Consider the following 55,224-nt stretch of genomic DNA (forward strand, 5'->3'; position numbering starts at 1 on the left):
CTCCCCGCAGTAAAAGCGTCGGCGACACCGGGGCCGGTCAACCGGCCGGCTCCGGCGTCGGCGCATGTCTCGACGCCGATCGCCGTGATCGATCAGGCTGATCTGACGCCCATTTGACTTGACCGGAGGACTGGCAGCCGAATAATCGAAACCGATGACGAAGCTTCGCGCCATATTTGTCGGTCTTATCGCAGTTTCGCTTGCCGCCTCGCCTGCGGCAGCGGCCCACACGATGGGCGCGATGATGGCTGGCATGTCGTCCGACGTGATGGCTCATGGCATGGGGCACGATATGGATCATGCCGCAACGCATGGAAATACCCGGGAAAGTACCCATGGCACCGCTGGCATGTCGGCGATGACGCATGCCGTCGCTCATGACGATTGCTGCCATGGGAGCGCGACGCCTTGCAACAAGCCGGTCAAGAGCGATTGCGACCAATCCGGCGCCTGCATGGTAAAATGCTCGGTGATTCAGGCAACCACCGTGAGCGCAATGGAGATGGCCCGTCCGCCGCGTCTCCCGCTGCGGGCCGAAACGGTTGCCGACAGCCTCCAATCCACCGCCGAAAACCCGCCCTTCCCGCCTCCTCGCTTCTAGACCCTTGAGAAAGACGCGTCTGCGCACGTGCCTCTCCCAGGCGCGGCCGACGACGCGCGCGAGTCCCTGCCCCCCCTGCAGGGAGTCCTCAACAAGGATTTTGGAGGCGCAGATGAAGCGTCTGAACAGCTTGGCGCTGCTGGGTGCCGGTCTTGCGGCAGGCATCGGCGGCAGTTTTCTCTATTCCGGGTATTGGCCCGAAGCGCAGCCCGCCATCGCCGCGGAGCAGCACGATCACGGTGCGGCGGAGTCCGAAGCGCCCGGCCACGATCATGCCGATCATGACCACACGGGCCAGGCAACGCAGCCCGGCAAGAGCGATCGCGAGATCCTCTATTACCGTAACCCTATGGGGTCGCCGGATACCTCGCCTGTGCCCAAGAAGGATTCCATGGGGATGGACTACATCCCCGTCTACGCGGACGAGGCCGACGAAAAGCCAAACGACGCCGGGCATGATCATCAAGCCGAGGACGGTCACGCCGGGATGGATCGCGATTCCATGGACCACGAGCATCACGATCGCGGCGACCAAAGCGACGAAAGCGACAAGAGCAGCGACGCCGGCGGCGAGCGGGAGATCCTCTATTACCGCAATCCCATGGGTCTGCCGGACACCTCGCCCGTGCCCAAGAAGGACTCCATGGGGATGGACTACATCCCCGTCTATGCCGACGAGGCCGAGGACGGCGACACGGTCAAGGTCAGTCTCGATAAGATCCAGCGCAGCGGCGTGAAGACCGAGAAGGTCGGCCGGAAGGCCCTCTCCCGCCAGGTGCGCGGCGTCGGCACGGTGGAGCATGACGAGTCGACCATCTCCGTCGTCACGGTCCGTTCCGACGGCTATATCGAAGATCTGTTCGTCGATCGCAGGGGGCAGCATGTGAAGGCTGGCGAGCCCATGTTCCGGTTCTACAGCTCGCAGATCCAACTGGCCCAGGTTGACCTGTTGGTGTCGCTGCGCAGCAGAAGCCGCACGGGTTCCGACCGCGAGGTCGAAGGCGCCATCCAGAAGCTGCGCAATCTCGACGTGCCCCAGAGCCGTATCGACGAGGTCATCGAGACGAAGAAGAACCCGCGGACTCTCGATTGGCCGGCCCCCGCCACCGGTCACGTCATGAGCAAGAACGTCCTCAAGGGGCAATTCGTCGAGGCGGGGGACGAGCTGTTCCGCATCGCCAATACGGATCATGTCTGGGTGGTCGCCGAGGTCGCCGAAGCCGATATCGGCGAGGTCGCGGTGGGCACCCCGGCGACCGTGATCCTGCGCGCCTTCCCCAACAAGCCCCACGAAGGCAAGGTCACCTTCGTCTACCCGCATATGACGAACATGCAGACGCGCACCGTTCCGGTGCGGATCGAGCTGCCCAACCCGGACGGTGAGATGCTGCCGGGCATGTATGCCGACGTAGTCTTCCATGTTGGCGCTGAAGCGCCGGATGTCGTCGCGGTGCCGGACGATTCCGTCATCGACAGCGGCGCGCGCACGGTGGTGCTGATCGCCAAGGGCGAAGGCCGCTTCCAGCCCCGCGAGGTGACCCTGGGGCGCCGGGGTGAGGACTATGTCGAGATCCTGAAAGGCGTCTCCGAAGGCGAAGAGGTCGTGACTTCCGCCACCTTCCTCATCGACTCCGAAAGCAAGCTGAAGGCGGCGTTGCAGGCCTTCGACCGGGACGAGACCCAAGAGGGGATGGCCAAAGACGGGAAGGGTGAAGGATGCCCGAAGAGGGAATGACCCAATGATTGCCAGGATCATTCGCTGGTCGGCCCGCAACGTCTTCCTGGTCGGGCTCGGCACGGTCTTCGTGACCTTCCTCGGCATCTACGCCGTCACGAAGGTGCCACTCGACGCGATTCCCGACCTTTCCGACGTCCAGGTCATCGTGTTCACCGAGTATCCCGGCCAGGCGCCCCAGGTGGTGCAGGATCAGGTCACCTATCCCCTCACCACGGCCATGCTCACCGTGCCCAAGGCGCGCGTGGTGCGCGGCTTCTCCTATTTCGGCGTCTCCTTCGTCTACGTGATCTTCGAGGAGGATACGGACATCTACTGGGCGCGCTCGCGCGTGCTGGAGTATCTCAGCGCCGCCGCCCAGGACCTCCCCTCCGGCGTCACGCCTGAGCTCGGTCCCGACGCGACGGGTGTCGGCTGGGTCTATCAATATGTCGTGCAGGGCTCCCAGAAGAGCCTCGCCGAGCTGCGCACGCTGCAAGACTGGTACATCCGGTTCGGGCTGGCCAAGGCCCAAGGCGTCGCCGAGGTGGCGAGCGTCGGCGGCTTCGTGAAGCAGTACAGCGTGGTTGTCGATCCGCGGCGGCTGCAGGCTCTGAACATCCCGCTGGAGAAGATCCGCGAGGTTATCCGCGACAGCAATATCGATGTGGGCGGCCGCACCGTGGAGATGGCCGAGCACGAATACATGGTGCGCGGCCGCGGCTACATCAAAAACTTGTCCGACCTCGAAGAGATCGTCGTGAAGAACGATTCCGGCGTGCCGGTGCTGCTGAAGGACGTGGCCCGGGTCGAGCTGGTGCCAGAGGAACGGCGTGGCCTCACGGAGCTGAACGGCGATGGCGAGGTGGTCTCCGGGATCGCCCTTCAGCGCTTCGGTGAAAACGCCCTGACGGTCATCCAAAACGCCAAGGAGCGTCTGGCCCAAATCGCCCCCAGTCTTCCCGAGGGAGTCACGCTGGAGACGGTGTACGACCGGTCCGACCTGATCTACCGCGCGATCGACACTCTGCGGTACACGCTCATCGAAGAGAGCATCATCGTCGCCCTGATCTGCGTGATCTTCCTGATGCATGCGCGCAGCGCGCTCGTCGCCATCATCACGCTGCCGCTGGGCGTTCTGATCGCTTACATCTGCATGTGGGCCTTGGGGCTCTCGTCGAACATCATGAGCCTCGGCGGCATCGCCATCGCCATCGGCGCCATGGTCGACGCCGCCATCGTTATGATCGAGAACGCGCTCAAGCATCTGGAGCGCGCGCCAGAAGGCAAGTCGCGCACGGAGGTCCTGATCGAGGCAGCGACCGAGGTCGGGCCGGCGCTGTTCTTCAGCCTGCTCATCATCACCGTGTCGTTCCTGCCGATCTTCGCCCTCGAAGCCCAGGAAGGCCGGCTCTTCAAACCGCTCGCCTACACCAAGACCTTTGCCATGGCGGCGGCCGCCCTGCTGTCGGTGCTGGTGGTGCCCGCGCTCATGGTGATCTTCGTGCGCGGTAAGATCATTCCGGAGCGCAAGAACCCGGTGAACCGGTTCCTGATCTGGATCTACCGCCCTGTGATCGAGGTCGCCCTGCGCTTCAAGGCCATCGTGATCGTGGTCGCCGTCGCCGTGCTCGCGGTCAGCTTCTGGCCGGCCTCCAAGCTCGGCAGCGAGTTCATGCCCGATCTCAACGAAGGGACCCTGCTCTATATGCCCACCACCCTGCCCGGCATCTCGGTGACCGAGGCGGGCGAGCTGCTGCAAACCCAGAACAAGATCATCAAGACCTTCCCGGAGGTGGAGTCCGTGCTCGGCAAGGCGGGACGCGCCTCCACGGCGACCGACCCGGCGCCCATGGAGATGTTCGAGACGGTCATCAATCTCAAGCCGGAGAGCGAATGGCGCGATGGCATGACCCTCGACGGGCTCATCTCAGAGATGGATGACTCGCTGCAGTTCCCTGGCGTCTCCAACGCCTGGACTATGCCGATCAAGGCCCGCATCGACATGCTTTCGACGGGGATCCGCACGCCGGTCGGCGTCAAGGTGTTCGGCACCGATCTCGGCGAGATGGAGCGGCTGGCGCGAGAGATCGAAGCCGCCATCCGGACCGTCCCCGGCACCACGAGCGCCTATGCGGAGCGGGCCATCGGCGGCTACTACATCAATATCGATCCGGACCGGAGCCGGCTTGCCCGCTACGGGCTGATGGTCGGTGACGTGCAGGATGTGATCGCCACGGCGCTGGGGGCGCAGCCTGTGACCTCCACCGTGGAGGGACGCGAACGCTACAACGTCGCGGTCCGCTATCCACGGAACTACCGCAACGACCCCACGGCCATCGCCAATCAAGTTCTCATCCCCACACCGGCCGGCGGCACGGTGCCGTTGGGTGAGGTCGCAAAAGTGAGCCTCTCCCAAGGTCCGACCATGATCCGCACCGAGGATGCACAGCTTGCGCTCTACATCTTCGTGGATTTCCGCGACCGCGACATCGGCAGCTTCGTGGCGGATGCAAAGCAGGCGGTCGCCGAGCAGGTAGAGTTCCCGCAGGGCTACTACGTCACCTGGAGCGGACAGTACGAATATATGGAGCGCGCCAAGCAGCGTCTTCAGATCGTCGTACCGCTGACGATCCTCATCATCTTCCTGCTGCTCTACCTCAACTTCCGGCGGCTGACCGAGACCCTCATCGTCATGCTCTCGGTGCCGTTCGCCCTGGTCGGAGGCTTCTGGCTGATGTGGTGGCTCGGCTTCAACCTCTCCGTCGCCGTGGTCGTCGGCTTCATTGCGCTGGCCGGCGTCGCGGCGGAGACCGGCGTGGTGATGCTGATCTATCTCGACAGCGCCTTGAAGGAGCTGAAAGCGAAGCGCGAGCAGGAGGGCGAGCCCTTCACGATGCGCGATCTCTACGCGGCCATCGAGACCGGCGCGGTGGACCGCGTGCGGCCCAAGATCATGACGGTGGCGGCAATCATGGCGGGGCTCTTGCCCATCATGTGGAGCCACGGCACGGGCTCGGAGGTCATGCAGCGCATCGCCGTGCCGATGATCGGCGGCATGGTCTCATCGACCGTTCTGACGCTCGTCGTGATCCCGGTGATTTACGCTCTGGTCAAAGGCATCGGCCTGCCGTCCGAGCCCCCTGCCGGACACAGCGGCCGCGACAAAGCCTAGGAATGATCTGAGTAGAGACGGGCGATACGAGGCAGAATTTTCAGAAGGAGCGGGACGAGGACGTCCCGCCCCTCGGGCAACCTAATGCCGGCAAGAGCGATCTTGGCGCTATAGCCGCACCCGCGTCATTCGTGTGTTTTGGGAGAAACCTGGGAAAAAGTGGTGGAGCCAAGCGGAGAAAGTGCGAACCGGCTGTTGCGGGCGATGGAAGTGATCGAGGAGCAATTTCGATCCCACAAACCCGGTAGCGGACGCACAGCAAGCGATGAGGTCAGGTTTTGAACCTGCGACCGTATCGAGTTGATCTGCCGTCACTGAAATACGCTGCCGCTTTCGAGCTCTTTGGCTAGCGCCGAACGCGCAAGACGGCGCCTGGAACAAAAACTACTCTGAGGAGCTTTCTGAATGCGGTCGCGTATAAGATACGGATGCCGCCTCACAAGGAAAAACCAATGGAAAACGCAACGAGGACTGAAAGCGTCCAACGACGCTCGGATACTGGCGGTGACAAAATCCGCGGTCAGATGCAAGACACGGCCGATGGCGTCAGCGAGATTGTAGCCCATCAATATGAGCGCGTTAAAGACACATTCGTGGACGCAGGAGACACGGTCGGCCGTGCTATTCAACGTAACCCTCTGACCGCCATTTCTATTGGCTTAGGCCTCGGATTTCTCTTCGCTTTTGTTATCGTCGGCGGCAACAAGCCGAGATAGCGGAGCCTTTATGTGCCAGCATTCCCAGGCATCTCATTCGGGCCCCGTGTCGATTCTCGATCAGGCTCGGTTTCGCGACTCTCGCCCCGTTTACTGCAGTTGTTTTGCCGATCCTTAAGACAACAAAGCTTCATTTGGCCCGGTGGGAGCCAGCGTTAGCGCGGGCGTGTCGGGCCGTTCCTCAAGACAGTCCAAGAGTTCTTCGTCTGATCCCGTCACCTCGTCCGTCCAGACCCGGAAGAGCTTCAGATCGTAGTTCCCGAATGAGGTGAGCATGGCAACGTCTGCGGCGTCACGACCATGCACCATGAGGACACGACCAATGCGGGGCGTATTGTGGCGCGCGTCGAAGGTATACCAGCGATTTTCGAGGTAGACTTCGAGCCAAGCTGAAAAGTCGCCAGCCCCAGACGGCGCAACGCCGATATCGCCGAGATAGCCGCTCGCGTAGCGGGCCGGTATGTTCATGGCGCGGCAGAGTCCGACAGCAAGCTGGGCGAAATCCCGGCATACGCCGGTGCACTCTTGCAGAGCATCCAGGGCGGTCTTGTTGGAGCGCCCAAAGCGATATCCGAAGGTCAGATGGTTATGTGTCCAGTTACAGATCGCTTGGACCCGGGCCCAGCCCGGTGGCGTGTCGCCGAACAAGGCCCAGGCCTGCTCTGTCAGTTCGGCCACTTCGCAGTACCGGCTGGCGGTGAGATAGGTCAGCGTTTCGTCTGGTAGCTCGTCGATCTCGTGTTGGTGCGCATTCCAGTCGAACGGATCCGGCGCACCGTCATCCTCGACCACGCAGTCAGACCACAGCTTGAGTTGTCCTACTGGCGCGACGAGACGGGTGCGGCGATTTCCAAATGGATCGAGATACTCCCTAAGCTCCACGTCTGGTTCGGTATGAACACGATCGGAACCAATGATCCGGCCGCTCTGGGACGAGTGGGGCGAAAGTGCCAACAGCAGCGGCGTCGGCGCCGTACACTCGACAATAATCTCGAAGCCTATGCGAATAAGCATGGTCGCCCTTCCTAACAGCGCGTAATCTCATGTCGTTGATGGGCGTCAGGCGGTTGTCGTCTGCTTGCGCTTCTTGCGCCATCGCGACCAACCTCGCGACCACTCTGGAGAGGCCCATTCGGCACCGCCCGATGAGAACGCTATTCATTCATCACCAGACTCGTTACGCCTACGAGCGGCCGGTGTCTTTTGGGCTTCACCGCTTGATGATCCGCCCGCGCGACGGTCACAATATGCGCGTGCTTGACTCCCGCTTGGCCGTTTCGCCTCAAGCCGAGGTCCACTGGACATTTGATACGTTTGGTAACTCGGTGGCGTTACTGACGTTCCACAAGGAAGCGGACGAACTGGTCCTGGTGAGCGAGCTGGTGCTCCGCCGTTACGGTCTTGATGAGCCCATGGCAAGGATTGAACGTCACGCCAGGGGCTATCCGTTCCAATATGGCCGTGAAGATAGCATTGATCTAGGGCCGCTCCTAACGGTACATTGTGAAGAGGACCGCGCTACGGTCGAGCGTTGGATTTCAGAGAAAATACCCGATTTACCCAAGCGAAGCCTGAGGGTGCTCGACCTCCTCAGCACTGCAATCCACGAGAGCTTCGCCTACAGCCGCCGCGATGCCTACGGCGTGCAATCGCCCGGCGAGACCATCAGGACAGCCAGCGGCACCTGCCGCGACTTTGCCTATCTGTTTATGGAGGCGGCCCGTTCGCTCGGTTTCGCGGCTCGCTTCGTCACAGGGTATTTATACGACCCCAGCGGCGACACGGGGGTGGGCATCGCGATGACTGGAGGCGGCGCCACCCATGCCTGGGCGGATGTGTTCATCCCGGGAGCCGGGTGGATAGAGTTCGATCCGACCAACCGGCTCGTGGCCGGGCTCAACCTGGTGCCTGTGGCAACGACCCGAACACCAGCCCAAGCGGTACCTGTGAGTGGGAGCTACCAACGCAACGGCGCCGGCTTTCTCGGTATGAGCGTCGACGTTTCCGTGACGCAATCAACCTGAGCACGGCCAACTCAGTCCGGCCAGCTTCACGACCCGGATGACACATACATTTGGAGAAGGAGGCCCTTAGTGGCGCAGAGCGATCACTTGCCAACCGAGATCGCAGATCGCTTTACCACGCCATTTTCCCGATTCGTCAGGATTGAAGCGACCGCCGGTGTCCTGTTGCTCGTGGCGACCATCTTAGCGCTTATCCTCGCTAATTCACCGCTGTCCGAGCCATATCTAGGCTTCTGGAAAACCTCAATCGGCCTTCATCTTGGCCCACTGGATTTCAGTCGTTCGCTACGGCACTGGATCAACGACGGGTTGATGACGTTCTTCTTTTTTGTGGTGGCCCTTGAGCTCAAGAGGGAGCTCATTCTGGGTGAACTGCGGAATCCTCGCATGGCAGCGCTGCCGTTCGCTGGTGCGCTGGGTGGCATGGTTTTTCCTGCGGGCATCTATCTCTTGCTGATGAGCGGCGAACCCGGGGCCCATGGCTGGGGAACCGTGATGGCCACCGACACAGCGTTCGTCATGGGATGTCTGGCGCTCTTTGGCTCCCGTATCTCGCCAAGTCTTCGCCTTTTCCTATTGTCTTTAGCGATCTTCGACGATGTAGGGGCAATTTTGATTGTCGCTGTGATCTATGGCGCAGCTTTGAACTGGAGCGCTCTAGGGCTCGCGGCGCTGGGGCTCGCTACAGTCGCAGGGATTGCATGGCTGGGCATTCGGAATGTTCCGATCTACTTTTGCCTCGGGGCGGTGATATGGCTTTGCTTCGATGGATCGGGAATCCACGCCACGCTAACCGGCGTCATCCTCGGTCTGATGACCCCAACTCGGGTTTGGGTAAGCGACGTTCGGTTGCGCGCCGCATTTGAACGAGTCCTCTCCTACCCGGTCGGTGAGCACTGGAGCGGAAACACGCTAGAGCGTCGTGATCTTCAGATAGCGGGCGTCGCGGCAACCGAATCCTTGTCTCCTCTCGAGCGCCTCGAATTGATGCTCCACCCATGGGTGGGTCTTGTCGTGATGCCTATATTCGCTCTCGCCAACGCTGGGGTGCCGTTCGCTGGGGCAGAGATTACGCAGCCTGTCATCTATGCAATTTTTGCGGGGCTGGTCGTTGGAAAGCCATCCGGCGTTCTCATGTTCACCTGGATCGCGGCTCGACTCGGCATTGCGCTCCGGCCAACCGGCCTGAGCTGGAGATTACTGACGGCCGGGGCCTGTCTGACCGGGATCGGTTTTACGATGTCGCTTTTCATTGCAGGCCTTGCCTACGCTCCTGAAACGCTCCAAGCGGCAAAGCTCGGTATCTTGTCTGCCTCGGCAGTCGCGGCCACAATGGGAGTGTTGCTTCTGATCACCATTCGTCCTCGCACCACCTGAGATCGCAACGCGAAGCGTTACGAAGAAGAAAGTTTGCTGGCGTTGGCCGGCCGGTGCGTCGGCGCACCTCGCCCTCCCCCTTTGAAGACGCTTCGGCATCGCCTGCCTCTTTTCCGGGCCGGCCCGGTCCTTGCGCGAAACCGGTAACAATCCGCCTCAGATCTCAGGCTCGGAAGAGCTCAACCCCCAAAAGGATGCAATGTGGTCCGTAGAGGAGATATGCACATCCAGCATGTAGTCGCCACTTCTGCCGCAGCCGTCGCGGCACCCGTGTCGAGCGGTGTGCCGTGGCCCATCCCGATGATGCTGTATTCCTCCATTAGGTCTTGACCCTTGGAGTCGCTCCAGACCCTCCGAGGGTAGCCATCGACGAGGTGCGTGCGGCTCGGCATCCGTCCAAGCTTGAGAAGCGTGCGCCACTGGCGGATGATAGCTTCGACGTTCGACGGATCGACTGTGTCGTCGCCGCTGCCGTGCCAAATCGAGATCGTCGGCCAGGGTCCATCATGCTCGGAGGCGTCGCGCAGGCGTACCGCAAGTTGTCGCCCTGTCGGTCCTCCTTGGCCGCGCATTCGACGAAAAGCAGCTGGAATGGTACTGGCGCACCCGTATGGCAACCCCGCGATAATTGCACCGCCGGCAAAGACTTCCGGATAGGTCGCAAGCATGACGGAGGTCATGGCCCCGCCTGCCGACAAGCCCGTGATAAAGATGCGGTGCAAGTCGATGCCATGATCGACTACCACCTGTTCGACCATCTGCCGAATCGACAGGGGTTCGCCGGAGCCTCGGCGGCTGTCGCGTGGCTCGAACCAGTTAAAAGCAAGAGACCAATTGTTCGAGTGCCGCTGCTCGGGAAACAGCAACGCAAATCCATGCCTATCGGCAAGATCGGACCAGCCTGAGCCGCGATCATAATCCTGCGCCGTCTGCTTGCAGCCGTGCAGCACGATCACAAGGGGCGCGCCCACAGGCAAGCCTTTCGGTATGTAGGTCCAAGCCCGCAGGAATCCCGGATTTGTTCCAAATTCGTCTAGCTTCGAAAGGCGATCAATTGCGTCGCTGCATCCTCCTCCCATATACGCGAATGGGTTCATCAGATTTAACATAATGCGTTCCTTCTGCGGCCGGCGCCTCAAAGCGCCGCCAAGTTCTTTTCTGGAAGCACGCTCCAACGCGTGGTTCTCGCTAACTGAATGGTGAAGGGCCTATGGCTGCGCAGTGCGAGGCTAAGCCAGCGCCGACTTGAAGGACTCGTGGGCGATCGAGACCGACGTGCCGCTTGACCCCATCGAGACCTCCGCGCGTCCTTCAAGCTGTTTGGCGAGCGCCCTGACGATGCCTGTGCCCAGTCCGGGCTTTGCATTGTTATGGGGACTCGCTGCCTTCCCCATCCCATTGTCGGCAACTGTAAGCCGCCAGCCCGGTTCGGCGACCTCATAGGTGACGACGATCAGGCCGGCCGCAGTATCGGGATTAAACGCATGCTTGAGGGCGTTGATCACCAATTCGGTCACAATGAGACCGATGCTGACCGCGGTGGCGGACGGTACTGTGGTCTCGGCGACGTCAGCCCGGATCGAAATGGGACGACTGGCGCCGATCAACGAGGCGGCTAGCGTCTCGCAAAGCCGCGACAAATAGGAGGGGAGCTCGATCTGTTCTCCGAGCCGTCCGATGCCGAGTTGCTGCTGTACGGCCGCCACCGACATGATCCGCTGATGAGTATCCTCGAGGTGCATTCGCGCCTCCTCCGACTGCACCGCGCGCGCCTTCATGAGAAGGATGCTGGCGATGATCTGGAGGCTGTTGGCGATACGGTGCTGCATCTCCCGAACAAGGGTCTCATTCTGACGTAGCAGCTCCGCCGTCTGCCGTTCATCGGCGCAACGCCCACTGATGTCTTCGATCGTTAGGAGCACCAGCGTGCGGTCGTTGCTCTCGTCCAACAGCTTGCGCGCATTCAGCAGCAGTGTGCGGCGTCCGATCCCCGGGACGTCTGCTTCAACTTCGCAGACCTCTTTCGCCAAGAGATTCGTAAGCAGGAATCTCAGCTTGGGGATATTCCACCGCCCACCATCCAACGCGTAGAATGATCGACCTTGAACCTCCCGCCGATCGACGACGAACATGCGGCGGAACGCACGATTTGCTTTGACCACGCGCAATTCTTTGTCGAGGACCAGCAGAGGGTGGCGGATCGTTTCCATAACAGCCTCAGCCAACGCTGCTCCTTTCATCCCATTCCAGGGAGAACCGATGCTAGGCGCAAGATGGCGATATGGCCTGATTGGGGGCGCAGGCCGGTATTGCGTATTCATTTGAACTCTCCAGCAACAAGCCCCATGCCGTCCCCTCAGGTGTGCGGGGGAGCCTGACCGTCCGAGACTGATGGGGGAGCCTTCCATGACATGATGGTACGCTCGTGCCGGGATGCCGGCTGAGCAGAATTGATCACGTCGCAAAGGTGCGGTGTTCAGGGCTCGATGTGCGGCTGATCGTGCAGGACAGCGTTCAACAGCGAGCTGTGGACTTCGATTCCGCCGTTGTAGGAGATAAAGCCAAGTTTCCGGAATTTGTTCATGAAGAAGCTCACACGCGACCGCGTCGTTCCGATCATTTGCGCGAGTGTCTCCTGGCTGATCTTCGCAATCATCGGTTCCGGCTGTTCATCCTTACCGAAATTCGCCAGCAGCAGGAGCAGCCGGGCAAGTCGCTTCTCACTCGAATTGAACAGCTGGTCGACCAGGTCCGCTTCGACCCGAACGGCCCTGGTCAGAAGATGAGCGATGAACAGTTCAGAAAATGCCGGCTCCTCCTGCATAACGCGGAGGATCGCCGCCTTCTCCAACCGCGAGATGATGGCAGGCGTTATAACCTCGACTGTCGATATGCGCTTTACCTGTCCGGCCAGGCATCCCTCGCCGAAGAATTCGTTCCTGCCCAGCATGGCAACGACGGCTTCTTTGCCCTGTTCTGATACGACGGTCGCTTTCACCTTGCCCTTCTGGATGTAAAAGACCGCGTCCGCTGGCTCACCCTGCGAAAAGACGACCTGGCTCGCATTATAGTTGCCGACGCTCCGGCCCTTTCCGACGCGGGCGAGAAACACTTTCGGATCGAATTTCGGCTGCGGCTCCGTCGTCATGGCAGGTCCTTCCTGTACCGGGTCTCTCGACTGTCCCGAATCAAGCAGGACGTCGTATGTATGTGAACCGCCAGATTGCAAGAAAGATCAAAAATTCGGGCTCGATGCGCGTGTGGCTCCCCGACCTGGATGGAGTCCCGCGTGTGCAAAAGTGCTCAGACGTTGAACGACATGGTGCCTAATATTGTCATCGCGACTGCCGCGATCTCGCCTGCCCCTTAAGATCACTTCCCTCCCTGCCGCGCCCTCAGGTGGTTGCGGAAGTCCAGGTGGCTCCTCGTTTGCGGAGGGCACCATCCTCCACGACCACGGCATATGATTCCGATGGCCCGTGACTTGCGTACCGAGCCAGCTAGAGAGGCCGTAGATGACCGAAAATCCCAACCCTGACACCACGCTCGATTCTCGTGCGCTGATAGGAGATCTTGCTGCCTACAGGGAACCGAACAACGCGCGTAGCGCGTTCGAACTAGTTATTACGGCGGTGCCTTTTGTGCTGCTGTGGACTCTGATGTGGGCTGTGCTGGACGCCGGCTATTGGATCGGTCTACTTCTTTCCGTTCCCGCGGCAGGCTTTCTCGTTCGTCTCTTCATGATTCAACATGATTGCGGCCACGGTTCATTCTTCCGTCGGCGTGTCGCCAATGATTGGGTCGGCCGCGCCATCGGCGTCGTGACGCTGACGCCTTACGGCTTCTGGCGACGAAGCCACGCACTGCATCATGCCAGTTCCGGCAATCTCGACCGTCGCGGTATCGGCGACATCGACACGCTCACCGTCGATGAGTTTCGGGCTCTGACGCCATGGCGTCAGCTCCTTTACCGCCTGTACCGACACCCGATGGTCATGTTTGGTCTGGGGCCGGCATATCTGTTCATTCTGCGCCACCGGTTGCCGATGGGGCTGATGCGCAACGGTTGGGGGCCTTGGGCAAGCGCAATGTCGACGAATGCGGCGATCGCAATTCTGGTCGCAGCGCTCATCTGGCTGGTAGGCGCCGGTCCATTCCTGCTCGTGCAGCTGCCAACCACGCTTCTCGCCGCCTCAATCGGGGTCTGGCTCTTCTATGTCCAGCATCAGTTTGAAGATACGCTTTGGGAGCACGAGAAGGACTGGAGTGTCCATGAGGCGGCGCTGCATGGCAGTTCGCATTACGATCTACCGGGCGTCCTGCGCTGGTTCACCGCCAATATCGGGGTGCATCATGTGCATCATTTGTCAAGCCGGACGCCATACTACCGCCTGCCGGAGGTGCTTCGGGACCATCCCGAGCTTCGGAATGCCGGTCGCCTTACCCTGCTTCAAAGCCTCAAAGCTGTGCGGCTCGTACTTTGGGACGAAGAGAAGCGGCGCTTAATTTCCTTCAGCCAAGCCAGTGGTAAATCGGCGATGGGCCGACGATAGGTCATATCACGATGAAGAGAATTGCTCTCTCGACGTTTACGGGCCCGGCCGACCGGGGAAAACCTGCTTCAAACGATCGGTTTTAAGGCAGTCTGATTGAGTTTCGACATGGAACAGATCAATTATCCAGAACACGATCACGGCGACTACAAGTCATCATTAAGTTGTAAAATCAATTTTCCTCCCGTAGCCTTCCAACGACTGAGGGGGGCAACCATGAATCACAAACGGGGCAAGGCGCGGCGCAGCAGGGCTGGATGCAAGCTCTGCAAACCCTGGAAAATGAACGGTGTCAGAAACGAAAGATTGGGTGGTGAACCACCCCCCAGACTTAGGGGACTAAGCGCGAGCCCGTTAGGGGGCGCTAGTTCCGCATTTTCCTCATTCACCCAAGAACGCACCCGCCGAGTGGCATCCTGGGAGGATGAAGAATGCAGGCTCGACAAAGCAAAATCCCTTCTCTCTCCGCCTGTCTCCAGAAGAGCGGGCGGAGCTGGAGGCGCGCGCCAATGGGCGGCCGGTTGGTTCCTATGTTCGCGAATGCCTGTTTGCCGCGAACGACAATCGGCCCCGTCCCCGCCGAGCACCGTCCAAACATAAGGCTGAACTAGCCGCCGTGCTGGCAAAGCTAGGACGAGCAGAATTCTCATCCAGCCTGCGCGCGATTGCAGAAGCCGCTCGCATCGGCGCGCTGCCAGTATCGCCCCAGCTTGAAGCCGATCTAGAGCAAGCCTGCCGCGACGTCGCCGAGATGAAATTGCTCCTCATGAAGGCGCTCGGAATCCAGGAGCGCTAGGCGATGATCCTGAAAGCTTCGCAGCGCGGCGGCGGCAAACAGCTCGGCCAGCATCTCCTCCGCACCGACGAGAACGAGCATGTCGAGTTGCACGATATCCGAGGTTTTGTGTCGGACGACGTGGTCGGCGCACTCAAGGAAGCCTATGCGGTGAGCCGTGGCACGCGCTGCAAGCAGTTCCTGTTTTCCGTCTCGCTAAGCCCGCCGCAGCAGGAGTGCGTCTCGGTCGATACGTTTGAAGACGCGATCTCCCGCATTGAGGACAAGAACGGCCTCACCGGTCAGCCGCGCGTGATCGTCTTTCATGAGAAAGAAGGCCGCAGGCACTGCCATGCCGTCTGGTCGCGCATCGATGCCGAGACGATGACAGCGAAGAACCTCTCGCATTTCAAGCTCAAGCTCCGCGACCTCTCGCGCGAGCTTTACATCGAGAACGGCTGGAAACTGCCGCGCGGGCTGATGAACAGCCGCGAGGCCGACCCGCGTAACTTCACGTTGGCCGAATGGCAGCAAGCCAAACGCATGGGCCGCGATGCGCGCGACCTCAAAGCGATGATGCAGGAGTGCTGGGCGGCCTCCGATTCACGAGCTTCCTTCGCGCAAGCGCTCAAGGCCCGCGGCATTACGCTTGCCAAAGGCGACCGCCGCGGCTTCGTAGCTGTCACCCATGAGGGCGAGACGCTTTCCATCTCACGCTATACCGGCAAGAAGACAAAGGAGATCAATGCGCGGCTTGGCGAGCCGAAGGAGCTGCCAAGCGTGGAGGAAGCCAAGGCGCAGTTTGCGAAGGATCTCACCGCTGCCTTCCAGCGCCACCAGGGCGAGGCGGAGGAACGAAAACGCCGCGCGCTATCTCCGCTGGAGACAAAGCGGCAGCATATGGCGGGCCAGCATCGGCTGGAACGCGCGAAGCTCAAGGATCGCCAGCACGCGCGCTGGGCCGACGAATGCCGCAGCCGAGCCGCCCGCTTCGATACAGGCGTCAAAGGTATCTGGAGCCGGATCACCGGCAAGCATGCGCAGATCCGCAAGCAGAATGAACGTGAGGCCTTTGCCGCTCTTCGTCGCGACGGCGGCCAGCGCCAGCGGCTGATCGATGCGCAGCTTAGCGAGCGCCAGGCGTTGCAGGAGCAAATCCGCACCGTACGAGGACGTCACGCGGAATTGCTTCGGGAGTTGCGACAGGACCGACGGAAGGTGCGGGAACTCAATCCGCGGCTGGCGTTGTCCCAGGAATTTGCCAAGCGAAGCGGAGGCGCGGCGAAAGCAATGAGCCTCGTTCACGCCCGCCGAATGGGCCAGGCCGCACGCGCGGCAATGGCTTGAGACGATAGCGCCTCATGTGATCGTCTAGTCGTAGGCGAACACCATGCGCCGCGAGCGGCACTCTTCCTTGCGGCGCTTCATGCGCTCATTGATCCTATCGAGGTCGGAGAGCGCGCCCGCGAAATCGTCCCGCCTTTGCTCCGCGCCCGCGGCTGCGCGCGCAATGTCAATCTCTCGGCGGAGCGTTGCGGCCCTGCGCTCTATCTCAGCGACGTCTTGAAGGGATTCCGTGCAAGCGCCGAGTTGCACCGTCCAGTAATAGCCGTAGGGAAATCGCATCGCTTCAGCGAACGCCTTGGGATCATCGCGGTAGCCGGTCCATTCACGTTCGAACCAGTGCCGCTCGGCTTGCCGGGCCTCTTCCGCAAGCTTCGCAACCTCAACTTTGAGATCATGCGGGGCTGACGCCGTGCTCTCAGATGCACCGACTTCGCTTGAAAGAAGCAGCAGCGCGATTGCAACCGCGCAAACGATCGAACTTCTCATGGCTATCCCTCGATAGCGCATGCTCGCTCTAGAGCGCGTCCGCATTGTGGCGCTTGGAATGTAGGAAAGCTGTAATCCGAGAAGATAGAAGGAGCGGGGACGGCTTACCGTCCCCGATCAAAATCCTGCTTGGCACGGCCGCGCTGCAGCGCGCGGGCGTGACTGTTTTCGAGCCCGTTGCGGGCGGTCTGTAGCCGTTCCTCGAGATGCTTGATGCGGCGTTCGGAGGCGTGGTCGAGTTCGCGGCGAACTTCGACGGCCTCTGCCCCTTGCGGGGTAAGCTGCATCTCAACTTTCGGCTTCGGCCGCGCGGCGATGCGCTGATCCAGCTCTGCCTTGGTGGCTGCTCCGCTTGAGGCTTGCTTGAACGCGTTCATAATCAGCGCTCCATGCCAGGTCCGTCATCGCGGCTGCGACTTTTCGATGGACCGGGTTGCAGGGCCGGGAGGCCCTGACTTCCGGATTCCTGGAACGCGTCTTTCATCTCCTTCACCCGGTCCTTCGCCGAGCGAATGGTGATGCGGCCGTCGACCGGCAGGGAGTCGAGCTGGACGTTAAAGCCCTTGCCGTCCTTATGCGGCCAGGCCGAGCCAATGCGGTTGAAGTAGGACTTCTCCCCCTCTCCGTCCCGCACATGATAGGCGATGTGGCTTGGGCCTCGTTTCTTGGTTTCGGTTTCTTCGGTCATTGGTGGCTTCCTTTCTCGTTAGCGTGGTTTGTACCCTTCCAAATATGCCCACTCGCCGTCGCTGTACTGGGGGAAAGCAGCATATTCCTCCGGCACGCCTTCGCGGATGACGCGCAGCCAGCGCCGACCGAAGCGGGCTTTGACGGGCACGCGGTCGCCTGGCGGATGATAGGGATTGGGCAGATATAGCCCCGCCATCTCGCGGCGGCTGAAATAAGGATACTTGTTCGCCAGCACCGGCGGCAGGTTCTTGCCTGAGATGAAGATGATCTGCCGGTCTTCCGGCAGGCTCAGGATCTCCTCTTCGGTCATCAGCTTGCGTGCCTGCTTGGTACGGATTTGCGCAGCGCGGCTGTGATGGGCTGCATCGATCATCGCGCCGAAGGCATCCTCGCCATTCATCAGCTTTTGAAGCGCCTGAAGCTTCAGATGCTTCGCCGCTTCCTGGCGCTGCGGATCATCGTATTCGAGCGTCTCCCCGCCCAGCATGTTTGAGACGAGCTGCGCAGTCTGGTAATCGCGCACGCCGAAGAACTGGCGCATCTGTGCCGAGCCCATGAAGCCCTGCAGGCCGGGCTGGCCGTAATGGCGGACCATCTGCCCAGCATCCTGAAAAAACGCCCAAGAACGGATGCCCGCCCCGCGCCCGTAGGTGAAGGCTTGCAGGAGGGCGTCGAACGAGCCGAGCTGCCCCGCCTCATCGACCAGCATCATCACGCGCGCTGCTTCCGGCGCGCGCGCTTTGTAGAGCATCGTGCCAGTGAACATCAGGCGCAGGATCGGCGCGAGCTGCTTCAGGTACTCCGCCGGGACGATCAGGAAGATTTTCGTGACCCGTGCTGGATTGCACAGCGCGCTCAGCGAGAACTTCGCTTCCCGAAGATGACGCTGCAGGACCGGATCGTCGAGGAAGCCGAGATTGGCGTAGATCTCACCCATGACCGAGCCGAACTCGCGTGGAGCGTCCTGCTGCTTGACCAGCATCTCGCCCGCCGTGCGGCGCACATCGTCGAAAGCTGACCCGAGCATCGCTTCGAGCACATCGGCCCAGAGCGCGTTGCCGGATTCGATGAGGTTCACGATTGCGCCGAGGCGCGGCAAGCTGGTCTGGCCATTGCCTTCCACATCGGCCTTGATCAGTGCTTCGATCCAGGCGCTGGCGCGCTGCTCGAAATACTTGCCCTCCGCCGCGCCGGAGACGGGTACCAAAGCGCGGGCAACGAATTTGCAATCGGCGTGGAAGTTGGGGCTTGTCGCTTCGAGGATATCGAGCGGATTGCAGGCGTGCTGCGGCAGGCCATGCAGACCGAAGGGATTCCAGAAGTAGGCATACTCATCGTTCTGGGCGTGCACATGGAATGAGATGGCGGAAAGCTCGCCGCGCGGATCGAGCGCGATCATGCGTTGCCCCGGAGAGTTGCAGACCACGTAGCCGATGATATCGCGCAGCTTGCCGGAGCCCGCGCCGCCGATAGTGAGCATCGGCGCATCGCTATCCAGATGCAGCGGCTTACTCCCGAAGTAGCCGATCTGCGGTCCTTTGTGTTTGAAGAGCCCGGCAGCGCCAAGGCCGTATTCGCCTGCCCAGGCGGCGCTGCCGAAACGATACTCTTCATTGAAGGCGGAAGAGGACATGGGCTAGCCGTCCCTTCCATACACGCCGACTTCGCCCTTCTTTTTAAGCTTGGTCTTCGTGTTCCAGGCCACGATGAAGGCCACCAGACCGCCGACAATCAGCCATGCCGCAATGGCCTGCATGTCGGGTACGTTCTGAAAGAGGAACGCCAGCCCCCATGCGACAAATCCGGCTTTGACGAAGCCGTTGCGTCTTTTGACCGCCTCGCGGTCCGTAATCTCATTGGGTGTCCAACTCATCGATATGTCTCCTTTGAATTTTAGATGAGGCGCATCGCCAAAGCCGTCCCTGCCATCAGAAGAGCAGGCGCGATTGCGACGCGGGCGATGTTGTAGGTCAGCAATCCAAGCACCCCGAACCAGCCGAGCTGGAAGAGATCGAGGAACTCTGAGCCGTAGCCGTTGACGATCACGCGGCTGAAATAAGCGACGGTCAGGTCGTAGATCGTGGGCGTAGCCAGCACGGCCACGACGAATCCAAGAACCTTCGCAGTGCCGTCCACCGAGCCCATCGGTCCGCCGCCCGGTTTTCGAAATTGATTTTGCGGATTGAACATCGTCTCGCTCCTTTGCATTGGAGCGGACGATACGCCCGGCCTTCTGCGCGGCCGGGCGAGACTTGGGAAAAAGAGCCGCGGGCATTTCGATCACCGCGCGATCAGTTCGGCTCTCCGCGGATCGGAAATCCGAAATGCGAGATCGATCAACCGCAGCCGCTCGATGACGCGCTCTTGCGGCTTCTGCCGTGGCGCACGCTCTGCGAAATTGACGAAGTCCGAGAGCCAGCGAAACGAGCCGTCATCATTGAAGACGGCGTCGATATCGTCGTCTCCCACGATGAAGGCTTTGCCGCCCGGCCATGTGATAAGACCGCGATAGCCATAGATGACATCCGCCATCCAATTCGGGATCTCGCGCCGGGAAAGCCCTAAGGCCCGCGTGGCAATCGCCAGCCGCTGGAAGTGCGAAACGCGGGCGAGCTCATAGTCGGAAGCCACAATCGCGACCTTCGGCGGGTCGGATGGTCTGGGGCTGCAGCAGGGACAAAGCCTGCGTCCGCAAAGCGTACAGTTGGACATGGTAGTTACTCCTTCTTCTTGTTGTTGGCGGATTTCGAATCCGCGTTCCTGTTCAGAGGCTTAAGGGCATACGTTTGAAGGCACCGGAGGCTCCTTCAGGAATTTCTTAACCTCTTCTGTCAGGATAAATTTCCTCTCCTTACAGCCGCAAAATCGAAGGGAAGCACAGCCCTCCCGGCTCATGCGCAAACCAAGCGTGGACGTGAAGGAGGGAAGGATGCCAAAAACAAAAAAAGGAGCGCGGGGAAGCGCTCCCAAAAACCGCTATTGCATCGGGGCAAAGCTCTCCGAGCACAAATTCCTGCGATTGCTGCGGGGACTTTCAGAAAACATGCCGGTGCAGGCGTTAGCCCCGAGCACCCATGTCTCCGGCAAGACGATCCGCGCGACCTACCGGAGCTTACGCGCTGAGCTGGCGAGCGCAGTGCGCATCCAACCCGATCGCTTCGGCGCGACCGGGACGCTGCTCTTTCTCGATGAGACCTTGAGCGATCACGGCCGCGAGATCCTGCGCCGCGTCTATCGCAGCCGCGACTTTCGCCTTTACCGCAAGCGTCATGCACCGCGGCTCAAGGATGAGTTCGACGAGCGCAACCTGCTCATCAACAAGGCCGTGCGCATGTTCTGCGCGATCGCCTTGCCGCTGGCTGCGTCTACGGCCGATGCGTCAGGTGCGATGGAGGCGCTCCACCTGTTGGAGGCCATCGACTTCAACCTGCCCTCGCTGCGGCGGTTGGTCGAAGGGCGTGAGTCTGACCTGACGGACAATCGCTGCGCTACCGATTTTCTGCATGCCGCCATCAGCGTGCAGCGACATCACTTCCCGGAGCTTCGTCTCTATGAGGATTTTCGAAGGTACCTGCTGAAGAACCCGCTCGGCTCCGAGCCGCGTTGATGTGATCGCTCACCCACTCCTCGTTTCGGTTCATCGGCCGGGCCTTTTCTCACTTCCAACCCTCATCCCCAGCGCTCTATCGCGGACGCGCCGATCGGAGCTGTTCGCTCCTTCGTCAATGCCCTGCCCGCTCCGCACCCGTGTTGGGCATGACGACCCGGCTTGAAGCGCCGCGATCCTTTCCGCGCATGGGCTGGAAGTCCCGGCCCGGCAACGACGAACGAAAAGGAGTTCAAAATGAGCAAGCAATCACCCAAAACCCGGCCGAGCCACCGAATCAGCTTCGCCCGCATCATCGGCACCGATGAAAAAGGCAATGAGCGCCTCGGCTCCGCCCGCGAGATCGGCAGCGTCTGGCCCCGCAAGAACGGCGGCGGCAGCATCATCCGCCTCGACTTCGTTCCCATCGAGCTGACCCAGCATCAGGGCGTGCTGTTCCTGAGCGAAGTCGCGGACAAGTCCGGCGACGAGGAAGGGTTCGCATCATGATCCTCTCTCTCCTCACCAACCCTTCCATCAAGACAGGCTCGCCGTTCGCGGCGAGCCCCCGCCTCAGAGGAGGCCGCGCACCCTTCGAGTTCTATCCGACACCGCCCAGCGCCATCCGCGCCTTGCTGGCAGAAGAAGAGTTCGAGGGCAGCATCTGGGAACCGGCCTGCGGTGACGGCGCAATCGCGCGCGAGCTAATCGCGGAAGGTTACGACACCGTCGCCACCGATATCACCGATTGGGGCTACGGCGAGTCCGGTCATGACTTCCTGACAGCCGACAAGCCGCTCGCTCGCAACATCGTCACCAACCCGCCCTATGGGCGCGGCCTGGCCGACAAGTTCATCCGCAAAGCGCTGAGCTTTACCGAGCAGACCGGCGGGCGCGTTGCGATGCTGCTCAACATCGCCAGCCTCTGCCATCCGTCCCGGCATGAAAGCTACATGCGCAAACCGCCGAGCGTCATCTACGCGCTCGACGACTGCATCTGCTGGCCTTGCGGAGATCCGCAGCTCGCCACGAGGCACACCGCCATGCACCGCTATGTCTGGATGATCTGGGATCACGGCTTCACCGGCGAAACCGTCTTCCGCTGGCTCTCAACCGCACCGTTTGAAGACGGCGCATCCATCAACGCTCAGCAAGAAGGAGAAGAACAATGAGCACATCGACAAACAAAGCCATCGCGGCCCTGCTGGCCGAACTCGACCAGCGCATCGTCGCAGCAAGCGTCACGTTGCGGGCGGCGATGACCGCCAATGCCGAGCGCAAGCAGAACCAATGCATCGGCACGTTGCTGCCGCTGGAGCGCGATCTGGAAACAGCGCTCGCGCTCTACCGCGCCATCATTGCGATCCACCGCAATCCGGTGGGCCAGAGCGAGAGCGGGTAATGCCATCCGCCAGGCGAGGTTGTCGCTCATCTCGCGATCAGCCTCGCCCGCTCCGGATGCGCGATCTTGAAAGCAAGATCGATCACACGAAGACGTTCGACCACACGCGCTTGGGGACGTTGACGAGGAGGCTCTTCCGCAAACTTCACGAAATAGCCGAGCCAGCGATAGCTGCCGTCATCGCCGAAGACCTCCTCGATATCGGGAAGGCCGTGCTCGCTGCCATTAGGCCAAAGAATGCGCCCGTCATAGCCATAGATGACATCGGCGAGCCAATCCGTAATCGCACGGCGAGGTAAGCCGAGCGCGGCCGTCGCAATCGCGAGGCGTTGAAAATGCGCGGGCGAACGCAATTGAAAATCGCTCGCAACCGTAACGCTCTCCCCAGCGGGATCAACGCGCTCCGCATCGTGCGCGATATAAAGACCTGAAATCCCTTCGCCAAACTTGTCCATTCGCATCTCCTTCTCGCCGGACTTCGCGTGATCGGCTCGGGACGGAATCCGCCTTAAGCCGCTTCATGCGGTCCGAAGGGATGCGTTTTTCCAGGGAAGGCTCATAAAGGATGCCCGCTTCGCCAAGCCCAAACAATCCCCTTCCCGGCCCGACTACACAGAACGGGAAGAAGGCGTGGACGGGCCAAAGACGAAAGCATTGGGTTTGTGCGAAAATCGGCCCACTAGATTCCGCGCGCTTGAGGGGAGAGGTGCACCCGTGAACGAGCCACCAGCACGCAATCCCCTTCGCAAGCACGCGAAGCTGGATCTCGTGCAGACCGTGCAGGCTGTCGATCTCTTCGGCCAGGGTGTGGGCGTCAACACCGCAGCCAATGCGATCGGCACGACGCGCAAGACGATGCGCGGCCTCTATATCGATTTTCGGGACAGGCTATCCGATCCGGTCTTTGCACGCTGGCACCGCGCCAACGCGGCGTTGGTCCACGTCACCGGCGCGGAAGAGGTCGCGCTCATCAAGGGTGCAGTGCTCGACCTGCTCGCCGAGTGCCATGCCCAGAATACCTGCTATCGCAATTACCGCGCTGGACGGCGTGCCGATCCCATCTGTAGGGGTTGCCCCTTGTACGGCCAATTCGGATCGCGAGAACGAGATCAAGAAGCGGCAGCAGCCATCAATAGTCTTCGCAGCTTCTATCATGCACTGAATATCTACGCCGAGCCCGAGCGCGATCCGGTCTCGTTGCTTCGGGCTCGGCTCACTCACATGGTGACAATCGCAACCGTCCTGCAGAACAGCCGCAGGTTAGAGCGTGGACGCTGCGACCCGAAGGAAAAGACCTTCCTCTCCTTCGGCACCTTTCGCGCCATCCTCGTCGAGCACCTTCTCGACCATCCGAACTGAATGCGGGGGCATGCCGAATTTTGACAGCGGAATCCGACTTACGGTAAAATATACTCATAATAAGAATAAGGGTGTGAATGGGGGAACTACCTGAAACAACAATGGACTTGCAGGCCGCATTCTTCGCGGCCGTGCGCCGTCAAGACTTCGAGGATCTGCAAAATGAAATGGCCGGGCGCGAGACCGGCCGCCTGGCGCGATTCTTAAGCCCGGACGAACGCGAGCGGATTAAAGACGGCAAGAGCAAGAGCGAGCGTCAGGCCGAGGCTATGACGCGTCTGCAATGGATGCTTGCCAACGATCCCGAGTACGCCGCTCTCTACGAAGACACTTTCGCCAAACTACGCGAAGCCGAGCAAGCGGCGGAACGCGCGCTTGAAAGAGCCCGTCTTGCTCTGGCCAAGGCGGAGCAGGATTTGCAGACGACGCTCGATAGCGCCGCGCGCCTGCAGGACGGCACGCGTGTCTTCAAAGATCAGAACGGCCAAGTCCGCACCGAGCATGGCGGTAAGGTCAGCGACCTTGATGCCGCCAGCATCGATTGGCGCGGTGACGAACCGAGCTATGAGCAGCTATCAGCGCACAGAGAGCGTGTCGCAGGCCTTAATCAATCGATTGGTCACGTGCAGGAGATCCAAGTGAATTCGCTTGGTCGGATTCGTGATCGCATGAGCGACGAGGATAATCCGACCACATCCGATGAGCTGGAAAGCTTCCTGCCCGAACTGGACGATGCGATGGCCGACATCCTCAAGGTAGAGACTGCAATATCCGAAGAGGCAACCGCAGCCCCGTTGGCTGTGACGCCAGACATCGCTATTCCTGGTCCAGGTACTTGAACCGTCCGCACGCCTTCTGGAGCACTGCCACGATCACGCCCGTGGGATGGTGATCGGGAAACTCGCTCATCGCATCAATCACCTCCTTATACTCATTCTTCATCGCAGCCACCGCCCATTTATCGATGCATTGGGCCTGGGGCTTCTTATTCTGCGCCGCGATTACGCCAGCCATTAAAGCTGAGGAGGTGATGTAGGCCATCTGCGCATTCTTTGGATATTCCAGGAAGCGCTCGCCGGTGAAGCCTTCTCCCTGCTCGGCAGACGCGGCCCCCGTCAAACTGCATACGATGGCACCCACACTTGCGAGGTGAAGTATATTTCTGCTCAACATAAATGAACGTTTATGTCGAGTGAGGATATCGTGGAGTTATTGTTATGTGAATACTATATTAGGGACCAATTTACGCCCGATTTCTGTTTTAGGCTAATTGTTCATTCCGAAATTCAAGGTCCGACAAAAGGGTTCGGTTTTGGCGAGGCATCGTCATGACGGAGAAGCCCTGGTCCCCGCTGGATATTCCCGGCAGGCGCATCGGATATGCCCGCGTCTCCACGCCGGATCAGAAGCTGCGGATGCAGCTCGATGCGCTCAAATATGCCAGGTGCGAGAGGATTTTCCGCGATCACGGCGTGTCCGGCGGCAAGGCCAGCCGCCCCGGCCTCGACCGCGCTTTGGCGGTGCTCCAGCCCGGCGATGGGCTGGTGGTCCTCAAGCTGGACAGGCTCGGCCGCTCGGTCAGCCATTTGGCGAGCCTGCTCACCCGCTTTCATGATCGCGAGATCCATTTCTGCTCGCTGACCGAAGGTATCAACACGACGACGCCGGGCGGCAAACTGGTCTTTCACATCATCGCCGCGGTCGCCGAGTTCCAGCGCGACATCATTCGCGAGAACACCTGCCAGGGCATCGAAGCCGCCCGCCGCCGCGGGAAGCAGATCGGTCGCCCCCATGCGCTCGATCTTGAGGCCATCCTCGCGACCCATCGCGACATCCTAGAGAATGGCACCCCTATCCACATTGCCGCTCAGAGGCTGAAAGTCAGCCACGCAACGTTGGGGCGAGCGTTTAAGCGAATAGGATTGATTGGTATGCGTGATGCCTGCAGCTAGTTTTTTTATTGCGCTTGTTTTGCGAGTATCGTTTTTAATATGCAACCCAATCCACCGGTGGCCACGATCTTGCGATGAGGGAGAGATGCCAAGACCATTGAATGAACAAGTGATGAATTTTACAGGAGTTTTGACTGCCATCGTGATATTCACGGTCCTGGCATTTGTTCTTTCCTTTATATTGGAATGGATTCTCCCGGATTTCTATGCCGCGTGGGTGGAGGTACTCGGGCCTTTAGCGGGGTTTATTTCGGTTTTATGGTTTTGGAGAAATCTGCGTGTATTGAGATTCTCTATTACATTCCGGGTGAGGAGCGACCTTTTAGGATTGGCAGCATTCTTTAGTGCATTTTGTTTTATTGTTATACATTCTCTAGGTATATCTGGCGCAATATTCTATCAAACGCCATATTTTTCAGGTGTTAGCTGGATAATGTGGCTCTTGATCTCATCCGTAGCCGCCCTTCTCTTCTGGTACTTGATGGTGGCTTCTACACGGGGATATTGGAGTGCGCCGGGTGATTGGACGCGCCATTAAATTGGCTCTTGTCGACTTTCGAGTTCCGCTGTTAATAGAATCTCCTTCACGCGCTCCTCGCATCCATCATTATGTCCATCGCCCCAAATCCGTGCATATACTTCAAATAATATTTTTAAACGTACCATTATATTTCTCTTATCCTTTTTGTTGCTGATCTCCCTAATGCGACACCCGACTCCACTATAGGAGAATTCAGTTACGCGCTGGCTGACAATGTATTGTTCTAATAGGCACCACATAATTGAGCAGGCTTTTGCTGCACTGAATTTTTGAATGCTCAACGGGGCTTGGTGACGCTATAGGAGCAGCCATTCCTGCCGACAAGACCGCGGCGCCGAACGATAGCGATAATATATAATTCTTCATGCGTGCTAATTAATCAATTAATTAAGTACCCCACTAATATTATATGAAGCGTTGTTAGTCAACAAATAATACTTGAATTATCGGAGTTTTTTTCCAGCCACCGCACTTATATACGGAAATTTGAACCCATTTTGAGTCTTTGTTCTTATAGTAACCCTGGACGCTCTCCCGATTTGTGTCGTTCTTATTGATGTTCTTTGGAAGAAACAGTGCTCTCCTAAAATATATTCTATCTTCTTTCGGATATTCCGGCCCGGTGAACGGCGTTTGATCATTCAACGTCCTGATAAAAGAGGAAAAATCTGGGTCGTAGCCTTTATTGTTACAGGGGGTCCATAGCGCAGCCAATCTCTCAGAATCATTCGCATTGATAGCATCGACGACATCGGACAGGAGATTGGAGCGCTCAAGCATGTCCGTAAACTGGCTATATAGGTAAAGGCCAGCCATCCCCGCGAAGATGATTCCTATCGCGGCGGCTGTCCAATTAGCCCCGTCACCATCGCTTTGTCTCCTACGACGCCTTGCCATTAAACAGCCCCGCAAAGGGATGCCACCATCGCTGTAGTCTACATGCAGATCGGGACATTTGATCAAGTAAAGATCGAAAGCTGATCTCTTTAAAGAATATCCCTCCGGTTGAACAAACAAACACCCGCTGATCGCTAAAGCCACGGCGCTTTTGTAACAACTAAACCATTTTTGATGATGGCAAGATGTGTGCTGTATTACAGCACCATCTCGTCTCGGACGGGCTTCGCCGCCTCGGCAAGGGGGTCGCTGCGCACCCCCGTTGCATCCCCCGCGCTCTGCCGCATCGACGGCATCGAACCATCGCTGCACCAACGAAGCGTCCGGTCGTTTCATCCCCGCTCAGGAATCTTCCATCTCCCCGAGACCCCAGGGCCGACCCTCCGCGGATTGGATGCCGCCAGCGTCTTGTCCGCTGAACCACGCGCGGGAGAAGTCGACTCTCCCTGCACCCATTGATCAGGAATCCTATCGCGGCCCTGAACCCACTCGCTGGGCTTGGAAACTCGCCTCTCTACCTACACTGGATAATGCACGGTGGCCCGACCATCGCTTAGGCATATCGGTGAAAGGCCGCCCGCACGTCACGGGAAGGTTATGGCCAGGTCTGACGAGCATCCAAACCTCACCCGATGGTTGCAATTGCTGCTGGCTTTGATCCAAATGCGACCTCTATCGCAGGCTCGCTCTCTGGTGATTGATCGGAAGCCATGACCGAATGTAGGTATCAATTGCTATCCCCCGTGGCAGCGGGCGAGAGCGACGACTTGCTGGCGGAGAAATCATCCCAAGACGGCTTAAGGCGAATACAAGCTCTTCTTGCGGATTGGTTGCGCATGGAGAATGTCGTCGTTCTTACCGCTGCGGGCACGTCTGTCAGTTCAGCCGGTCGCCTAATGGCCGGTCCAAGATCGAATAATCTGGAATGCCTCGTTCTGGACGCTGTTGAGAAGGCGGTACCCCTTTCGGCGAATGCGAAGGCTGTCATCAATCATCGGAAGTCTCGCTGGCCTGCAGAGAAAGAGAAGGGGCCGGTCGGATTTGAGGCCTGGTTAAGCTATGTGTTTAACACCGCTGGCCTAACAGCATCGGACGATTCCCCGATCGTATCCGTGGCCTGGAAGGGCAATAATCCGGCTGAAGAAGGCTCTCTCTCGCTTGATGCTAAGGAGCTCACCGAATTACAGGGCTACATCGAGAAAGCCATTTTCGCGGAGTGCGCCCTGCAGATTGATCGGAGCGAGTTCTCTGGAACGGATGCGACGCATTCCTCGGGTCATATTCCTTTTCTGGCGAAGCTGATCGCGCGCGAGGCGAACCTCGGACGCACTCATTTATTCACGCTCAACTACGACACGTTGTTTGAGCAAGCCATCGAAGAACTAGGGATCCAGTACTTCGACGGCTTTTCCGGCAAGGCCAATTCCCGCTTTGACCCGGCAGTGTACGGCTCGATGTCTACTATCCAGGAGATGTCGCCGAAGGGCGGGTGCGACGCTTCGATAAGTTCCTTCAGCTCTATAAACTTCACGGGTCGCTCCACTGGTATGTCGACCAGGACGGAACCTACCGAGCCCGTCATCAGGATCTCACCTTCGCTCTTAAATACCGCGGGATGACGCCTGATCAGAAGGCTAGGACTCTAGCTTCTGACGAGTTCAAGAAGATTGGGTCGTACGGCATTCTGCCTACCGCACAGAAGCTCACACAAACACTGGATATGCCGTACGGGCACCTGTTTCGGCTGTTCCATGCACGACTGAATCAGCCACAAACCTTTTTGCTGGTCCTCGGATATGGCTTTGGCGACGATCATGTGACGCGAATAATCGAAACGGCCCTGATGAATCCGTCGTTGGTTATGCTCGTTGTAGAGCCGAACCCGCAGAGCGCCATCGTCGAGCGCGTTCGCCGCTACCAGAGCCTCGGGCAGCGCGCTTTTGTGCTGACTGAAAGATTGGCTGAGGGGGAAGATTGCTCGTTTAAGGTCGCGACATTCGCCGACTTCGCGCAGAAGGTCATGCCCGACGTCAAATGGCTGGCAGACTACAAACGCCTGCGCTCCTTCGAGGAACAAATCAGACGGGTTGAGAACAACGCGGATAGTGAGTCGGACGCAGAGTGATGGATGAACCGCGCGTCATTGGCCATGTCGTTTCTGTCAACGGTTTCCGACTGAAGGTCGAGTTATCATCTACCTCTCGATCCTCCTCGCGTGCGACGCCGGACGGCGTCCAACGGGCTGTAGCAATCAACTCCTTTTTGACTTTCGACCTAGGGGCAGGGTCTCACGCCCTTGGTCTTCTCAGTGATCTTGAAGCGCGAGAAACCTTTGATCCAATGCGCGATGAAGAGCTGTCGCTAGAACTCGTGAAGCCCCGGCGAATTGCCTCTGTTCAGTTGCTAGGAACTGTAAGGCAGTCAGGGACGGAGACTTGGGATTTCGATCCTGGCATCACTGTACTTCCAACTCTTGACACTCCGGCCGAAGTGGCCGCTCCCGACGTTCTGGCCGCAATCTTTGCGCATCCGCCCGAACGCAATAAGCCCCGCGAGTGGGAGGAAGGCCCGCACGACTTTCCTCTGGAGATCGGCCACCAGACGGGGGACGAGAACGCCAAAGTGAAGGCGTCCTTCAACGACCTCTTTTCGCGCCCACTTGCCATCGTTGGAAACACCGGATCAGGAAAATCCTATACCGTCGCGAGCCTTATCCGCAGCGTTCTTGAGCATGACACCCTCGCCAAAGTCGATAAGCCCGAGCCTCATATTTTCATTCTCGACATCAACGGAGAATATGGGAGCGCCTTCCTCGAAAGCGATCAGTCGTTCCATGCCCGTGAACCAAACAGGATCTATCTGAATGGAGAAGAATTCTGTCTGCCCGCGTGGCTGATGAATGGGGAAGAGATCTGTGAATGGCTCCAGGCCTCGGAAGCAACACAAGAGCCGGTTTTAAAAGACTGGTGGTCGATCGCAAAATCGGACCCTAGCGGGGGTGGCGCCTACGATCCCCTGCAGGTAGCGATTGGGAAAGTCGATGCGGCCCTCGGCTGGCTAGATGGCAATACCCCCGCCACCAATTTCGACCTCGCCATAACTCATGCGGAGCAGTACGCAACCGACGTTGATTGGGCAGTTTTCCGAGCGCTACCTACCTGGACGCCAAACACTAGAGACCAATGGCGGAAGATATCGAATGAAAAGGAAGTTAGAGATCGCCTCACAGAGATACGCCGGGAGTTGGTGGAGGAAATTTCTGCGCGCCAGAATGATGGCGTCAACTTCGCAAAGACCGCTGACGCTCCCCGCTACGTGCGCAAGACCGAATTCCGCGATCCTCGCTTAGTGGATAGAGCTACCGACCAGGAGAGCAACAAGAAAATTGATCAGTATCTTGTGACATTGAAGCTCCGGTTGCGCACCAGACTCGATGATAGGAGGTGGCAGCCATTCTTCAGCTATGAAGAGCAGGGCGTCTACAGCTATGCCGACTGGATGAAGAAACTAGGAATAAGTGATAAGCGCGGTTTGCGCGTCTCGATCCTGGACCTCTCGATGTTGGCCTCTGAGATCTTACCGTTTGCATGTGCGCTGATTGGAAGACTGCTGCTGGAAACGCGGGAGATGCTACTCCCCGATGTGCGCAATCGGTATCCGTGGGTCTTGGTGCTCGAGGAAGCCCACAACTATGCAAGACCGCCTGCACACGTTGAGGACCGAGGACAGGCATTATCCCGACGGGCGTTCGAACGGGTCGCCAAGGAAGGTCGAAAGTTTGGCCTGTCTCTGATGGTTGCTAGCCAACGGCCAAGTGAAATTAGTCAGACAATCATCAGCCAATGCGCCAACTTCTTTTCTCACCGCCTGCAAAATCCTGACGACATTGATCATTTCCGCCGGATCATTCCCAGACAGGCTCAACGTCTGCTCGACCAGGTCACTGTGCTTGCAGCCGGTGAGGCTATCGTATTCGGCAGCGCGGTCCACGTTCCTGCTCGGGTTCAGATAAAGATGCCGACAAAGGAACCGTGGAGCGCGACTGCTGCACCCTTCGCGGACTGGGGGCGCGCTGACACCTTCCCTCTCGGGACCGTCATCGACAATTGGGGTTTGACAGAACCAAAAGATCCGGAACAGGACGGCAAAGCAAAACGTGCCGCGGCCGCTCTTCCACCTGCTGAAGCCGATCCGGCAGATGAGCCGGACGATGAAATCCCATTCTAGTGTGCTCTAATTTGATGGCGAGAAACGGTCCCGCCTGCGTCTGGACTACGTGGTTGCGCCTTGATCCAGTTTCGCGTGGGGACAAAGTAAATGTCTAAACGGACAATCACTGTATTCTATGCATGGCAGAGCGACCGAGATCAAAAGGAACACCGGCACTTCATCCGACGAGCCCTCGATGATGCGGCAAAGCGCATAAACGGGGATGACGCTCTTGGCGTTGAGATCAAAATCGACGCCGATACCGAAGGAGTTCCTGGCACTCCAGCAGTTACTGAAACGATCCTCAGAAAGATTCGTCTGGCAGACATTTTCGTGCCGGATCTTACATTCGTCGCAAAAACGGATGCGGGAAAGCTCGTCCCCAATTCCAATGTCATGGCCGAGTATGGCTACGCGCTTCACGCACTGACGACCGAAGCGATGATGCCCGTACTGAACACCCACTATGGACCGCCGAATGAGTTGCCTTTCGACCTAGGACATCTCCGGTATCCCACTCAGTATGAATTGCCTCCCGGCAGTGCGGACGGAGTGCGGCGGGCGGCGCGGACGAAGCTCTCTGAAAAACTAGAAGCCATTTTGCGACTGATGGCTCAGCAAGTTCTAGCCAAAGCGCGAACAGACAATCTCTTTGAATCGGCGACACCGGCCAGGCCGCCAGCGTTTTTCTTTCACCCAAATGATGTGCTGGTGAATTTTGGGTATCCCGGCGAGCAGGAACTGCGCTTCAAGAGGGACCGGGCCATCTTTCTGCGACTGTATCCAACATACTCTGATCAACCTCGCCTTGGGTTGACCCGAGCAATAGAAGCCGTTCCCAGGTTGATGCCCATGCAGCGTGTGATCAATCCGCTCAGCAATCAAAACAACTGGGGAGCTATCAGTCTTCAACCCCATGGCGAGGGCATCACGAGCTTTACGCAAATCTTTGAGACGGGCGAACTTTGGGGGGTGAGCGAGGAACCCTTCCGAAATGGAGACCGCTCGGGTCTAGTGGCACTTGCGGTCGAAAAGGCCTTGTCAGCGACTTTGGAGAATTACCGTCTGGTCTATGAGAATGATCTCAAAATTCGCCCGCCCTTCACTGTCGAGTTCGGAGCTGTTGGTTTGAAGGGTCAATATCTTCTCGTTCCCAGCGCCGAATTCAGATCCGGAGAATATGCGGGACCGATCCTAAAGGAGGGGCTTACCAAGACATTTCAGCTAGAAAGCTTCGACCCGGCCGAATGGAATTCCGCCCTGAGAGATTTTCTTATCGATCTCTACGACCTGGCAGCGCGAGATAGGTCAAAGATTCTGACTGATGCAATTGTTGCCGCGCATGCTCTGCCTCCAAAGTAGCCTTAGGATCTCGCCAAGCGATAGTCGCTTTGTCTCCCAGGGATTTGGTCGCGTACGTTTATAAGCAACCATGTTTTTGCTCAAAGGCCCACCAAGAACCACGGCCGGTGGTTCTGGCCTACCCGCTCTTTAGCTTGCATCATGCCGCTGTCAGGCGGCTTGCGGCGTCAACCCGCTTCTCTTCGCTTCGGGGTATGACACCCTGCCGCCCGCACCGGCCTTCATGCTTCGCGACGGGCAGGCTCCGAGAACCACATACGTGGTTGGTGAGGATGTGGACGAGACCCGGAAAATTGATTTTCCCGACATTCCCCCTTCGCGCTCAGGCGCGGCCGGTATCCTATTTCCATAACCGCAATTGTGCGGCGAGTTGGAGCGGCACCGCTTCCCGCCCCGACGGAGAAAGGAAACAACACCGGCCATGGCGCTCGATGCCGAGAAGTACCTGCCGTATTTTGATGACTTCGATCTTTCCGAAGATCAGAAGCGGGCGACTATTGAGGCGCTTTGGATCGTCGCCGAGACATTCGCCGATCTTGCATTCGGTTTGCACCCCTCGCAGCAACTCATTGCCGCCAACGATAATGATTCCTTTAGTGAATCCAATGTGTTACAATATTTCAAGGAAGCTGCCGCCGATCCTGTTCTTGATGGATACGAGGATTTTCTGCGGAAACTAGAGGGGCCGAAAGACAAAAAAGAATAAGAAAGAGGTGCGATAATGAGCATTCCACCCAATACGAAAAGTGCGGTTGTTTACTGCCGCGTCTCCAGCCTTCGGCAGCTTAAGGAAGGCCACGGACTGGTCTCGCAAGAGACGCGCTGCCGCGAATTTGCGCGCCACCGTGGCTATGAGATTGCGGAGGTGTTCCGGGATGAAGGCGTCTCCGGCGGCATGATCGACCGGCCCGGCATGCTGGCCATGCTGAGCTTCCTCCGCAGTAAGAAGAGCGGCGGCACGCATGTTGTCATCATCGACGACATCAGCCGTCTGGCGCGCGGTCTCCAAGCTCATATCGAATTGCGCGCTGCCATCGGCCAGGCTGGAGGCAAGCTGGAGAGCCCCTCCATTGAGTTCGGCGAGGACTCCGACAGCATGCTTGTCGAGAACCTGTTGGCCTCCGTCTCGCAGCATCAGCGCCAGAAGAACGCCGAACAGGTCGTCAACCGCATGCGGGCGCGCTTCATGAACGGCTATTATGTCTTCAGCGCCCCGGCCGGGTACAAATACGAGCGCGTCGCCGGGCACGGCAAGATGCTTGTCCCAGACGAACCCAAAGCCTCAATCATCCGCGACGTTCTGGAAGGTTTTGCTTGTGGGCGCTTCGCCAGCCAGATCGAGATCAAGCGCCACCTCGACAGCTTCCCGCAATTCACCATGCGATGCAGCGAAAAGGTGCATCTCCAGCGCGTGAAGGACATCCTGGAGCGGCCGGTCTATGCCGGGTACATCGACGCCCCGAAATGGGGGATAGGCCTCACCAAGGGGCGGCACGAGCCGCTGATCAGCTTCGAGACCTATGGGCGCATTCAGGAGCGACTGAACGGTCGCACCAAAGGCGGCATACGCAAGGACACGAGCGAGGAGTTTCCACTGCGTGGCATCGTCTGCTGCGCTGCGTGCAGTAATCCCATGACCGCCGCCTGGTCCAAGGGCCGGAATGCCCGTTACGCCTATTACTTCTGCCATACGAAAAGCTGCGATCAGTTCCGCAAGTCGGTCCGCAAGGAAAAGATCGAAGGCGACTTCGACGAGCTTCTAGACACGCTGAGGCCGTCAGAAGCCATCATGACCACCCTGCGCCTCATGGTCGAACAGGCATGGGAGCAGCGAATCAAAGGACAGGCGGAGGGCCTTGCGGCGCTTAAGGCTGACCGCACTCTTATCGAGCGCAAGCTGGGGCAGATCATGGAGCGGCTGGTCGAAGCCGACAGTCCCGCCCTAGTCAGCGCCTACGAAGATCAAATCCGCAAGCTGCAGGCGCAGAAAGTCTCATTGGAGGAGAAACTGGTCCGGGCCGAGACGCCCGAAGTACACGTCCACACGGGATATCGAACCGCCCTCTCCTTCGTCGCAAACCCGCGGAAACTATGGGATTCAGAGCACCTCGTAGAGCGCAGAATGGTCCCCAAACTCCTGTTTGGTGACGAGATGCTCTACAGCCGAAATGAGGGTTATCGAACCGGCGGAATCGCTTATCCCTTCAGGCTTTTGAGCCAACTGAGTGCCGGTAAGTATGGTTTGGTGGGCCCGGGAGGACTCGAACCTCCAACCAGACGGTTATGAGCCGTCGGCTCTAACCAATTGAGCTACGGGCCCCTGCCCCACGAGGACTCCTCATTTCGGGTCTTCGTGGCGGGCCTTCGGGTCATAGCAGAGTTCGAATTATTCGCGAATATTTTCCGCGTGCCAAACTTCCGTCCAGGCGATTGGGCTATGGGGGGGCATTGCATGCCCGCCCTGTGCGGAGCGACCCAAGGAGGATTTCCATGATGCCGATTCATACTCATTCCACGCGCGCACAGTTCGGAGCGCATGTTCGGACGTCCATAGGTGCGTTCACGGCCGCGGCCCTCGTGCTCGGCTGCTTGGCGGCCGCGCCGGCCATGGCGGACGAGAAGGCTCAGCCGCGCACGATCAGCATCACCGCAGAGGGCACGGTGGAGTCCACGCCGGATCTCGTCGAGATCACTGCCGGCGTGATCAGCGAAGGCAAGAGGGCCAAGGAGGCGCTGGCCGAGAACACGGAGCGGATGACGAAAGTCGTCGCGGCGATGAAAGAGAACGGGGTCGACCCGAAAGATCTCCAGACCAGCACCTTCAGCGTGCAGCCCGTCTATCAGACCGATCACAAGCCGGAAGAAGGACGCACCAGCCGCACTTTGGTCGGCTACGAAGTGGTGAACCAGGTACATCTGACGGTGCGCGAGGTGGGCAAGCTCGGCACGATCCTGGACAAGCTGGTGAGCCTCGGCGCCAACAAGATCGACGATATCAGCTTCGGCCTCGACGACCCGGCGCAGCAGGAGAACGAGGCCCGCAAGAACGCCATGAAGGCGGCCATCGCCAAGGCGAAGCTCTACGCGAGGGCCGCCGGCGCCAGGCTCGGCAAGGTCATCACCATCTCGGAGAACGACTATTCGCCCATGCCGAAGCGGAGCACCATGCGCATGGAGGCGGCGATGTCCGCACCGGCTCCCATCGAGGGCGGCACGACGACGACCTCGATCCAGCTCAACGTCACGTGGGAGCTGAAGTAGCGCGCCAGCGCTTCTTTCTGGACGTTTTGTAAGACTCCGCCCCTTTGGCTTCATGCTAAGCCGGGGGCGGATGGGATTGATTTCAGACGGGGAATTCCGATGCGGCTTGTTCTGATCGTGCTGGCGATACTCATCGCCGGCGGCGCTGGCTATTATTATTGGGAGAGCCAGTCACAGAACGGGTTCGAGGTGCAGACCGCGCCGGCGAAGCGCGGCGACATCCGCCGGGCCGTGTCCACGACCGGCACGGTGACGCCGCTGGTGACGGTGAATATCGGCTCCCAGCTCTCGGGCAATATCGGCGTCATCAATGTCGATTACAGCGATAAGGTGAAGGCCGGCGACGTGCTGGCCCGGATCGAGCCTTCGACCTTCGAAACCAAGGTGAAGGAGGAGCGGGCCGCGGTTGCCATCGCCAAGGCCAATGCCGCCCTGCAAGGCGCCGAGGTCGACAAGGCCGAGGCAAATCTCATCAAGGCCAATCTGGACCTCGACCGGGCGAAGAAGCTGGTGCAGCGCGGGGCGAGCTCCCAGGCCGCACTCGACGAGGCGGTCGCCGCCCAGGCCGGAGCGGAAGCGCTCGCCATCGCCAAGGCCAATGTCGAGAACGCGCGGGCGACGGTCGATCAGAAGGAGGCGACGCTTGAGAACGCCGAGGTCGATCTCGCGCGGACCTATATCCGTTCGCCAATCGATGGCGTGGTGATCGAGAAAGCCGTAGAGGTGGGCCAGACCGTAGCGGCGAGCTTCACCGCGCCGGAACTGTTCGTCATCGCCCAGGATCTTTCCCAGGTGCAGATTGAGGCGGAGGTGGACGAGGCCGATATCGGGCAGGTGAAAGCCAGCGACCGGGTGAGCTTCACCGTGGACGCCTACCCGTTCGAGAGCTTCGAGGGCAAGGTGGACCAGATCAGGCTTGCGCCGACCGATCTGGAGAACGTGGTCACCTATACGGTCATCATCACGGCCGCCAACCGCGACGGCAAGCTGCTGCCCGGCATGACGGCCAATGTTTCCATCGTCACGGGCGAGCACGACGACGTGGTTACCGTGCCGAGCCAGGCGTTGCGGTTCGAGCCGCGGGGCGCCGCCGAAGCCCTGGTGCAGCCGGACGACGACGGGGCAGAAGAAGCCGGACGCGGCAACAGCGAGCAAGCCAAGGTAATCCGGCAGCTCAACGAATATCTCGATCTCGACGAGGAGCGTATCGCGCGGATTCGCGACGCTCTGGAAGCGGAGTTCGAGCGAAGCGCCGATGAGCAGCCCGGACTCGGCGTGCCGTCCCGCGGCGACGAGAAGGAGCGTAACCGCCTCCGTCGGAATAATGTGCTGCGCACGCAGCTTTCGGCCGAGGAGTTCCGTCAGTTCGAGATGGGGCAGCGGCAAGCCCAGGGCCGGCGCGGCACGGTCTGGCTCTATCGCAACGGCAAGCTCGTCCCCGTGGAGGTCCGCCTCGGCCTCGCCGACGCTACGGATACGGAAGTTCAGGAGGGGCTCGACGCCGGCACCGAGGTCGTGATCCGAGTGCGCGAGAAGAGCGAATGAGCGACGTCGCACCGCCAAAGCGGACGAAGCGGCGGGTCGCGCAACTGGATGCGGCCGATACCGCCGCTCGCCCCGAGACCGCCACCGCTCAGATCGTGGCCCGCGATCTCTGCAAGACATATGTGATGGGCGGCAGCGCGGTGCACGCCTTGCAGGACGTGAACCTCGAGATCGCCGCCGGGGAGTATGTCGCCGTTACGGGACAGTCGGGCTCCGGAAAGTCGACCTTCATGAATCTCATCGGCGCCCTGGATCAGCCGACCAGCGGGACGCTCACCGTGGACGGAGCCGATCTGGGCAAGCTCAGCACCAACGCGCTCGCCCAGTACCGCAACGAGAAGATCGGCTTCGTCTTCCAGACCTTCAACCTGCTGCCGCGCACCTCGGCGCTCGACAACGTCGCCTTGCCCCTGCTCTACGCGCAGGATACAGGCGATGCGAAGGCGCGGGCGCGGGTCAGCCTGGAGCGCGTCGGGCTGGCGGAACGCGCCGCGCACGAGCCCTCGGCGCTCTCCGGCGGCCAGCAGCAGCGCGTGGCGATCGCCCGCGCGCTCGTGAACGCGCCGAAGATCCTGCTCGCCGACGAGCCGACCGGCGCGCTCGATTCCAAGACCACGGAAGAGATCATCGCCCTCTTCGAAGATCTCAACGAGAGCGGCATCACGGTCATCATCGTCACCCACGAGCTCGACATCGCGGCGCGGGCGAAGCGGCAGATCACCTTTCAGGACGGGCGCGTGGTGGAGGACCGATCATGAGCCTGTTCGCCTCGCTGAAGGTCGCACTCATTGCGCTGCGCGCCAACGCCCTGCGCAGCTTCCTCGCCATGCTCGGGGTCATCATCGGCGTGGCGTCGGTGATCGTGATGATCTCCATCGCCACGGGCGCTTCCCAAGCCATCGAGGAACGCATCCAGTCGCTTGGCACCAACGTGCTGATCGTCTTCCCCGGCTCCACACGGAGTGGCGGACGGCGGGGCGGCGCAGGCACGGCGCTCGCCCTTTCGGAGCGTAATGCGGATGCGATCCGGCGCGGCGTTCCGGGCGTCTCCGGCGTCGCCGCTATGTTGAACGGCTCGGCCAGCGTGGTGGCCGGGGCTAAGAACTGGACCACCAATATCCAGGGCGTGAACCAGGATTACGTGTCGGTCCGCAACTGGCCGCTGTTGGCGGGGCGGAACTTCACCCCGGCCGACGAGCAGTCCGCCGCCAAGGTGACCATCCTCGGCCAGACTCTGGCGAAGGAGCTGTTCGGCACGACCGACGCGGTCGGCGAGCGCATCCGCATCAAGAACGTGCCCTTCACGGTGATCGGCGTGCTGACCGAGAAGGGACAGTCTGGCTTCGGCCGGGACCAGGACGATATCGCCCTGATGCCGCTTTCGACGGCGCGGCGCCGGGTGGTCGGCGGGGACGAGACCGTCCCGGACAATGTCGAGATGATCATGGTGCAGTTTCAGGGCGCCGAGGACATGGAGTACGGCCAGGAGGATCTGGAACGGCTGCTGCGCCAGACCCGGCGGGTGCAGCCCGGCGAGGCTGACGATTTCCGCATCATCGACATGGCCGAGTTTATCCGCACCCGCAGCGAGATGCAGGCGATCCTGAGCGTGCTGCTGGGGGCGACGGCCGCGATCTCCCTGGTGGTGGGCGGCATCGGAATCATGAACATCATGCTGGTGTCCGTGACCGAGCGGACCCGGGAGATCGGCTTGCGCATGGCGGTCGGCGCGCGGCGCCGGGACATCCTGGTGCAGTTCCTGATCGAAGCGGTGACGCTCTGCGTGACGGGCGGGCTGATCGGGCTCACCATTGGGGCGGCGGGCGCGCTTGCGCTGTCGGTCTGGGGGCAGTTCCCGGTCGCGATCTCGCCGAGCCTGGCGGTGATCGCGCTGCTGTCGGCCGGGTTCGTCGGCGTGTTCTTCGGCTACTACCCGGCGCGGAACGCCTCGCGGCTCAATCCGATCGACGCGCTGCGGTATGAGTGACCGGAGCGCCTAGCTGACGCCGGCGATCTTGTTGGCGTCGTCGAACAGCACCACGGTGGGCTTGTAGTTGCGGGCCTCTTCGGCCGGGATCTGGCAATAGGCGACGACGATGATCTTGTCGTCCTTCTGCACCAGACGCGCGCCGGCGCCGTTCACGCAGAAGCGCCCGAGCCGCGCGGCGCCTCGATGGCATAGGTGGTGAAGCGCGCGCCGTTGTTGATGTTGAGCACGTCCACCTGCTCGTGGGGTAGGATCCCGGCGGCATCCAGGTAATCCCGGTCAATGCCGATGGAGCCTTCGTAATTGAGATCGGACTCCGTCACGCTCGCCCGGTGGAGCTTGGCCTTCAACATCGTCAGAAACACGCGAGAGTCCTCAACGCCAGATCCGCATCATAAGGCTTGCGCCTCCGGCCTGGGATGTAAGGCAGAAGCTGGCCCCATGCAATGCGGCGGGATCGATCCGCGCCCCTAGCGGGAGCAGCCGATGCTTTCCTCGATGGCCTCAACCTTGGCGCGGGTCGGGCAGACATTCTCGCAAGGGATGCCGTCATTGTCGCCGTCGGCCCTGGGATGGACGCCGGCGCACCAGGCGCGGACCGCCTGCTCGCAGCTGGAGAACTCTTTGCACGTCACCGCCTCGGCGCTCGTGGCCCCGAGCATCGCCAGCAGGCAAAGCAAAACGCAGATACGCAAATCGGCTGTCCCTCGAAAATGGAGAGACAGCGACCACAACCTCAGGCTGTTTTCAATCCCGGGATACGCGCGGCGTGCGGCGCTCTAGTGATCGTCGTCCTTGCCCCGGTCGCTCGGCACGACGCCTTCGGAATTCTTCGGCATGCGCTCGCCGTGCAGCTTGGGCGGGCTATCCTTGTCGGGGAGCTCGCGCTTCTCGGTCTTGCGGTAGCTCTGATCGTCGCGGTTGTTCTGGTCGTCCCAGTCCTGCACCAGGGTCTTGATCGCCGCCTCCGTGGACGGCTGATCGGTCGAGGGGCGCAAGGGCGGCGTCTCGGTCGCATCGGGCATGTCGCCGGTGCCGGCCTCGGCCGTGCCTTGGGTGCGGTTGGCAAGGATCTCCTTCGCTTCCCGATCGCCCACCGGCCGGCCGGTGCCGCCGGGGATGTCCTGGCTGGCGCCACGGGGCGCGGCGCCGCTATCGGGCACGTTCGGCGGCTCGCCGCCCTCTTTGCGGATCTTGAACTCCTCAGGCGTGCCGTAGGAGATCTCCTTGCCCTTCAGCCAGTCGCCAACCTTGGTCTTCATCGCCGGTTCCTCCAGTCTCGCATCGGTCTTCTGAGCGCCGCGCGAAGATGCGCGTCACATTTCGGCTTTGAAATTGCCGTCTGGGGAGGGTAACGCGCCGGCGGCGAAGCCGTTCAGCGCAGGTTCATGGTTCACGAGAGACCATTAACGCTGTCGGCAGATGGTGCCGAAATGCAACGGGGATCGAGACAAATCGACAGGCCAGGCAAGCAAACCGAAACGAATTGCCTATATGGTCGTTACGATCTTCTCCCCGCGTATCAAGTGGTTGGCTTCACATGGTTTATTCGAATTTTCGGCTCGCGCTGAACAAGATCTTCAATCCCGTTTCGCTGCTCGTGCTGGGCGTGGCGCTCGCGCTGACGCTGGCGATCTCCGGACAGGCGAACGCGAGCGTCAACATCACGATCGACAAGACGACCCAGAAAATGGACGTCTACAAGGACGGGCAGCCGCTCTACCGCTGGGACGTGTCCACCGGCATCCCCGGCCACGACACGCCCTCGGGCAGCTACACGCCCTTCCGCATGGAGGCGGAGCACTATTCCAAGGAATGGGACGATGCGCCCATGCCCTACTCCATCTTCTTCACCCAGCGCGGCCACGCGATCCACGGCACGATGGATGCCCGCTATATGGGCCAGGCCGCCAGCCATGGCTGCGTGCGTCTGCTGCCGAAGCACGCCGCGGTGCTCTACGACCTGGTGAAGGCAGAGGGCATGCAGAACACCCATGTCAGCGTCGTCGGCCAGGTGGGCGCAGGCCGTCCGGCCCTGACCGATAACAGCCAGGACCGCCGGCGGTTCTACGACAACGCCAACGACCGCCGCTATGCCGGCCCCGGCTACTATCAGGAATACGAATCCCGCGGGTTGTTCAACAACCGCCGGGAGCGCCGCGGTCTGTTCCGCCGGTAGTTTCTCCCGCACTCAGTTCCGAGACGAAAACGGGCCTCTTCGGAGGCCCGTTTTTTTTGTGTTTCACCTCTCCCCGCGGGGGAAGGGTCGAGGACGCCGCGGCCTGCCGCACGGCCGGCGCCCTTCTCTGCCGTCATGCCCACGCCCGTTGAAAGAACAACCACAGGGGTTATGGATCCCCGGCACAAGTGTGTGGCCGGCTCCGCAAGGCGGAGCCCGGTTGGCCGGGGATGACTCAGAATGTGGAGCACCCGCGCCCACGCAAATTCCCTCGCTTTTCCCTGACAATGAGCGCATGGAAAATCCGGCGGTGCACGGCGGAGGATCCGCCCGCCCCGGCTGGGCGCTTGCCCCGAAGAGGCGCGACGACACCGCCCCGCTCTGACGTGAGACCACGCCCCCCACCCGTGCCGGCTTCGTCCGGCCGAATTTGACAGGATGACCGCCATGGCCAAAGGCCAGCAGAGAAGCAATCGCGAGAAGAAGAAGCCGAAGCAGGAGAAGGCCAAGACGAGCCAGGCCCCCATCCCCTCCACCATCGAAACCCGCGGCAAGGTGGTGACCGGCACGAAGAAGAAGTAGGCGGGCTCGCCTTTCTCCTGTTCTTCCCCTCACCCCGACCCTCTCCCCCGAGGGGAGAGGGAGCAGGCTGCGGTTTGCGGCACGGCCCGGCGCCCGTCCCAACCTCCGCCGTCATGCCCGGACTTGATCCGGGCATCCAGGGACGGCGAGCTCCGAACAAGCGGCCCCGGATCACCGGATCAGGCCCGGTGATGGCGAGGGAGTGTGGAACACCCACGCGCCGACCCTCGTCCGGCTATCGGCGAACGATGCCCCAAAGCGGAAGCGCCCGCGCGTCGCGCAGCTTAGATGCGTTGCCCTGGTGGTGACGTATCGGACCCCTGAGGCGGGTTCGTTACACCCGCTCACGTTCGGCTCTCGCCGCTTTCGCGCGCGTCTCACCTCAGGCGCCGCCACTCCCCTCCCGCGAACAGGTGAGGTCCTAGGTCACGCATCCCTCATGAGGAAAGGTGAGGCGCGTTTAGGGGCGGATTGTCGGAAACAAGGTTTAGAAGTCTTCATCGTCTTCATCCTCCCAAAACCCAATATCATCTGCTTCATAATCAAACGCAAAATCTTCAATAGCGTAGGCGGGCTCATCATCTTCATTCATATCGAAAACACTTGGCCTCGCATCCCAACGCAGCAAACTTCTCTGTTCTTCAAATATCTTCGACTGCGCGCTCCCAACTTCATTAATTTCCCATGCGTCCATGAGGTCGAGATGCCGAAGTTCAAGCGCAAGCGGCCAAAACTCGTTTCGGCTGTGGCTGCCTTCCAGGCGCCCCAGAAGCTTGTCGGAAATCTCCTTGTCGGAAACCAAATCATGACGACTCATGTGCAACAGTAAACCAAGAATCACAGGGCTATTATTCTTTACTATCAGATCACTAATCTTCTTAGTAATTTTAACTTCCAACTCTTTCGCGAGCCATAGAGACCATGCAACTTCCGAATCGCGACTTAAAGAGGCTGACTGATACGAAACAGAACGGATTACGTCCCGCCAAAGTCTGCGGTCCAAGTTGTCGCCTCTCCGAAACCTCCACGCGATCACACGGGCAACGTAGTCGAACGAGTGTGGAAACTGGATAGCGCAATGCGCCAAGAAATGCTCTAGAACGTCCCAATTCTCAGTCCAGCTTTTCAGACGATCAATTAGCCTAATAGCGTGCTTTATTATCCCGTCGTCGTTATTGTTGAGAGAGATCTCGATTATTTGCCCGAATGTAGCAACTAAATCTGAAGACGACGAATTCCCAACGAGTGCCTTCTTCATCGCCCTCTCAACGTCCAGCATCCCAGGATCGGCCAGTATCCTATTAAATTCTATAATTCTAGTCTTTGATTCATTTATATCAACATTATAATACCGAAGAGCAGTGCGAAGTTTTGCTAGTTTATCCTCGCACTCTTCGAAACTTCTTCCTCCAATCCAGTAATCATCTACGTGTCGAACGTATTTCGATCCGGGCGATAAGGAGAGAAATAACTTATCTACCGCAGATAGAATTATCTCTCCGATTACCCGAGATGTGTCAGGTCCGACAGCCATTCCTAATGTCTGCTGCCCCTGTGATTGACGCAGTATATAATCAAGACGATTCCCATATACATCAGAAGAATTCGCCCCTCTATCCGCTTTTGACGCTTCGTAACCATTTATCGCCCACGGTATGCTGTGGGTATAAACTGACGGGTAGAATCTAGATACATCCGTAACTACACAGTATCTAAACCTTGAAAAAGCTGACAATCGTATCTTTGGAAGTTCAGAGTGTGGAGTAATATGTATCGATCTAGATCCTGATGAACTGAACTCCGGCTTTGAATGCGATCCCGTTGATTCTCTAAGAATGTTATTTATACTTTCCCAATGCTTTTCGATGAAAAAAGCTTGGTCATGAATAAATATAGGATGCGGTATTCCAAATAATCTTCTTGTTCCACCTCTCTTACTTGCATCGTAAGGAGCATGGTGTCCGACACACTTACTTGTCACGAGGTATCTACCTGCCTCACTATAGGATTGCGCGATATCTTTTGACTGAAAGATCGGCGGCATATTCTCAGGCAAAAGCCCTCGCTCCAAAAAACTTGAAACCGACGGTCTCGACATATTTCCTCCGGGTGCTTCAGAACATCGTTTTGATTACGCCCTAAGCGTGTAGCGCTCGATTTCCCCACAACTGTATCGCGGAACCGATTTCGAAAGCCACATTCCCTCAATCTTTCGGTGCTAGGGTCCCGCCCGATATGCGTGTGTGATCTGAGGGATCTAGCGAAATGCGTGGATGGATTGGTTCGGCGGGCGCGCTCGCCAAATGTGGGCTTGCCGTGGGGGCGCTCGCCCTCGGCCTGGCGGGTTTCGGCAGCGTGGCTGAGGCCGCCCAGTGCGGCACCTCTGCGGCCGGGTTCGACACCTGGAAGCGGCAGTTTGCGGCCGAGGCGCAGCAGCGCGGCATCGGCTCGCGGGGCATCCAGGCCCTGATGGGCACCCAATACGCCTATGGGACGATCAAGGCGGATCGGGGCCAGCACTCCTTCAAGCTGTCTCTCGACCAGTTCATGGCCAAGCGCGGGGCCGCGACCATCGCCGCCCAGGGGCGCTCCAAGAAGGCCCAGAACGCCCAGCTTTTCGCGGCCATCGAACAGCGCTACGGCGTGCCGGCCGGGCCGCTGATCGCGATCTGGGGCATGGAGACGGCGTTCGGCAATTACATGGGCAACCAGAACACGCTCTCGGCGGTGGCGACGCTCGCCTATGACTGCCGGCGACCGGAGTTCTTCCAGCCCCATCTGATGGCGGCTTTGCAGCTGGTGGACCGGGGTTCGCTCACCGCCTCCCAGCGCGGCGCCATGCATGGCGAGGTCGGGCATACCCAGTTCCTGCCGGCCAACATCATCCGCTACGGGGTGGACGGCAACGGCGACGGTCGCGTGGATTTGAACGACCGGGCCGATGCGCTCGCCTCGACGGCGAACTTCCTGCGCGGACACGGCTGGCGGCCGGGCGCGGGCTATCAGCCGGGGCAGCCGAACTATGCGGCGATCCAGGGCTGGAACGCGGCCTCCGTCTATCAGCAGACCATCGCCATCGTCGGCCGGCAGATCGACGGCGGTTAGGCGCACGAATTCCCCCCCTCGCCCCAACCCTCTCCCCACCCCTCTCCCCCTGGGGGAGAGGGAGCAGGCTGCGGGGCGCACAGCGCATGATGGCGCTTCGCGATCCTGCAACCTTCCGCTAGTCTCATCCCCTCTCGATCGGAAGGGGGCGCCGATGAGCGTTTTGATGGGGCTGATATTCATCGCGATCTTCGGAGGCTGGATCTGCGCCTTCGCGGGGATGGTCCTCGCGGTGCTCGTGGTGGTGCGCAACATTCCGTATATCCGCGAGCACAATCCTGAGCTCACGGAGCCTGGCGCGAAGGCTCCGCTGACCGGGTTCCGCATGTTCGCCATCGCGTCGAAGCCCGGCTCCCTCGGCCCAAGCGAGGAGCCGAAGCGCGTTCTCGCCTTCCGCCTCTTGAAGCTGGGCGTCGCCCTGCTCGTCGGAGGGATGCTGGCGGCTGTCACGATCGGCATCTTCGCCGGCGCCCCGGACGGAGGGGCGTGAGGGCAATCGCCCGATCATCGCCGCAAAAAGCCGCCATTGCTCCGACAGATCGCGCCGCTATGATGCGCGCCGCTTTCGAATGTCTTGAGGGAACATCCATGCAGACCAGCCGCACCGCGAACGGGGGCACGACGCTTTACAGCATGGGCGGGATCATCCTGCTCGCCATCGCGGCCGTGGCCGCCGTGATGACCAAGCCGAGCCTGGAGAGCTTCAACCAGAATCTCAACACGGAGCTGCGGTCGGAGGTCGCCCAGGCGCTGCAGTCGAAGCAGAAGGACGGCATCATGGGCGCCGTCATGCGGGTGGGCTGCACGGTGGATGTGGATGCCTGCGTGCGGATGCTGCGGTCTCAGATGGAGATCGACGAGAAGGATCTCATCGTCGCCCGCTATGTGCGTGTGCTGACCCGCGAAGAGGAGAAGAACTGCCTCGGCGTTTTCAACAGCTGGTTCTGCACCGGGTTCAATCCGCGCTAGGACACCCTGCCCCGGCCGGCCCGGACCGGATCGCATACGAAAAAGCCCCCTCACCGAGATCCGGCAAGGGGGCTTTTCATTGTCTGGCGATCGCGCCGCCGCGTCGGCAGCGGCGCGATGCAAATCGTATCGCCTGAAGCTACGCGGCCTTCTTGGCGTAGTAGGACTGCAGGCCGGCCATCACCTTGGCCTTGTCGAAATCGGCGCCCATGGCGAGCATCCGGTCGGCAAAGCGGCTGACGATCTCGGTGATCTGCTCTTCCGACAGCTGGTTCAGGATGCCGATGCGGATCTGAACCGGCTCCGACAGGGTCGGCCAGATGCCGAAGCCGTCGGCGCGGGCGCCCTGCACCAGCTCCTTCTCCTTGCCCTGCATGCTGTCGGGCAGATTGCAGACGACCAGGCTGGTCATGTTGGACGTGACCTTGCAGCCCATGGCCTCGACGGCCTCGCGGAGCGCCTTCTCGTGATAGGCGTAGGCTTCCGCCTTGGCGGCCTTGCCGTAAGCCAGGATGATGCGCAGCGCCTCGTGGAACGCGGCGACGGCGTAGCAGGAATGGGTCTGGTGATAGACCGGGTTCTCGACATCCTTGCCGTCAATGATGCCCCAATGGCGCGCATCGAGGATCGGGTGGTTCACGAAGGTGTAGCAGCCGCGCTTCTTGACGACGTCGATGGCCTTGTCGGTGAAGGAGACCGGCGCATAGGTCAGCGGCAGGGACAGCACGCCCTTCTGGGGACAGGATGCCCAAGCGGCGACGCCCGGATAATCGTCGATCGAGAAGTCGGCGACACCGAGGGACGACACGGCATCGACCAGCCCCATCACGTCATGCTTCTCGCAGGCATCGGAGAAGCCCTGGATGTCGTTGATGCGGCCCGAACCGGTCTCCCAGTGCGCCATGAACGCCCACATGGGCTTGTGCTCGGCCAGCGCCTTCTCGACGATCTCGCCGGAGACGGATTCGCCGTGGGGCACGGTGACGGTGATGACGTTGGCGGGCTTCGGGTTCAGGGAATCCTTCGCCAGGTCTTCCAGGGAAGACGCCTTCATGCGGATGGTCAGGTCGTCGATGCTGGAGAACGTGCCGTTGACGAAGCAGACGACCTTGTCACCCGGCAGGATGAGGCTCTGCATGCAGTCCAGCCCGGTCCAGCCGGTGCCGGCGACGCCGTAGGTGTAGACATTCTTGGTGCCCCACAGGTCACGCAGCATGAACTTGGCTTCCTTCATGCCGCGCAGCACGTCCGCCTGCATGTGGTCGGCAACGCCGGTCTTGGCGAAGCGCTCAAGCACGCGGGGGTCGGTGTTGCCCGGGCCAGGCCCTGCGGCGAGCGTTTCTGGAATTTCAAGCGGGGGATAAATATTCGTCATCGGAACACCTCAACTTCAGATAGCGTCGTGGATTCGTTAGGCCGCTCCGCGAGCGGAGCGTTTTGGATACGTCGTTCGATCCGGCTGGACCGGGTGCCGGTCCTTGCCAGGATCGCATTTCGGGCCGGATAGGTAATGCCGCCCTCCCTCGGAGACGTGCGACGCCTCCTCCGGCCCTCAGGGTGGTCGAAAGAATTCGGGTAATCGTGTAGCTGGAAGGGGCGTTCCGGGCAAGAGGCGGGATCGTTTTCGCCGGAAATGCGGTTGTCCCGCGCCCCCTTCAGGAAAAGCGAATGCCCGGACGTCAGCGCGCCCGGGCATCATTCAACAGCGTCCTCCTACGAGGCTCAGCGCGCTATGTCGAGATGCATGGCGAACCATGTCTGCCTCGAGCCACGCGGTGAGCCCTTCAGGATGACGGCGTCCGCGACGGCTGGCTCAGCACTTGTTGCCGAGAGTGACCACGCAGCCCACGCCTTTGGCGGTGCCCTTGACCACCGTGCCGGCGCCGTTGGCGACGCCCTTGCCGACTTCGCCGGCGCCCTTGGCGACGCCCTTGCCGGTGTTCACGGCGCCGCTGGCGACACCCTTGCCGACCTGCGCACCGCCCTTGACGACGCCCATGCCGACTTCGCCGGTGCCTTTGACCACGCCCGTGGCCGTCCCTACGGGACCGCTCTTGAGGCCTGCGCCGACCTGGCCGACGCCACGGGAAACGCCGCCGCCGACTTCACCGGCACCGCCGACCACGCCGCGGCCGACATCGCCGGCGCCCTTGGCGACGCCCTTGCCGGTTTCCATCGCGCCGCTGGCGGCGCCAGCGCCGGCCTGGCCGGCACCCTTGGCAACGCCGGTGCCGGTCGTGGTGGCGCCCTGCACGGTGCCCTGGACCGGCTTCACCTGTTGTGCGTGCGCCGGAATGGCGAAAGCGGCGACCATCAGGGTCGCGAGAATTGTCGTACGCATTGGAATATCCTCCCTACAACGCATGTTCTAACTATAGGACCGGCCGCGCTCGTCCCGGGCCGTACGCCTGATACGAATTTAGCCTATTATGCATAGCCAACTTGTTGATTTGGCGGCAAATGATGCGCCTTTTTAACATCAGTCTTATCAATGAGTAAGCATCCGTTTCCCGCCATGCTCAAGTTTTTGGGCGCGGCCTACGAGATCGGCATCGACGCGGCCGAGGGCGCCATCGTCGGCTTCATGGTGTTCGTGTTCCTGGTCTGGACCTGGCCCTACCCGCCGCCGGGCTGGGCGGCGGAGACGGCGCAGATCGACTGGGGGCTGGGCTTCGCCGGGGCCGGCGCGGCGATCGGCGGGTTCCGCAGCTGGGCGGCGCGAAAGCACCGGCTGGCGCGGAAGGATGAGCGGGAGTGAAGCGGGAACTCTGCCTGCGCCCTCCCCGTTCGACCTCCACAAGCCACATGCAAGACAATCCATGCAAGACAATCGGAGGAACCCATGGCCGGCGACGAAAAGCTGACCGAGCTGAATCCCAAGCTGCACCGTGAGAACCCGAACAACGCGGATCACGACACGCAAAACTGGGGCAAGGGCAACCACCCCATGACCGCCCCGCAGGCGAGCTATCTCAAGGCGCTTGCCGAAGAGGCCGGCGAGCCGGAGGCCTATCGCGAGGATATGAGCGAAGCGTACGCGACCTCACAGATCGACCGGCTGCGCGAGAAGATGGCATGACGGGGTAGGTCTGAAGCCTGTTTATAGGTCTGAAGCCTGCTTAAGAGTGTGCGAGGCGTGTGCCTCCACTCTTCGCGTCAAACTCGGCCGTCATCCCGGCGAAAGCCGGGATCTCGTAGCCACCGATCGTCGAGAGAAGCCGAGACAGGGGTTACTGGATCGCCCGGGCAAATTCATGTTCGGGTCGGCTTCGCCGGACCCGGCTGCCGGGCGATGACAATCGGTGAGGGCCCGCCAATCCCCCTCACCGCCTGGCAGACGCGCCCCCGCCCCGCGAGAAAAGCATGAAGATATAGAACAGCCAGACGCCCACGGCGGAGACGGCCGCGGACACATAAGTCCAGGCGGCGGCGTCCAGCACCTGGTCGACCTGCTCGATCCCGTCCGGACCGAGAATACCCTGGCGTGCCAGCAGCTCCTTGGCCCGGGCGCTGGCGTTGAACTCCACGGGGAGCGTGATCAGCGCGAAGAGGAAGGACGAGCCGAACAGGATGACGCCCGTCCAGGTGAGCCAGTTCATGCCCAGCACGAGCCCGGCGACGAACAGCCACGGCGCGATCTTGGAGGCAAGCTGCACCAGGGGCACGACGAAGGTGCGCGCCTCCATGGGGAAATAGTCCTTCGCGTCCTGCACCGCGTGGCCCGCCTCATGGGCGGCGATGCCAGCGGCGGCGATCGACGGCGTGTAGAAGACCTTCTGGCTCAGGCGCAGCACCTTGTTGCGGGGATCGTAATGGTCCGACAACTCGCCCTCGACGGGCTCGATTCGGATGTCCTGGAGCCCCTTCGCATCGAGCAGGCGCCGGGCGACCTCCGCCCCCGTGATGCCCGAGGGCGTTGGGACTTGGGAATACTTCGCGACGTTGCTCTTGATGCGGGCCTGGGCATAGAGCCCGAGCAAAAGCCCCGGCCCGACAAACAGCCAGAACAACGGATCTTCGAACATGGGACGCCCCCCATTGATATGCGGTCAGTGGCCAGCCCCGGCCACTTGTGTTTGAGGAAACGCCGGAGGGGCGAAGGGGTTTCCGGAGGGTTGCGCGGCACACGGATGGCAGATGCCGGCCGGCGGATCATAACGCGACGGCACGAGCGAAGGATGCCCGGACCAAGCCGGGCACCCCTTCTTGGGATCAGCAGCGGCGGCCGAACGTCACCGCGCACATGAAGCCATGGCCGACGCCCCGGCCGGCTCTCGCCGCGCCACGGCCGACACCGCGGCCAGCGGTTTCAGCGCCCCGCGCCACGCCGCGCCCGGCCCGAGCCGTTCCGCGGCCTACGCCTTCGGCCGTCTGCGCCGTTCTCTTGCCGAAACGCTCGAAAAGCCCCGCCTCGGAATGAGTCGGCAGCGCCACCAGCGTGCCAAACGCGAGCAGCAGGGCAGCAAGGATCGAAAGTCTCATCGTCGTCTCCTCCTCAGGATGACATCTCGGTAGGATGCGAAGTCCTGACGGGGGGCGATGGTTCCGGTGGGGAGAACAGCCAGAACGGCGGATCTTCAATACATGGAGCGCCCGTCATAACTTGAAGCGAGAGCTTTCGACGAAAAATGAAACTGCCACACAATCAATAGGTTGAATTTGCCTCTTTTCGCAATTTCGAGCTAAAAAAAGCCAACCCAAAGTTGAAGATGCCTAGAGCGCCCGCATGCCTCCTCCGGTTATAAACGTTTTGGTTGATAATCGTGAGGCTTCGCCCTCTGGCATTGCGTGCTGCGCGGGATATGAAGGCGGTAAATGGCGCAAATCGCGGCTTGCTAAGCACTTGCTGGATTGGCTGCCAGACTACGTGCTCACACCTGAAGAAAAGGCCGCCATCGATCCTTTGAAACCCTTTCGAACGCTCGAGATGGCAGCCCAGCGATTCTTCAAGCCAGAGACAGCAAGCGAGCGTGGAGAACTAGGTGAGTTGCTCGTACACATTGTGTGTGTGCAGGAATTCGGCACCCGACAGTTCGTTGCTCGCTTGTTCTACAAAATGCGCACGAACGATCAGGTCACGGGCTTCGATATTGTCCACGTGAGGTACGACGAGGCGTCCGACAAAATTGAGTTGTGGCTGGGAGAGGCGAAGATACACAAGAGTTTTTCTGGTGCTGTTTCGAAAGCTATTGAAACCCTCTCAGAGCATCTGGATGCAGGGTTCCTAAGCGAAACCAAGAGCCTCATCGGCCCCAAGATCCCGACATCTGATCCGCTACACGAAAAACTATCTTGGCTATTCGACAACAACGTGTCTCTTGATGAGATAGTTGATCGACTTGTGGTGCCCGTTTTCGTCGCGGCCGACTGCGAGAATGACGGTGAGATCGGTGCACTTCCCGCAAGTTATGAAGACCAAACAAAGACGTGTCTTCTCAAGATGCAGACACGACTATCCGAATCATACGGAAAAGATCTTGAGATCGTCTCAATTTACATGCCCTTGAATAACAAGGAAGGCCTTACATCTGAGATTGAATCCCGTCTGGCCGCGCTAACATGAACGTCGAGGAACTCAGAACTGCAATCTCGCAAGAGACCGGCCCAGACTTGTTCTCGCTTTGTGGGCAGGTCGCCAGTGCATGGCACGACCCCAAAGTGTCATTGACTGACTCTCTAGACCTGATCGTCCGGCTTGTAGCGTTCAAAGAGCGCTTCGAGAAACGACTACCCGGGACAGGTGAGATGATAAACGAAATCGCTCGGCAGGCCGGCCTTTACCCATACGTTTCAGACGACGAGCGGTGGACTAACCGTCTTGTCTGCGAAGCGATGCGTCTACCGAGCATGCCTAGCGTAATTCTCCATCTCGAACAAATGAAGGTCTTTGCCCTACTATTTGAAGGGCGCTCAGTCATTCTTTCGGCCCCGACGAGCTTTGGAAAAAGTCTATTGGTCGATGCGCTCATACTGTCAAAGCGACCCGACAACGTGGTCATTGTTGTACCTACACTGGCGCTTCTAGATGAATATCGAAAACGCCTCAGACGACAATTCCCAGAATACAATGTCATTACCCAAGACTACCAAGAGGCAGGTCACAACAGAAATATTTTCGTCGGTACGCAAGAGAGGATTTCGTCCCGCGACATTTCCCAGCGCGTCGATCTTTTCGTTATCGATGAGTTCTACAAACTAGATCTCCAACGGGGTGACGACAGAGCAATCTCGTTAAATTCTGTGATGGCTCGTTTTGCGAGAACTGCCGAGCAGACGTATTTGCTAGGACCATCTATTGATGGCGTTTCTCAAAATGAGCATTTCCCAAAGGATATGCGCTTCTACAAAACGTCTTTTTCCCCCGTCGCTGCTGATATTATTGACTACAGCGATCAAGGGCCTGATCCCGATCTTCTAGCGGAGGTCCTTCGTGAAGCTAACGGAGAGCCGACGCTAATTTATGTCCGGTCTCCCTCAGCAGCGGCACGCCTAGCATTTGAATTAATGGACAGGCTTCCGGACCTCGCGGATGAACGACTGCTCGAATTTGGCTCCTGGTTAGGGGACGAGTTCCATCCCGAGTGGGTCTTAGCTCGTTCTGTGCAATTCGGCCTTGGGATACACCATGGCCGTGTACCACGTTCTGTCGGACAATTTCTGATACATCTATTTAACAATGGCCGTCTACCGTATTTAATCTGCACTTCTACTCTAATAGAGGGCGTTAATACTGTAGCAAAGAATGTGTGTATATACGATAAACACATTAGCACGTCAAAGCTGGACCGCTTTACCTTTGATAATATTAAGGGACGAGCAGGCCGCATGTTTCAGCATTTTATTGGTCGGATATTTCTATTTCACGTTCCTCCAGAAGACGGTGAATTCACGGTCGAAATTCCTCTGTTCGATGGATTTGAACACGCCAGCGACGAACTAGTGGTTCATGTCCCCGCTGATTCTCTGGGTACGAATGCGCGCCGCCGGCGCGAGAACGTGCTGGCATCAAGTGTGCTCCCTGCACAACTTTTGGAGCGGTGGTCGAGGTTTGGCATCGACGGCCTGAATATCGTCAGAGACCAGGTTGAAATGGCGATAGCGGGAGGTCGAGATACGTTTTTGTGGAGCGGTTATGGCTACTTCGAAGAGATTGAAGCCGCCTTCGACTTGGCATGGGCGGAACTCAAGTTTGAAAAACACGGAATCCGCTCTGCAAGGCAGGCCGCATATTTTGCAACCGTATTGAGATCGTCCGTTACATTGAGGGCTTTCTTCAATAGGCTGGTGAAGGGTGAGGGTCTGAGCGCGCAGGCATCGATTGATCAGTGTTTCAATTTTCTGCGCGGCGCTGAGTACACGTTTCCCGAAGTTTTACGTTGCCTTCAAGAGATCGTCGACACAATTGCCGCTGATCGGGCCGACTACACCTATTTTGCCCAGTCACTTCAAAATTGGTTTTTGCCCGGGAGCTTGCGGACGCTCGATGAATTTGGAGTTCCAGTGCCCTTAATCAAACGCTACGCAGATTTCCTGCCGCACGAAAGTCCAGACGAAGCCTTAGAAGTCTTCACCAGTTTACGCCTAACTCGCGAGGCTCCCGCAATGTCCTCAGTAGAGGCTGAGATCATTGCATCCCTTCAAGAAATTGAACCGAATGCGCAATTGGATCACTAATCTTGCAAGCTATCGAATGTCGGCAACTTACCCGTCCAAGTGTGGTTTTTAGTCAATGAAGCGTCTAAGGATCGGCCACTGCATTAACTTAAGGAAATCCTTCAAACCGCTGGCACCCATAGAACGAATTCGCAGAGCATCTCTTGACAAGAACAAATCATGAACATATGCTGTCTGGATGGCGCTTTCGGTCCTTCAGAAGCTCGAGATCCTCGCCGATGCGGCGAAGTATGATGCGTCGTGCGCCTCGTCCGGTGGCGCGAAGCGGAATGCGCGGGGCGGCGGGATCGGCTCGGTCACCGGCGCCGGGATCTGCCACGCCTATACGCCGGACGGGCGCTGCGTTTCGCTCCTGAAGATCCTGCTCACGAATTTCTGCATCTACGATTGCTCCTATTGCGTCAGCCGCCGCTCTTCGGACGTGGCGCGGGCGCGCTTCACCGTCGACGAGGTGGTGGGCCTCACCCTCGACCTCTACCGGCAGAACTGCATCGAGGGGCTGTTCCTCTCCTCCGGCATCGCGCGCTCGGCTGATGAGACCATGGAGGATCTGACCCGGGTGGCGCGCACTCTACGCGACGCGCACGGCTTCCGCGGCTATATCCATCTGAAGACGATCCCCGGCGCGGACGAGGCGCTGATCGCGCAAGCCGGGCGATACGCGGACCGGCTTTCCATGAATGTGGAGCTGCCGACTGAGCCGTCCCTGACGCGGCTGGCGCCGGAGAAGTCTGCCTGCGAGATCCGGGTCGGGATGGCGTCGACGCGGATGCGGATCGACGAGGCCAAGGACGATCGCGTCGCCTACGCGCGCGGCCGCGGACGGGCGAAGCCGCCGCGTTTCGCGCCGGCGGGCCAGAGCACCCAGATGATCGTGGGCGCGGACAACACGTCCGACGCCGACATCCTGACTGCCAGCTCCTCCCTCTACGCGTCCTACCGGCTCAAGCGGGTGTATTACTCGGCCTTCAGCCCCACGGGACATGCCGCGGCGGCCCTGCCCTCCCGGCCCGTGCCGCTGCTGCGCGAGCATCGGCTCTATCAGTCCGACTGGCTGCTCCGCTTCTACGGTTTCGGGGTGGACGAGCTCCGCGGGTCCATGCCGGACGGCATGCTCGATCTCGCCATCGACCCCAAGCTCGCCTGGGCCCTGCAG

At 59.9% G+C, this 55,224-nt stretch carries 57 protein-coding genes, 1 tRNA gene and 3 pseudogenes (1 of these 61 only partly in view); 37 read left to right on the forward strand and 24 right to left on the reverse strand.

Annotation, left to right across the window (positions count from 1 at the left end; all coding sequences use genetic code 11):
• Nucleotides 1-154 precede the first annotated feature (154 nt).
• The 4 genes from A7A08_RS11035 (at nt 155) to A7A08_RS11050 (ending at nt 6,206) form a co-directional block, all read left to right on the forward strand.
• On the forward strand, nt 155-601 hold the full coding sequence (locus A7A08_RS11035) for a hypothetical protein (protein ID WP_069095547.1): 447 nt from the start codon (nt 155-157) through the stop codon (nt 599-601).
• Nucleotides 602-713: 112 nt separating this feature from the next.
• Entirely contained in the window at nt 714-2,336 is a 1,623-nt protein-coding gene (locus A7A08_RS11040) for an efflux RND transporter periplasmic adaptor subunit (protein WP_069095548.1), read from the forward strand.
• 4 nt (nt 2,337-2,340) lie between these two features.
• Nucleotides 2,341-5,490: an efflux RND transporter permease subunit gene (locus A7A08_RS11045; RefSeq protein WP_069095549.1), complete on the forward strand. Its 3,150-nt coding sequence runs from the start codon at nt 2,341-2,343 to the stop codon at nt 5,488-5,490.
• Between the two features lie 452 nt (nt 5,491-5,942).
• Nucleotides 5,943-6,206 carry a hypothetical protein gene (locus A7A08_RS11050; RefSeq protein WP_069095550.1) on the forward strand — a complete coding sequence of 88 codons (264 nt, stop codon included), beginning with the start codon at nt 5,943-5,945 and terminating at the stop codon, nt 6,204-6,206.
• A gap of 114 nt (nt 6,207-6,320) precedes the next feature.
• On the opposite strand, the gene A7A08_RS11055 is transcribed toward A7A08_RS11050, so the two are convergent.
• Complete coding sequence (locus A7A08_RS11055; RefSeq protein WP_083226692.1) at nt 6,321-7,220, reverse strand: transglutaminase-like domain-containing protein; 900 nt, start codon at nt 7,218-7,220, stop codon at nt 6,321-6,323.
• A gap of 131 nt (nt 7,221-7,351) precedes the next feature.
• Between A7A08_RS11055 and A7A08_RS11060 the strand changes: the two genes are divergently transcribed.
• Both A7A08_RS11060 and nhaA read left to right on the forward strand, forming a co-directional pair.
• On the forward strand, nt 7,352-8,230 hold the full coding sequence (locus A7A08_RS11060) for a transglutaminase family protein (protein ID WP_069095713.1): 879 nt from the start codon (nt 7,352-7,354) through the stop codon (nt 8,228-8,230).
• A gap of 69 nt (nt 8,231-8,299) precedes the next feature.
• Nucleotides 8,300-9,607, forward strand: a complete 1,308-nt coding sequence (gene nhaA, locus A7A08_RS11065) for a Na+/H+ antiporter NhaA (protein WP_069095551.1) — start codon at nt 8,300-8,302, stop codon at nt 9,605-9,607.
• A 156-nt stretch (nt 9,608-9,763) separates the two neighbouring features.
• Here nhaA and A7A08_RS11070 read toward each other — a convergent pair.
• From A7A08_RS11070 to A7A08_RS11080, 3 genes and pseudogenes are all read right to left on the reverse strand, one after another.
• A pseudogene (locus A7A08_RS11070) lies at nt 9,764-10,716 on the reverse strand (extracellular catalytic domain type 1 short-chain-length polyhydroxyalkanoate depolymerase).
• A gap of 120 nt (nt 10,717-10,836) precedes the next feature.
• Nucleotides 10,837-11,832, reverse strand: coding sequence for a PAS domain-containing sensor histidine kinase (locus A7A08_RS11075; protein ID WP_245290902.1), 996 nt, complete (start codon nt 11,830-11,832; stop codon nt 10,837-10,839).
• A gap of 251 nt (nt 11,833-12,083) precedes the next feature.
• Nucleotides 12,084-12,755: a Crp/Fnr family transcriptional regulator gene (locus A7A08_RS11080; RefSeq protein ID WP_069095554.1), complete on the reverse strand. Its 672-nt coding sequence runs from the start codon at nt 12,753-12,755 to the stop codon at nt 12,084-12,086.
• A 367-nt stretch (nt 12,756-13,122) separates the two neighbouring features.
• On the opposite strand from A7A08_RS11080, the gene A7A08_RS11085 reads away from it, so the two are divergent.
• The 3 genes from A7A08_RS11085 (at nt 13,123) to A7A08_RS11095 (ending at nt 16,282) form a co-directional block, all read left to right on the forward strand.
• A complete protein-coding gene (locus tag A7A08_RS11085) occupies nt 13,123-14,160 on the forward strand; it encodes a fatty acid desaturase (protein ID WP_069095555.1) in 1,038 nt (345 codons plus the stop codon).
• A gap of 424 nt (nt 14,161-14,584) precedes the next feature.
• A complete protein-coding gene (locus A7A08_RS16335) occupies nt 14,585-14,956 on the forward strand; it encodes a hypothetical protein (RefSeq protein WP_069095556.1) in 372 nt (123 codons plus the stop codon).
• A 3-nt stretch (nt 14,957-14,959) separates the two neighbouring features.
• Nucleotides 14,960-16,282: a relaxase/mobilization nuclease domain-containing protein gene (locus A7A08_RS11095; RefSeq protein WP_069095557.1), complete on the forward strand. Its 1,323-nt coding sequence runs from the start codon at nt 14,960-14,962 to the stop codon at nt 16,280-16,282.
• A 24-nt stretch (nt 16,283-16,306) separates the two neighbouring features.
• On the opposite strand, the gene A7A08_RS11100 is transcribed toward A7A08_RS11095, so the two are convergent.
• The 7 genes from A7A08_RS11100 to A7A08_RS11130 all read right to left on the reverse strand — a co-directional run bounded on the left by A7A08_RS11100 (nt 16,307) and on the right by A7A08_RS11130 (nt 20,089).
• On the reverse strand, nt 16,307-16,768 hold the full coding sequence (locus A7A08_RS11100; RefSeq protein ID WP_069095558.1) for a hypothetical protein: 462 nt from the start codon (nt 16,766-16,768) through the stop codon (nt 16,307-16,309).
• Nucleotides 16,769-16,872: 104 nt separating this feature from the next.
• Nucleotides 16,873-17,145: a hypothetical protein gene (locus tag A7A08_RS11105; protein ID WP_069095559.1), complete on the reverse strand. Its 273-nt coding sequence runs from the start codon at nt 17,143-17,145 to the stop codon at nt 16,873-16,875.
• 2 nt (nt 17,146-17,147) lie between these two features.
• Nucleotides 17,148-17,456: a hypothetical protein gene (locus tag A7A08_RS17400; protein WP_069095560.1), complete on the reverse strand. Its 309-nt coding sequence runs from the start codon at nt 17,454-17,456 to the stop codon at nt 17,148-17,150.
• Nucleotides 17,457-17,474: 18 nt separating this feature from the next.
• Nucleotides 17,475-19,091: a type IV secretory system conjugative DNA transfer family protein gene (locus A7A08_RS11115; RefSeq protein WP_069095561.1), complete on the reverse strand. Its 1,617-nt coding sequence runs from the start codon at nt 19,089-19,091 to the stop codon at nt 17,475-17,477.
• A 3-nt stretch (nt 19,092-19,094) separates the two neighbouring features.
• On the reverse strand, nt 19,095-19,331 hold the full coding sequence (locus A7A08_RS11120) for a hypothetical protein (RefSeq protein WP_069095562.1): 237 nt from the start codon (nt 19,329-19,331) through the stop codon (nt 19,095-19,097).
• Between the two features lie 20 nt (nt 19,332-19,351).
• Complete coding sequence (locus tag A7A08_RS11125) at nt 19,352-19,648, reverse strand: hypothetical protein (protein WP_069095563.1); 297 nt, start codon at nt 19,646-19,648, stop codon at nt 19,352-19,354.
• Nucleotides 19,649-19,738: 90 nt separating this feature from the next.
• Complete coding sequence (locus A7A08_RS11130) at nt 19,739-20,089, reverse strand: hypothetical protein (RefSeq protein ID WP_069095564.1); 351 nt, start codon at nt 20,087-20,089, stop codon at nt 19,739-19,741.
• 277 nt (nt 20,090-20,366) lie between these two features.
• On the opposite strand from A7A08_RS11130, the gene A7A08_RS11135 reads away from it, so the two are divergent.
• The 4 genes from A7A08_RS11135 to A7A08_RS11150 all read left to right on the forward strand — a co-directional run bounded on the left by A7A08_RS11135 (nt 20,367) and on the right by A7A08_RS11150 (nt 22,446).
• Complete coding sequence (locus A7A08_RS11135; RefSeq protein WP_141693962.1) at nt 20,367-21,065, forward strand: hypothetical protein; 699 nt, start codon at nt 20,367-20,369, stop codon at nt 21,063-21,065.
• A 237-nt stretch (nt 21,066-21,302) separates the two neighbouring features.
• Nucleotides 21,303-21,554 carry a hypothetical protein gene (locus A7A08_RS11140; RefSeq protein WP_069095566.1) on the forward strand — a complete coding sequence of 84 codons (252 nt, stop codon included), beginning with the start codon at nt 21,303-21,305 and terminating at the stop codon, nt 21,552-21,554.
• Nucleotides 21,551-22,216 (forward strand): TRM11 family methyltransferase, encoded by a 666-nt coding sequence (locus A7A08_RS11145; protein ID WP_069095567.1) that lies wholly within the window; start codon nt 21,551-21,553, stop codon nt 22,214-22,216. Before A7A08_RS11140 ends, A7A08_RS11145 begins: the two co-directional genes overlap by 4 nt.
• Nucleotides 22,213-22,446, forward strand: coding sequence for a hypothetical protein (locus A7A08_RS11150; protein WP_069095568.1), 234 nt, complete (start codon nt 22,213-22,215; stop codon nt 22,444-22,446). The genes A7A08_RS11145 and A7A08_RS11150 overlap by 4 nt, the downstream gene beginning before the upstream one ends.
• A 26-nt stretch (nt 22,447-22,472) precedes the next feature.
• Here A7A08_RS11150 and A7A08_RS11155 read toward each other — a convergent pair whose 3' ends face one another.
• Nucleotides 22,473-22,901: a hypothetical protein gene (locus A7A08_RS11155; RefSeq protein WP_083226695.1), complete on the reverse strand. Its 429-nt coding sequence runs from the start codon at nt 22,899-22,901 to the stop codon at nt 22,473-22,475.
• Between the two features lie 259 nt (nt 22,902-23,160).
• Here A7A08_RS11155 and A7A08_RS11160 point away from each other — a divergent pair, with 259 nt between their 5' ends.
• A complete protein-coding gene (locus A7A08_RS11160) occupies nt 23,161-23,805 on the forward strand; it encodes a hypothetical protein (RefSeq protein ID WP_069095569.1) in 645 nt (214 codons plus the stop codon).
• Nucleotides 23,806-23,882: 77 nt separating this feature from the next.
• Nucleotides 23,883-24,644, forward strand: a complete 762-nt coding sequence (locus tag A7A08_RS11165) for a hypothetical protein (protein WP_141693963.1) — start codon at nt 23,883-23,885, stop codon at nt 24,642-24,644.
• Here the strand turns inward: A7A08_RS11165 and A7A08_RS11170 are convergent.
• On the reverse strand, nt 24,622-24,945 hold the full coding sequence (locus A7A08_RS11170; RefSeq protein ID WP_141693964.1) for a hypothetical protein: 324 nt from the start codon (nt 24,943-24,945) through the stop codon (nt 24,622-24,624). The two genes, A7A08_RS11165 and A7A08_RS11170, sit on opposite strands and share 23 nt — an antisense overlap.
• A 188-nt stretch (nt 24,946-25,133) precedes the next feature.
• Between A7A08_RS11170 and A7A08_RS11175 the strand changes: the two genes are divergently transcribed.
• A complete protein-coding gene (locus A7A08_RS11175; RefSeq protein WP_069095572.1) occupies nt 25,134-25,757 on the forward strand; it encodes a recombinase family protein in 624 nt (207 codons plus the stop codon).
• 961 nt (nt 25,758-26,718) lie between these two features.
• Here A7A08_RS11175 and A7A08_RS16015 read toward each other — a convergent pair.
• Nucleotides 26,719-27,531 (reverse strand): hypothetical protein, encoded by an 813-nt coding sequence (locus A7A08_RS16015; protein WP_141693965.1) that lies wholly within the window; start codon nt 27,529-27,531, stop codon nt 26,719-26,721.
• Nucleotides 27,532-28,031: 500 nt separating this feature from the next.
• On the opposite strand from A7A08_RS16015, the gene A7A08_RS17405 reads away from it, so the two are divergent.
• The 6 genes and pseudogenes from A7A08_RS17405 to A7A08_RS17630 all read left to right on the forward strand — a co-directional run.
• Nucleotides 28,032-28,814 carry a hypothetical protein gene (locus A7A08_RS17405; RefSeq protein WP_342586666.1) on the forward strand — a complete coding sequence of 261 codons (783 nt, stop codon included), beginning with the start codon at nt 28,032-28,034 and terminating at the stop codon, nt 28,812-28,814.
• Nucleotides 28,811-29,320, forward strand: coding sequence for a hypothetical protein (locus tag A7A08_RS16915; protein WP_342586667.1), 510 nt, complete (start codon nt 28,811-28,813; stop codon nt 29,318-29,320). Before A7A08_RS17405 ends, A7A08_RS16915 begins: the two co-directional genes overlap by 4 nt.
• Nucleotides 29,320-31,422 (forward strand): ATP-binding protein, encoded by a 2,103-nt coding sequence (locus A7A08_RS11185; protein ID WP_083226696.1) that lies wholly within the window; start codon nt 29,320-29,322, stop codon nt 31,420-31,422. The genes A7A08_RS16915 and A7A08_RS11185 overlap by 1 nt, the downstream gene beginning before the upstream one ends.
• A 90-nt stretch (nt 31,423-31,512) precedes the next feature.
• The gene (locus A7A08_RS11190; RefSeq protein ID WP_069095574.1) at nt 31,513-32,766 is read left to right on the forward strand and encodes a hypothetical protein; all 1,254 of its coding nucleotides are present in this window, start codon (nt 31,513-31,515) and stop codon (nt 32,764-32,766) included.
• Between the two features lie 421 nt (nt 32,767-33,187).
• Nucleotides 33,188-33,472, forward strand: coding sequence for a hypothetical protein (locus tag A7A08_RS11195; protein ID WP_069095575.1), 285 nt, complete (start codon nt 33,188-33,190; stop codon nt 33,470-33,472).
• Nucleotides 33,473-33,487: 15 nt separating this feature from the next.
• Nucleotides 33,488-33,901: pseudogene (locus A7A08_RS17630) on the forward strand (recombinase family protein); the annotation flags it as partial.
• 147 nt (nt 33,902-34,048) lie between these two features.
• Here the strand turns inward: A7A08_RS17630 and A7A08_RS16565 are convergent.
• Nucleotides 34,049-34,456 carry a hypothetical protein gene (locus tag A7A08_RS16565; protein WP_069095577.1) on the reverse strand — a complete coding sequence of 136 codons (408 nt, stop codon included), beginning with the start codon at nt 34,454-34,456 and terminating at the stop codon, nt 34,049-34,051.
• Here A7A08_RS16565 and A7A08_RS17635 point away from each other — a divergent pair.
• Entirely contained in the window at nt 34,400-35,053 is a 654-nt protein-coding gene (locus tag A7A08_RS17635; RefSeq protein ID WP_425349021.1) for a hypothetical protein, read from the forward strand. The two genes, A7A08_RS16565 and A7A08_RS17635, sit on opposite strands and share 57 nt — an antisense overlap.
• Here the strand turns inward: A7A08_RS17635 and A7A08_RS11210 are convergent.
• Nucleotides 35,010-35,086 (reverse strand) — tRNA-Ile (locus A7A08_RS11210). The genes A7A08_RS17635 and A7A08_RS11210 overlap by 44 nt on opposite strands.
• A gap of 170 nt (nt 35,087-35,256) precedes the next feature.
• Here A7A08_RS11210 and A7A08_RS11215 point away from each other — a divergent pair.
• The 4 genes from A7A08_RS11215 (at nt 35,257) to A7A08_RS11230 (ending at nt 39,559) form a co-directional block, all read left to right on the forward strand.
• Nucleotides 35,257-36,027, forward strand: a complete 771-nt coding sequence (locus tag A7A08_RS11215) for an SIMPL domain-containing protein (protein WP_083226697.1) — start codon at nt 35,257-35,259, stop codon at nt 36,025-36,027.
• 99 nt (nt 36,028-36,126) lie between these two features.
• Nucleotides 36,127-37,572, forward strand: coding sequence for an efflux RND transporter periplasmic adaptor subunit (locus A7A08_RS11220; RefSeq protein WP_069095578.1), 1,446 nt, complete (start codon nt 36,127-36,129; stop codon nt 37,570-37,572).
• The gene (locus A7A08_RS11225; protein WP_083226698.1) at nt 37,569-38,330 is read left to right on the forward strand and encodes an ABC transporter ATP-binding protein; all 762 of its coding nucleotides are present in this window, start codon (nt 37,569-37,571) and stop codon (nt 38,328-38,330) included. The genes A7A08_RS11220 and A7A08_RS11225 overlap by 4 nt, the downstream gene beginning before the upstream one ends.
• Complete coding sequence (locus A7A08_RS11230; RefSeq protein WP_069095579.1) at nt 38,327-39,559, forward strand: ABC transporter permease; 1,233 nt, start codon at nt 38,327-38,329, stop codon at nt 39,557-39,559. Before A7A08_RS11225 ends, A7A08_RS11230 begins: the two co-directional genes overlap by 4 nt.
• Nucleotides 39,560-39,568: 9 nt before the next feature.
• On the opposite strand, the pseudogene panD reads toward A7A08_RS11230, so the two are convergent.
• From panD to A7A08_RS11245, 3 genes and pseudogenes are all read right to left on the reverse strand, one after another.
• Nucleotides 39,569-39,912, reverse strand: a pseudogene (panD, locus tag A7A08_RS17640) (aspartate 1-decarboxylase).
• A 117-nt stretch (nt 39,913-40,029) separates the two neighbouring features.
• Nucleotides 40,030-40,254: an excalibur calcium-binding domain-containing protein gene (locus A7A08_RS11240; RefSeq protein WP_245290905.1), complete on the reverse strand. Its 225-nt coding sequence runs from the start codon at nt 40,252-40,254 to the stop codon at nt 40,030-40,032.
• A gap of 84 nt (nt 40,255-40,338) precedes the next feature.
• A complete protein-coding gene (locus A7A08_RS11245; protein WP_069095580.1) occupies nt 40,339-40,821 on the reverse strand; it encodes a hypothetical protein in 483 nt (160 codons plus the stop codon).
• 278 nt (nt 40,822-41,099) lie between these two features.
• Between A7A08_RS11245 and A7A08_RS11250 the strand changes: the two genes are divergently transcribed.
• On the forward strand, nt 41,100-41,738 hold the full coding sequence (locus tag A7A08_RS11250; protein WP_069095581.1) for a L,D-transpeptidase: 639 nt from the start codon (nt 41,100-41,102) through the stop codon (nt 41,736-41,738).
• Nucleotides 41,739-42,185: 447 nt separating this feature from the next.
• Complete coding sequence (locus A7A08_RS17170) at nt 42,186-42,320, forward strand: hypothetical protein (RefSeq protein WP_280948777.1); 135 nt, start codon at nt 42,186-42,188, stop codon at nt 42,318-42,320.
• 487 nt (nt 42,321-42,807) lie between these two features.
• On the opposite strand, the gene A7A08_RS16020 is transcribed toward A7A08_RS17170, so the two are convergent.
• The gene (locus A7A08_RS16020; protein WP_141693966.1) at nt 42,808-44,376 is read right to left on the reverse strand and encodes an RNA-directed DNA polymerase; all 1,569 of its coding nucleotides are present in this window, start codon (nt 44,374-44,376) and stop codon (nt 42,808-42,810) included.
• A 209-nt stretch (nt 44,377-44,585) separates the two neighbouring features.
• Between A7A08_RS16020 and A7A08_RS11260 the strand changes: the two genes are divergently transcribed.
• The 3 genes from A7A08_RS11260 to A7A08_RS11270 all read left to right on the forward strand — a co-directional run bounded on the left by A7A08_RS11260 (nt 44,586) and on the right by A7A08_RS11270 (nt 46,394).
• Complete coding sequence (locus A7A08_RS11260; RefSeq protein ID WP_069095583.1) at nt 44,586-45,425, forward strand: lytic murein transglycosylase; 840 nt, start codon at nt 44,586-44,588, stop codon at nt 45,423-45,425.
• Nucleotides 45,426-45,579: 154 nt separating this feature from the next.
• Nucleotides 45,580-45,915, forward strand: a complete 336-nt coding sequence (locus tag A7A08_RS11265; protein WP_069095584.1) for a hypothetical protein — start codon at nt 45,580-45,582, stop codon at nt 45,913-45,915.
• Between the two features lie 98 nt (nt 45,916-46,013).
• Nucleotides 46,014-46,394, forward strand: coding sequence for a hypothetical protein (locus A7A08_RS11270; protein WP_141693967.1), 381 nt, complete (start codon nt 46,014-46,016; stop codon nt 46,392-46,394).
• A gap of 139 nt (nt 46,395-46,533) precedes the next feature.
• Here the strand turns inward: A7A08_RS11270 and A7A08_RS11275 are convergent, their stop codons facing one another.
• Together A7A08_RS11275 and A7A08_RS11280 are read right to left on the reverse strand one after the other, a co-directional pair.
• A complete protein-coding gene (locus A7A08_RS11275; protein ID WP_069095586.1) occupies nt 46,534-47,769 on the reverse strand; it encodes a pyridoxal-phosphate-dependent aminotransferase family protein in 1,236 nt (411 codons plus the stop codon).
• 438 nt (nt 47,770-48,207) lie between these two features.
• Entirely contained in the window at nt 48,208-48,735 is a 528-nt protein-coding gene (locus A7A08_RS11280) for a hypothetical protein (RefSeq protein WP_069095587.1), read from the reverse strand.
• Between the two features lie 174 nt (nt 48,736-48,909).
• Here A7A08_RS11280 and A7A08_RS11285 point away from each other — a divergent pair, with 174 nt between their 5' ends.
• Nucleotides 48,910-49,152, forward strand: a complete 243-nt coding sequence (locus A7A08_RS11285) for a hypothetical protein (RefSeq protein ID WP_141693968.1) — start codon at nt 48,910-48,912, stop codon at nt 49,150-49,152.
• An 84-nt stretch (nt 49,153-49,236) separates the two neighbouring features.
• Nucleotides 49,237-49,473, forward strand: a complete 237-nt coding sequence (locus A7A08_RS11290; RefSeq protein ID WP_069095589.1) for a DUF3072 domain-containing protein — start codon at nt 49,237-49,239, stop codon at nt 49,471-49,473.
• A 244-nt stretch (nt 49,474-49,717) separates the two neighbouring features.
• Here the strand turns inward: A7A08_RS11290 and A7A08_RS11295 are convergent, their stop codons facing one another.
• Together A7A08_RS11295 and A7A08_RS11300 are read right to left on the reverse strand one after the other, a co-directional pair.
• Entirely contained in the window at nt 49,718-50,419 is a 702-nt protein-coding gene (locus tag A7A08_RS11295) for a zinc metallopeptidase (RefSeq protein WP_069095590.1), read from the reverse strand.
• Nucleotides 50,420-50,606: 187 nt separating this feature from the next.
• Nucleotides 50,607-50,876 carry a hypothetical protein gene (locus A7A08_RS11300; protein WP_069095591.1) on the reverse strand — a complete coding sequence of 90 codons (270 nt, stop codon included), beginning with the start codon at nt 50,874-50,876 and terminating at the stop codon, nt 50,607-50,609.
• A 244-nt stretch (nt 50,877-51,120) separates the two neighbouring features.
• Between A7A08_RS11300 and A7A08_RS11305 the strand changes: the two genes are divergently transcribed.
• The 3 genes from A7A08_RS11305 to A7A08_RS11315 form a co-directional block, all read left to right on the forward strand.
• The gene (locus A7A08_RS11305) at nt 51,121-51,957 is read left to right on the forward strand and encodes a HamA C-terminal domain-containing protein (protein WP_083226699.1); all 837 of its coding nucleotides are present in this window, start codon (nt 51,121-51,123) and stop codon (nt 51,955-51,957) included.
• A complete protein-coding gene (locus A7A08_RS11310) occupies nt 51,954-54,068 on the forward strand; it encodes a DEAD/DEAH box helicase (protein WP_069095593.1) in 2,115 nt (704 codons plus the stop codon). The genes A7A08_RS11305 and A7A08_RS11310 overlap by 4 nt, the downstream gene beginning before the upstream one ends.
• Before the next feature lie 178 nt (nt 54,069-54,246).
• Nucleotides 54,247-55,224, forward strand: partial view of a putative DNA modification/repair radical SAM protein gene (locus tag A7A08_RS11315; protein WP_069095594.1) — the 5' portion only. It continues 270 nt past the right edge of the window; only the first 978 of its 1,248 coding nucleotides appear in the window; the start codon lies at nt 54,247-54,249; its stop codon lies off the right edge, out of view.

This window comes from Methyloligella halotolerans (genome assembly GCF_001708935.1).
GTDB lineage: Bacteria > Pseudomonadota > Alphaproteobacteria > Rhizobiales > Methyloligellaceae > Methyloligella > Methyloligella halotolerans.

Excerpts from the sequence above, each read along its gene's own strand:
- A7A08_RS11260 (WP_069095583.1), top strand. The coding sequence starts at position 44,586 with ATGCGTGGATGGATTGGTTCGGCGGGCGCGCTCGCCAAATGTGGGCTT.
- A7A08_RS11300 (WP_069095591.1), bottom strand. The coding sequence starts at position 50,876 with ATGAGACTTTCGATCCTTGCTGCCCTGCTGCTCGCGTTTGGCACGCTG.
- A7A08_RS16915 (WP_342586667.1), top strand. The coding sequence starts at position 28,811 with ATGACGCCTGATCAGAAGGCTAGGACTCTAGCTTCTGACGAGTTCAAG.
- A7A08_RS11120 (WP_069095562.1), bottom strand. The coding sequence starts at position 19,331 with ATGAGTTGGACACCCAATGAGATTACGGACCGCGAGGCGGTCAAAAGA.
- A7A08_RS11290 (WP_069095589.1), top strand. The coding sequence starts at position 49,237 with ATGGCCGGCGACGAAAAGCTGACCGAGCTGAATCCCAAGCTGCACCGT.
- A7A08_RS11140 (WP_069095566.1), top strand. The coding sequence starts at position 21,303 with ATGAGCAAGCAATCACCCAAAACCCGGCCGAGCCACCGAATCAGCTTC.
- A7A08_RS16335 (WP_069095556.1), top strand. The coding sequence starts at position 14,585 with ATGAAGAATGCAGGCTCGACAAAGCAAAATCCCTTCTCTCTCCGCCTG.
- A7A08_RS11215 (WP_083226697.1), top strand. The coding sequence starts at position 35,257 with ATGATGCCGATTCATACTCATTCCACGCGCGCACAGTTCGGAGCGCAT.
- A7A08_RS11285 (WP_141693968.1), top strand. The coding sequence starts at position 48,910 with ATGCTCAAGTTTTTGGGCGCGGCCTACGAGATCGGCATCGACGCGGCC.
- A7A08_RS11100 (WP_069095558.1), bottom strand. The coding sequence starts at position 16,768 with ATGAGAAGTTCGATCGTTTGCGCGGTTGCAATCGCGCTGCTGCTTCTT.
- A7A08_RS11055 (WP_083226692.1), bottom strand. The coding sequence starts at position 7,220 with ATGCTTATTCGCATAGGCTTCGAGATTATTGTCGAGTGTACGGCGCCG.
- A7A08_RS11295 (WP_069095590.1), bottom strand. The coding sequence starts at position 50,419 with ATGTTCGAAGATCCGTTGTTCTGGCTGTTTGTCGGGCCGGGGCTTTTG.
- A7A08_RS11095 (WP_069095557.1), top strand. The coding sequence starts at position 14,960 with ATGATCCTGAAAGCTTCGCAGCGCGGCGGCGGCAAACAGCTCGGCCAG.
- A7A08_RS11225 (WP_083226698.1), top strand. The coding sequence starts at position 37,569 with ATGAGCGACGTCGCACCGCCAAAGCGGACGAAGCGGCGGGTCGCGCAA.
- A7A08_RS11195 (WP_069095575.1), top strand. The coding sequence starts at position 33,188 with ATGGCGCTCGATGCCGAGAAGTACCTGCCGTATTTTGATGACTTCGAT.
- A7A08_RS11115 (WP_069095561.1), bottom strand. The coding sequence starts at position 19,091 with ATGTCCTCTTCCGCCTTCAATGAAGAGTATCGTTTCGGCAGCGCCGCC.
- A7A08_RS17400 (WP_069095560.1), bottom strand. The coding sequence starts at position 17,456 with ATGACCGAAGAAACCGAAACCAAGAAACGAGGCCCAAGCCACATCGCC.
- A7A08_RS11220 (WP_069095578.1), top strand. The coding sequence starts at position 36,127 with ATGCGGCTTGTTCTGATCGTGCTGGCGATACTCATCGCCGGCGGCGCT.
- A7A08_RS11305 (WP_083226699.1), top strand. The coding sequence starts at position 51,121 with ATGCCTCCTCCGGTTATAAACGTTTTGGTTGATAATCGTGAGGCTTCG.
- A7A08_RS11265 (WP_069095584.1), top strand. The coding sequence starts at position 45,580 with ATGAGCGTTTTGATGGGGCTGATATTCATCGCGATCTTCGGAGGCTGG.
- A7A08_RS11045 (WP_069095549.1), top strand. The coding sequence starts at position 2,341 with ATGATTGCCAGGATCATTCGCTGGTCGGCCCGCAACGTCTTCCTGGTC.
- A7A08_RS11270 (WP_141693967.1), top strand. The coding sequence starts at position 46,014 with ATGCAGACCAGCCGCACCGCGAACGGGGGCACGACGCTTTACAGCATG.
- A7A08_RS11060 (WP_069095713.1), top strand. The coding sequence starts at position 7,352 with ATGAGAACGCTATTCATTCATCACCAGACTCGTTACGCCTACGAGCGG.
- A7A08_RS11245 (WP_069095580.1), bottom strand. The coding sequence starts at position 40,821 with ATGAAGACCAAGGTTGGCGACTGGCTGAAGGGCAAGGAGATCTCCTAC.
- A7A08_RS11175 (WP_069095572.1), top strand. The coding sequence starts at position 25,134 with ATGACGGAGAAGCCCTGGTCCCCGCTGGATATTCCCGGCAGGCGCATC.
- A7A08_RS11125 (WP_069095563.1), bottom strand. The coding sequence starts at position 19,648 with ATGTTCAATCCGCAAAATCAATTTCGAAAACCGGGCGGCGGACCGATG.
- A7A08_RS16565 (WP_069095577.1), bottom strand. The coding sequence starts at position 34,456 with ATGGCAGAAGTAATAGGCGTAACGGGCATTCCGGCCCTTGGACCAGGC.
- A7A08_RS11105 (WP_069095559.1), bottom strand. The coding sequence starts at position 17,145 with ATGAACGCGTTCAAGCAAGCCTCAAGCGGAGCAGCCACCAAGGCAGAG.
- A7A08_RS17635 (WP_425349021.1), top strand. The coding sequence starts at position 34,400 with ATGACCGCCGCCTGGTCCAAGGGCCGGAATGCCCGTTACGCCTATTAC.
- A7A08_RS11155 (WP_083226695.1), bottom strand. The coding sequence starts at position 22,901 with ATGGACAAGTTTGGCGAAGGGATTTCAGGTCTTTATATCGCGCACGAT.
- A7A08_RS11035 (WP_069095547.1), top strand. The coding sequence starts at position 155 with ATGACGAAGCTTCGCGCCATATTTGTCGGTCTTATCGCAGTTTCGCTT.
- A7A08_RS11185 (WP_083226696.1), top strand. The coding sequence starts at position 29,320 with ATGGATGAACCGCGCGTCATTGGCCATGTCGTTTCTGTCAACGGTTTC.
- A7A08_RS11310 (WP_069095593.1), top strand. The coding sequence starts at position 51,954 with ATGAACGTCGAGGAACTCAGAACTGCAATCTCGCAAGAGACCGGCCCA.
- A7A08_RS11190 (WP_069095574.1), top strand. The coding sequence starts at position 31,513 with ATGTCTAAACGGACAATCACTGTATTCTATGCATGGCAGAGCGACCGA.
- A7A08_RS11280 (WP_069095587.1), bottom strand. The coding sequence starts at position 48,735 with ATGCGTACGACAATTCTCGCGACCCTGATGGTCGCCGCTTTCGCCATT.
- A7A08_RS17405 (WP_342586666.1), top strand. The coding sequence starts at position 28,032 with ATGGAGAATGTCGTCGTTCTTACCGCTGCGGGCACGTCTGTCAGTTCA.
- A7A08_RS11040 (WP_069095548.1), top strand. The coding sequence starts at position 714 with ATGAAGCGTCTGAACAGCTTGGCGCTGCTGGGTGCCGGTCTTGCGGCA.
- A7A08_RS11250 (WP_069095581.1), top strand. The coding sequence starts at position 41,100 with ATGGTTTATTCGAATTTTCGGCTCGCGCTGAACAAGATCTTCAATCCC.
- A7A08_RS11275 (WP_069095586.1), bottom strand. The coding sequence starts at position 47,769 with ATGACGAATATTTATCCCCCGCTTGAAATTCCAGAAACGCTCGCCGCA.
- A7A08_RS11080 (WP_069095554.1), bottom strand. The coding sequence starts at position 12,755 with ATGACGACGGAGCCGCAGCCGAAATTCGATCCGAAAGTGTTTCTCGCC.
- A7A08_RS11165 (WP_141693963.1), top strand. The coding sequence starts at position 23,883 with ATGGGGGAACTACCTGAAACAACAATGGACTTGCAGGCCGCATTCTTC.
- A7A08_RS11050 (WP_069095550.1), top strand. The coding sequence starts at position 5,943 with ATGGAAAACGCAACGAGGACTGAAAGCGTCCAACGACGCTCGGATACT.
- A7A08_RS11150 (WP_069095568.1), top strand. The coding sequence starts at position 22,213 with ATGAGCACATCGACAAACAAAGCCATCGCGGCCCTGCTGGCCGAACTC.
- A7A08_RS11085 (WP_069095555.1), top strand. The coding sequence starts at position 13,123 with ATGACCGAAAATCCCAACCCTGACACCACGCTCGATTCTCGTGCGCTG.
- A7A08_RS11230 (WP_069095579.1), top strand. The coding sequence starts at position 38,327 with ATGAGCCTGTTCGCCTCGCTGAAGGTCGCACTCATTGCGCTGCGCGCC.
- A7A08_RS17170 (WP_280948777.1), top strand. The coding sequence starts at position 42,186 with ATGGCCAAAGGCCAGCAGAGAAGCAATCGCGAGAAGAAGAAGCCGAAG.
- A7A08_RS16015 (WP_141693965.1), bottom strand. The coding sequence starts at position 27,531 with ATGAAACGACCGGACGCTTCGTTGGTGCAGCGATGGTTCGATGCCGTC.
- A7A08_RS11145 (WP_069095567.1), top strand. The coding sequence starts at position 21,551 with ATGATCCTCTCTCTCCTCACCAACCCTTCCATCAAGACAGGCTCGCCG.